The sequence below is a fragment of the Spiroplasma endosymbiont of Phyllotreta cruciferae genome (assembly GCF_918697755.1).
In genome coordinates this window covers 1-44,350 of sequence record NZ_OU953854.1, presented here as the reverse complement: position 1 = coordinate 44,350, position 44,350 = coordinate 1, and the positions used below count along the sequence as shown (strand labels likewise).

51 protein-coding genes and 4 pseudogenes are annotated in these 44,350 nt (G+C 27.1%); 20 read left to right on the top strand and 35 right to left on the bottom strand.

Going from position 1 to position 44,350, the window contains the following annotated elements:
* From NL276_RS00260 to rsmD, 3 genes are all read right to left on the bottom strand, one after another.
* Positions 1-710 (bottom strand): transcription antitermination factor NusB (locus NL276_RS00260; protein WP_305879827.1); only part of this gene is annotated, 710 nt, incomplete at its 3' end.
* A 22-nt stretch (positions 711-732) separates the two neighbouring features.
* Positions 733-1,308 carry a guanylate kinase gene (gene gmk / locus NL276_RS00255; protein WP_253301483.1) on the bottom strand — a complete coding sequence of 192 codons (576 nt, stop codon included), beginning with the start codon at positions 1,306-1,308 and terminating at the stop codon, positions 733-735.
* A 1-nt stretch (position 1,309) separates the two neighbouring features.
* Positions 1,310-1,882 (bottom strand): 16S rRNA (guanine(966)-N(2))-methyltransferase RsmD, encoded by a 573-nt coding sequence (rsmD, locus tag NL276_RS00250; protein ID WP_256468789.1) that lies wholly within the window; start codon positions 1,880-1,882, stop codon positions 1,310-1,312.
* Positions 1,883-1,962: 80 nt separating this feature from the next.
* On the opposite strand from rsmD, the gene def reads away from it, so the two are divergent.
* From def to NL276_RS00225, 6 genes are all read left to right on the top strand, one after another.
* Positions 1,963-2,544 (top strand): peptide deformylase, encoded by a 582-nt coding sequence (gene def, locus NL276_RS00245; RefSeq protein WP_253301482.1) that lies wholly within the window; start codon positions 1,963-1,965, stop codon positions 2,542-2,544.
* Positions 2,545-2,718: 174 nt separating this feature from the next.
* Positions 2,719-4,479: a ribonuclease J gene (locus tag NL276_RS00240; protein ID WP_253301481.1), complete on the top strand. Its 1,761-nt coding sequence runs from the start codon at positions 2,719-2,721 to the stop codon at positions 4,477-4,479.
* A 57-nt stretch (positions 4,480-4,536) separates the two neighbouring features.
* Complete coding sequence (locus NL276_RS00235; protein WP_253301480.1) at positions 4,537-5,502, top strand: CPBP family intramembrane glutamic endopeptidase; 966 nt, start codon at positions 4,537-4,539, stop codon at positions 5,500-5,502.
* Between the two features lie 97 nt (positions 5,503-5,599).
* Positions 5,600-5,731, top strand: a complete 132-nt coding sequence (locus NL276_RS04950; protein WP_256468771.1) for a hypothetical protein — start codon at positions 5,600-5,602, stop codon at positions 5,729-5,731.
* Complete coding sequence (locus NL276_RS00230) at positions 5,713-6,366, top strand: DDE-type integrase/transposase/recombinase (protein WP_253301479.1); 654 nt, start codon at positions 5,713-5,715, stop codon at positions 6,364-6,366. The genes NL276_RS04950 and NL276_RS00230 overlap by 19 nt, the downstream gene beginning before the upstream one ends.
* Positions 6,367-6,411: 45 nt before the next feature.
* Positions 6,412-6,672, top strand: a complete 261-nt coding sequence (locus NL276_RS00225) for an integrase core domain-containing protein (protein ID WP_253301478.1) — start codon at positions 6,412-6,414, stop codon at positions 6,670-6,672.
* Positions 6,673-6,723: 51 nt separating this feature from the next.
* On the opposite strand, the gene NL276_RS00220 is transcribed toward NL276_RS00225, so the two are convergent.
* The 15 genes and pseudogenes from NL276_RS00220 to NL276_RS00150 all read right to left on the bottom strand — a co-directional run bounded on the left by NL276_RS00220 (position 6,724) and on the right by NL276_RS00150 (position 19,008).
* Positions 6,724-7,296, bottom strand: coding sequence for a hypothetical protein (locus tag NL276_RS00220; RefSeq protein ID WP_253301477.1), 573 nt, complete (start codon positions 7,294-7,296; stop codon positions 6,724-6,726).
* Between the two features lie 330 nt (positions 7,297-7,626).
* Positions 7,627-7,854, bottom strand: a complete 228-nt coding sequence (locus NL276_RS00215) for a hypothetical protein (protein ID WP_370281058.1) — start codon at positions 7,852-7,854, stop codon at positions 7,627-7,629.
* Positions 7,842-8,081: a hypothetical protein gene (locus NL276_RS00210; RefSeq protein WP_253301475.1), complete on the bottom strand. Its 240-nt coding sequence runs from the start codon at positions 8,079-8,081 to the stop codon at positions 7,842-7,844. Before NL276_RS00210 ends, NL276_RS00215 begins: the two co-directional genes overlap by 13 nt.
* Before the next feature lie 37 nt (positions 8,082-8,118).
* On the bottom strand, positions 8,119-8,940 hold the full coding sequence (locus NL276_RS00205) for a DNA cytosine methyltransferase (protein WP_256468788.1): 822 nt from the start codon (positions 8,938-8,940) through the stop codon (positions 8,119-8,121).
* A 239-nt stretch (positions 8,941-9,179) separates the two neighbouring features.
* Positions 9,180-10,173, bottom strand: a pseudogene (locus tag NL276_RS00200) (IS30 family transposase).
* 205 nt (positions 10,174-10,378) lie between these two features.
* The gene (locus NL276_RS00190) at positions 10,379-10,930 is read right to left on the bottom strand and encodes a DDE-type integrase/transposase/recombinase (RefSeq protein ID WP_253301472.1); all 552 of its coding nucleotides are present in this window, start codon (positions 10,928-10,930) and stop codon (positions 10,379-10,381) included.
* A 12-nt stretch (positions 10,931-10,942) separates the two neighbouring features.
* A pseudogene (locus tag NL276_RS05025) lies at positions 10,943-11,089 on the bottom strand (helix-turn-helix domain-containing protein); the annotation flags it as partial.
* A gap of 140 nt (positions 11,090-11,229) precedes the next feature.
* Complete coding sequence (locus NL276_RS00185; RefSeq protein ID WP_253301471.1) at positions 11,230-11,493, bottom strand: transposase family protein; 264 nt, start codon at positions 11,491-11,493, stop codon at positions 11,230-11,232.
* Positions 11,494-11,578: 85 nt separating this feature from the next.
* Positions 11,579-13,156 (bottom strand): 2,3-bisphosphoglycerate-independent phosphoglycerate mutase, encoded by a 1,578-nt coding sequence (gene gpmI / locus NL276_RS00180; RefSeq protein WP_253301470.1) that lies wholly within the window; start codon positions 13,154-13,156, stop codon positions 11,579-11,581.
* Between the two features lie 44 nt (positions 13,157-13,200).
* Positions 13,201-13,983 (bottom strand): annotated as a pseudogene (locus NL276_RS00175) (HAD-IIB family hydrolase).
* Positions 13,984-14,083: 100 nt separating this feature from the next.
* Entirely contained in the window at positions 14,084-15,211 is a 1,128-nt protein-coding gene (locus NL276_RS05005; protein WP_305879826.1) for a hypothetical protein, read from the bottom strand.
* A 71-nt stretch (positions 15,212-15,282) separates the two neighbouring features.
* Positions 15,283-16,290, bottom strand: coding sequence for an NAD(P)H-dependent glycerol-3-phosphate dehydrogenase (locus NL276_RS00165; RefSeq protein WP_253301469.1), 1,008 nt, complete (start codon positions 16,288-16,290; stop codon positions 15,283-15,285).
* A gap of 14 nt (positions 16,291-16,304) precedes the next feature.
* Entirely contained in the window at positions 16,305-17,621 is a 1,317-nt protein-coding gene (gene der, locus NL276_RS00160) for a ribosome biogenesis GTPase Der (RefSeq protein ID WP_253301468.1), read from the bottom strand.
* Positions 17,622-18,290 (bottom strand): (d)CMP kinase, encoded by a 669-nt coding sequence (gene cmk / locus NL276_RS00155; RefSeq protein WP_253301467.1) that lies wholly within the window; start codon positions 18,288-18,290, stop codon positions 17,622-17,624.
* Between the two features lie 16 nt (positions 18,291-18,306).
* Positions 18,307-19,008 (bottom strand): hypothetical protein, encoded by a 702-nt coding sequence (locus NL276_RS00150; protein WP_253301466.1) that lies wholly within the window; start codon positions 19,006-19,008, stop codon positions 18,307-18,309.
* Positions 19,009-19,107: 99 nt separating this feature from the next.
* Between NL276_RS00150 and NL276_RS00145 the strand changes: the two genes are divergently transcribed.
* The gene (locus tag NL276_RS00145) at positions 19,108-19,353 is read left to right on the top strand and encodes a ferredoxin (protein ID WP_253301465.1); all 246 of its coding nucleotides are present in this window, start codon (positions 19,108-19,110) and stop codon (positions 19,351-19,353) included.
* 32 nt (positions 19,354-19,385) lie between these two features.
* Here NL276_RS00145 and NL276_RS00140 read toward each other — a convergent pair whose 3' ends face one another.
* From NL276_RS00140 to NL276_RS04945, 5 genes are all read right to left on the bottom strand, one after another.
* Entirely contained in the window at positions 19,386-19,895 is a 510-nt protein-coding gene (locus NL276_RS00140) for a dUTP diphosphatase (RefSeq protein ID WP_256468770.1), read from the bottom strand.
* 10 nt (positions 19,896-19,905) lie between these two features.
* Positions 19,906-21,444 carry a VWA domain-containing protein gene (locus tag NL276_RS00135; RefSeq protein WP_253301463.1) on the bottom strand — a complete coding sequence of 513 codons (1,539 nt, stop codon included), beginning with the start codon at positions 21,442-21,444 and terminating at the stop codon, positions 19,906-19,908.
* A gap of 26 nt (positions 21,445-21,470) precedes the next feature.
* Positions 21,471-23,015: an AAA family ATPase gene (locus tag NL276_RS00130; RefSeq protein ID WP_253301462.1), complete on the bottom strand. Its 1,545-nt coding sequence runs from the start codon at positions 23,013-23,015 to the stop codon at positions 21,471-21,473.
* Between the two features lie 13 nt (positions 23,016-23,028).
* Positions 23,029-23,697 (bottom strand): hypothetical protein, encoded by a 669-nt coding sequence (locus NL276_RS00125; protein ID WP_253301461.1) that lies wholly within the window; start codon positions 23,695-23,697, stop codon positions 23,029-23,031.
* A gap of 187 nt (positions 23,698-23,884) precedes the next feature.
* A complete protein-coding gene (locus NL276_RS04945) occupies positions 23,885-24,007 on the bottom strand; it encodes a hypothetical protein (protein WP_256468769.1) in 123 nt (40 codons plus the stop codon).
* A gap of 922 nt (positions 24,008-24,929) precedes the next feature.
* On the opposite strand from NL276_RS04945, the gene NL276_RS00120 reads away from it, so the two are divergent.
* The 9 genes from NL276_RS00120 (at position 24,930) to NL276_RS00080 (ending at position 28,055) form a co-directional block, all read left to right on the top strand.
* Positions 24,930-25,214: a hypothetical protein gene (locus tag NL276_RS00120; protein WP_253301460.1), complete on the top strand. Its 285-nt coding sequence runs from the start codon at positions 24,930-24,932 to the stop codon at positions 25,212-25,214.
* 9 nt (positions 25,215-25,223) lie between these two features.
* Positions 25,224-25,382 carry a hypothetical protein gene (locus NL276_RS00115; protein ID WP_253301459.1) on the top strand — a complete coding sequence of 53 codons (159 nt, stop codon included), beginning with the start codon at positions 25,224-25,226 and terminating at the stop codon, positions 25,380-25,382.
* Positions 25,383-25,571: 189 nt separating this feature from the next.
* Positions 25,572-25,718 carry a hypothetical protein gene (locus NL276_RS00110; RefSeq protein WP_253301176.1) on the top strand — a complete coding sequence of 49 codons (147 nt, stop codon included), beginning with the start codon at positions 25,572-25,574 and terminating at the stop codon, positions 25,716-25,718.
* Entirely contained in the window at positions 25,711-26,064 is a 354-nt protein-coding gene (locus NL276_RS00105; protein WP_253301458.1) for a single-stranded DNA-binding protein, read from the top strand. Before NL276_RS00110 ends, NL276_RS00105 begins: the two co-directional genes overlap by 8 nt.
* 42 nt (positions 26,065-26,106) lie before the next feature.
* Positions 26,107-26,592 (top strand): hypothetical protein, encoded by a 486-nt coding sequence (locus NL276_RS00100; protein ID WP_253301457.1) that lies wholly within the window; start codon positions 26,107-26,109, stop codon positions 26,590-26,592.
* A 33-nt stretch (positions 26,593-26,625) separates the two neighbouring features.
* Positions 26,626-26,763, top strand: a complete 138-nt coding sequence (locus tag NL276_RS00095) for a hypothetical protein (protein WP_253301456.1) — start codon at positions 26,626-26,628, stop codon at positions 26,761-26,763.
* Complete coding sequence (locus tag NL276_RS00090; RefSeq protein WP_253301455.1) at positions 26,747-27,415, top strand: ERF family protein; 669 nt, start codon at positions 26,747-26,749, stop codon at positions 27,413-27,415. Before NL276_RS00095 ends, NL276_RS00090 begins: the two co-directional genes overlap by 17 nt.
* 304 nt (positions 27,416-27,719) lie before the next feature.
* Positions 27,720-27,875 carry a hypothetical protein gene (locus NL276_RS00085; protein ID WP_253301454.1) on the top strand — a complete coding sequence of 52 codons (156 nt, stop codon included), beginning with the start codon at positions 27,720-27,722 and terminating at the stop codon, positions 27,873-27,875.
* 3 nt (positions 27,876-27,878) lie between these two features.
* Complete coding sequence (locus NL276_RS00080; RefSeq protein WP_253301453.1) at positions 27,879-28,055, top strand: hypothetical protein; 177 nt, start codon at positions 27,879-27,881, stop codon at positions 28,053-28,055.
* 81 nt (positions 28,056-28,136) lie between these two features.
* On the opposite strand, the gene NL276_RS00075 is transcribed toward NL276_RS00080, so the two are convergent.
* The gene (locus NL276_RS00075) at positions 28,137-28,373 is read right to left on the bottom strand and encodes a hypothetical protein (protein WP_253301452.1); all 237 of its coding nucleotides are present in this window, start codon (positions 28,371-28,373) and stop codon (positions 28,137-28,139) included.
* 119 nt (positions 28,374-28,492) lie between these two features.
* On the bottom strand, positions 28,493-28,990 hold the full coding sequence (locus NL276_RS00070; RefSeq protein WP_253301451.1) for a hypothetical protein: 498 nt from the start codon (positions 28,988-28,990) through the stop codon (positions 28,493-28,495).
* A gap of 1,289 nt (positions 28,991-30,279) precedes the next feature.
* Here NL276_RS00070 and NL276_RS00065 point away from each other — a divergent pair.
* Both NL276_RS00065 and NL276_RS00060 read left to right on the top strand, forming a co-directional pair.
* Positions 30,280-30,543, top strand: coding sequence for a transposase family protein (locus tag NL276_RS00065; protein WP_253301450.1), 264 nt, complete (start codon positions 30,280-30,282; stop codon positions 30,541-30,543).
* A 397-nt stretch (positions 30,544-30,940) separates the two neighbouring features.
* On the top strand, positions 30,941-31,453 hold the full coding sequence (locus tag NL276_RS00060) for a DDE-type integrase/transposase/recombinase (RefSeq protein WP_253301449.1): 513 nt from the start codon (positions 30,941-30,943) through the stop codon (positions 31,451-31,453).
* Here NL276_RS00060 and NL276_RS00055 read toward each other — a convergent pair.
* Positions 31,413-31,823: a hypothetical protein gene (locus tag NL276_RS00055; RefSeq protein ID WP_253301448.1), complete on the bottom strand. Its 411-nt coding sequence runs from the start codon at positions 31,821-31,823 to the stop codon at positions 31,413-31,415. The genes NL276_RS00060 and NL276_RS00055 overlap by 41 nt on opposite strands.
* A gap of 242 nt (positions 31,824-32,065) precedes the next feature.
* Between NL276_RS00055 and NL276_RS00050 the strand changes: the two genes are divergently transcribed.
* Both NL276_RS00050 and NL276_RS00045 read left to right on the top strand, forming a co-directional pair.
* Positions 32,066-32,485 carry a UPF0236 family transposase-like protein gene (locus tag NL276_RS00050; RefSeq protein WP_253301447.1) on the top strand — a complete coding sequence of 140 codons (420 nt, stop codon included), beginning with the start codon at positions 32,066-32,068 and terminating at the stop codon, positions 32,483-32,485.
* A gap of 245 nt (positions 32,486-32,730) precedes the next feature.
* Complete coding sequence (locus NL276_RS00045; RefSeq protein ID WP_253301446.1) at positions 32,731-33,408, top strand: UPF0236 family transposase-like protein; 678 nt, start codon at positions 32,731-32,733, stop codon at positions 33,406-33,408.
* Between the two features lie 139 nt (positions 33,409-33,547).
* Here NL276_RS00045 and NL276_RS00040 read toward each other — a convergent pair whose 3' ends face one another.
* The 9 genes and pseudogenes from NL276_RS00040 to NL276_RS05020 all read right to left on the bottom strand — a co-directional run.
* Positions 33,548-33,757 (bottom strand): hypothetical protein, encoded by a 210-nt coding sequence (locus tag NL276_RS00040; RefSeq protein ID WP_253301445.1) that lies wholly within the window; start codon positions 33,755-33,757, stop codon positions 33,548-33,550.
* On the bottom strand, positions 33,732-36,044 hold the full coding sequence (locus NL276_RS00035; protein ID WP_253301444.1) for a hypothetical protein: 2,313 nt from the start codon (positions 36,042-36,044) through the stop codon (positions 33,732-33,734). The genes NL276_RS00040 and NL276_RS00035 overlap by 26 nt, the downstream gene beginning before the upstream one ends.
* Positions 36,045-36,128: 84 nt before the next feature.
* Positions 36,129-36,821, bottom strand: a complete 693-nt coding sequence (locus NL276_RS00030) for a hypothetical protein (protein ID WP_253301443.1) — start codon at positions 36,819-36,821, stop codon at positions 36,129-36,131.
* 12 nt (positions 36,822-36,833) lie between these two features.
* Positions 36,834-37,589 (bottom strand): hypothetical protein, encoded by a 756-nt coding sequence (locus tag NL276_RS00025; RefSeq protein ID WP_253301442.1) that lies wholly within the window; start codon positions 37,587-37,589, stop codon positions 36,834-36,836.
* A gap of 11 nt (positions 37,590-37,600) precedes the next feature.
* Positions 37,601-38,185 carry a hypothetical protein gene (locus NL276_RS00020; protein WP_253301870.1) on the bottom strand — a complete coding sequence of 195 codons (585 nt, stop codon included), beginning with the start codon at positions 38,183-38,185 and terminating at the stop codon, positions 37,601-37,603.
* A 110-nt stretch (positions 38,186-38,295) separates the two neighbouring features.
* Positions 38,296-40,500: a hypothetical protein gene (locus NL276_RS00015; protein ID WP_253301441.1), complete on the bottom strand. Its 2,205-nt coding sequence runs from the start codon at positions 40,498-40,500 to the stop codon at positions 38,296-38,298.
* A 60-nt stretch (positions 40,501-40,560) separates the two neighbouring features.
* On the bottom strand, positions 40,561-42,609 hold the full coding sequence (locus NL276_RS00010) for a hypothetical protein (protein WP_253301440.1): 2,049 nt from the start codon (positions 42,607-42,609) through the stop codon (positions 40,561-40,563).
* Between the two features lie 716 nt (positions 42,610-43,325).
* Complete coding sequence (locus NL276_RS00005) at positions 43,326-43,877, bottom strand: DDE-type integrase/transposase/recombinase (protein ID WP_253301039.1); 552 nt, start codon at positions 43,875-43,877, stop codon at positions 43,326-43,328.
* Positions 43,878-43,889: 12 nt separating this feature from the next.
* Positions 43,890-44,036 (bottom strand): annotated as a pseudogene (locus tag NL276_RS05020) (helix-turn-helix domain-containing protein); the annotation flags it as partial.
* Positions 44,037-44,350 lie beyond the last annotated feature (314 nt).

Below are 44,350 nucleotides of genomic sequence, written 5' to 3'. Positions count from 1 at the left end.
ATTCGCATACTCATTTCATCTTGAATAAAAATTAAACCATCTTGAAACATTACGGAATTAATAACCGGTTTTTCAGCAATAACTCCAACTGGTGAAACCACACTTTTTGTTAAATTATAATCAGCATATTTTGTTAATAATTCATCTTGTGTAATTTTTAAAGTATTAACACGAAAAGCAAGTTTTGGAATTGTTAAATTATCTTCCATAACTTTTCGCGCAATCTCTTCATTATATTCATTTCGAAGAATTAAGTATAATGACGACGGAAAACTATATTTAATACTTAACTTTTTTGTTTCATCAGCAAGGTTGATTTCAAAAATATCATCACTGCTTTCAAAAATCCTTTTTAAAGTAGCATTAACAAACCCCGCATATTTTGAATTAAGTTTTTTTCCAATGTTAACTGCTTCATTAACAATAGCATAGTTTGGAATGCGATCCAAGAAACGAAATTGATAAATGCTCATTCATAAGATGACTTGTAGTTTTTGATTAGTTTTTCTATTATCAATAAATTGATTAGCAATATATTCTAAATATAATTTGTTTTTAAGAGTGCCATAAACAATTCGATAAATTAAGGTTTTATCCTGATCAGTAAAACTGGCGTTTAGTTCCATTGTTTTTGCTAATAAATGATTACTAAATTTATTTTTTGCAAAAACCTTCCACAGAATATCTCAGGCTAATTCTCTTGCTCGCATACCTTAACCACCTTTAGTTAACTTATAAACGATTAGCAATTTCTTGCTCTAAAATTGTTTTAATTTTTGCCGCTGCTTGTTCAACGGTATTATTCACAACAACATAATTATAATTACTTTGTAGCGGAAGTTCATCAGCTGCTTTTGCTAATCGGGCTTGAAGAACAGATTCGGGCTCACTTTTTCGTCCACGAATCCGCTTCTCTAATTCATCTAAACTTGGCGGAATTAAAAAAATTGAAACTGCATCAGTAATTTTTTCTAATACTTGTGTTGCTCCTTGAACTTCAATTTCTAATAAAACATTTTTCCCTTTTTCAATTTGTTCAATACAATATGATTTTGGTGTTCCATAATAATTACCAACAAATTCTGCATATTCTAATAGTTCATCATTTTTAATTGCATTTTCAAAGGTTGGTCGATCAACAAAAAAATAATTTACGCCACCAATTTCATCTGGCCTCTTTTCTCTTGTTGTCATTGAAACTGAATAAGCTAAATTTAATTCTTCATATTTAAACATTTCCTGGCAAATTGTTCCTTTCCCAACTCCCGATGGACCAGATAAGATAATTAAAAAACCTTTTTTTTGCACACTAATTTTCTCCTTTTTCTAAACGTAGTATATATAAATACTTTTTTTTATATCTTTTGTAACGTAACATCACTAAGTCAAATTGAGCAAATGATAGTTCTTGATTTGATTCACAAACTATTATTCCATAGTTATTTATAATATTGTTTTTCAATATTGTAGTAATAATATCATAATAATATTGAATTTGCTTAAAAGGTGGGTCCAAAAATAAAATATCAATCGCTATTTGATTTTGAAACATTCAATTTAATAACACATTATAATCATAATTTAATACTTTTCCATTCACAATTTTTAGATTTTGAAGATTAGTTGTAATTATTTGATAAGCACCTTGATGGAAATCATTAAAAAAACATTGTTGTAATCCGCGTGATAATCCTTCAATTCCTAATTGACCACTACCAGCAAAAATATCTAAACCAGTTTTATTTTCATAGATAAAATAGTTATCTAAAATATTAAACATATCTTCTTTCACTCGGGCAGTCATTGGGCGGGTGTTCATTCCTTCTAAAGTTTTAATTTGATAACCCTTATACTTTCCACTAATTACACGCATACTTCTAATCTCTTTTCTATCTTTTTTATTATACTAAATTTCATCAATAATTATGGTATATGTTATAATTTTCTAAGAGGTGATTTTTAGTGTTGCAAAATGAAATTCCAAATAAGGATTGATTAGTATTTGATGATACACCATCAATTCAACAATCATCAAATAATGTTTCGTTTCCATTATCGCCCGAAAATGAACTTGTTATGCAAAAATTAATTGATTTTGTGCGATATTCACAAGATTTACAAAAAAATGATAAACAAACAATTAGACCTGCGGTTGGTCTTGCCGCCCCACAAATTGGTCATAATATTAAGATGTATTATATTAGAATTGAAGATACGGATGATGAAACTGGAACCAAAAAAGTAATTGAGCACGCAATGATTAATCCAACAATTATTGGTAAAAGCGCACAATTAGCTTGTATTGAAGAAGGCGAAGGTTGTTTAAGTGTTGATGGTGATAAAGAAGGCTTTGTTCCCCGTAGTTTTCGAATTATCATTGATGGATATGACTATCTAAAACAACAACAAGTAACAATTACCGTTCGAAGTTATGAAGCAATTGTTTTTCAACATGAACAAGAACATTTAGAGGGTAAATTATATTATGATTTAATTAATAAAAAAAATCCTTGATTAAAAAATTCGGATTGAATTATTCTATAAACTTAATAATTTTTAACTTTTTTAAGAAAAAGTATTTTTTTTGTAAACTTATTAATCTTTGTGTTATAATTTTTTGGATACTAAGGAATTAATTTTTTTCTTTTTAATAATATTAAATAATAAATTTAATAAGAAAAAACTATGAATTTTTAGAATTATGAGGTGATAGTTTCAATGAATGAAGAAAACAAAGAGATAAATAAAAATAAAACAACAACTACAAAACCAGCTAGTATAGTACCAAAAACAACAACACAAAATATTATTAAAAATAAATTTCCAACAAAAGTCTTTGCATTAGGAGGTTTAGAAGAAGTTGGTAAAAATACATACTGTATTGAGCATGATGAAGAATTAATTATGCTTGATGCTGGAGTTAAATTCCCTAGTTCAACAATGCTTGGAGTAGACGCTGTTATTCCAAATTACAATTATTTAAAAGAAAATCAACGAAAAATAAAAGCTCTATTTATTACTCATGGGCATGAAGACCATATTGGAGGAATTCCATACTTGTTAAGAGAAGTAACAATTCCAATCATTTATGCCCCTCGATTAGCTGCTGCTTTGATTCGTGATCGATTAAAAGAAGCAAAATTAGAACAAACCACTATTGTTAAAGAAGTTGACAATATGAGTGTTATTAAAACTAAAAACTTTAAAATTAACTTTTTTGCTGTTAACCATAGTATTCCTGATGCCTTCGGAATTTCAGTTATGACACCAAATGGTAAAGTAGTATCAACAGGAGACTATAAATTTGACTGAACACCATTAGGACATAGCTCTGACATTGAACGAATGGCAAATATGGGACAAGAAGGTGTTATGTTATTGATGGCAGACAGTACAAATGCGGAAGTTGAGGGATATACTCAAACTGAAACAAAAATTATTAAAAATATTGCAGAATTATTCGTAAAAGCAAAAGGACGAATCTTGATTTCAACATTTGCTTCAAATGTTCACCGAATTCAACATATTGTTGAAATTGCTAATAAATATGGTCGTAAAATTTTAGTTTTTGGAAGAAGTTTAGACCGAATTATTAAAATTATCCGTCAAATGGGACATTTAAAAATTTCTGATAAAGCCTTTATTAAAGCTAACGATGCTAAAAACTATAAGGATAACGAGATTTTAATTATTTGTACCGGAAGTCAGGGAGAACCAATGGCTGCTTTATCACGAATTGCTAATAATCAGCATCAACATATTTCAATTATTCCTGGTGATACTGTTATTTTCTCATCATCACCAATTCCTGGTAACCAAGCCGATGTTGAACGCGTTATTAATAAATTGGTTCGTGCTGGGGCAATTGTCCAAGAAAATAGTCCTCTGAGCCATATTCATACTTCAGGGCATGCTTCGCAAGAAGAACAAAAATTATTATTTACATTATTAAAACCAAAATACTTTATGCCAATGCATGGAGATTATCGTATGTTACGTCAACACGGTGAAACAGCAACTAGTGTTAATGTTCCAAAAGAAAACATCTTTATTTGTGCTAATGGTGATCAAATTGAATTGTTAAACGGTACCGGAGAGATTGGAAAACGAATTGAAGCCGAAGCAGTTTATGTTGATGGAAAAGATTTATCTGGTCAAACAACTGCTGTTGTTCGTGACCGTGAAATTTTATCAAAAGATGGTTTAATTGCTGTTGTTATTTCAATTGATTCACAAAATAACCAGTTATTAACACCACCTCGTATTATTTCACGAGGAAGTTTCTATGTTAAAGAATCAGGAAATATTATCAATGAATCAATTCGATTAGCGGCTGAATCAGTTAATGAAGTTTTAAAAACTCAAAAGCCAACTTTTGGTGCTCTTAAAAATGCAATTAAACAATCACTATCGCCATTTATTTACCGTTATAAACGTCGTAATCCGCTAATTATCCCTGTCATTTTAAATAAAAAATAAAAGAATACTTTAATTATTCTATATAATAAACTAGTAAGGTTTAGAGGAGTATTAAAAATGAATGACAATGAAAATGTTTATAATAATTTTAAAAGACAATGATATGAATTAAAACCAACCTTAGTTGATCGTGCTTCACCATTTGATTTTAAATTAGTTAATATTCGTAATACTGGTTATATTTTTATCGGAACAGCAATCTTTGCACCATTTTTTATTAGCATTTTAATTTCATATTTATTTGATCATAATGAATATGCTTTAGTTGGAATGAACTTTGTTAGTTGAATTATCGTTGCTGTTGGTTCTTATTTTGTAATTGGTGGCGCTCAGAACGAAATTATGCGTTCTGGTGCAATTGCATTTTATTATTTTTATTTTATTCCTAATATGGTTGGTTTAATAATTGGTATCATTGCTAAGTCATTTCAGCCATCTGCTTCTGCTTTAACAACAATTAATTTATTAACAAATTTACCTGCTGCTGGGATAACGATTTTTATTACTTACAAAACTTCACCCTTTATTTTTAAAAAAATTAAATTAACTTTTAAACAAGATTATAAACGCTTACTGGTGGTTGGTTTAATTGCAATTATTGTCGTTTTTCTTTTTAATTTTATTTTTGGTTATTTACAATCATTAATAACATCAACTCCATCAAAGAACCAAGAGAATTTAGTTAAAGGTCTTGGTAAGTGATGGAACATTGTGATTTTATCGATTTATACCGTTTTTTTTGCCCCAATAATTGAAGAATTAGCTTGTCGACATGGAATTTTTAGTTTAACAGGAAACAAATGAATTGCGTTTGTTGCTTCGACAATTTTCTTTGCTGGAATGCATGTTACTTCAACTGGTGATTGAGAACACATTATTGGTTATTTAGGAGCATCATTAGTATTAGAAATGTTGTTTATGGTTGTTAATGGAAATGTAACTTACAATATTATTGCACATGGGGGGTTAAATTGTATTACTACCATTTTAATTATTGCAGCTCCGAGTTTTTTAACTAGATAAAATAAAAAGACCTTGTTGAACATATAAAATAAAATTGACAGAAAAAAGAGAGTTAAAATTTCTGTTATATAATTTTATTGAAAGGATGTTCTTTTTTGTGGCAAAACAATGAAATAAAGATGAAAAAATTGAAATATTAGAATTTTCTAAACAAAATGGAGTGAGAAGTTCTGCAGAAAAATATAATGTAGCAAAGTCAACTATTCAAAGATGGCGCGCTTTGAATTAGAAGAAATTGCAAAGCTCCATCTTGCACTAAAAAAGTATGAAGCGAAGACTATTGAAGATAAGTTCTTCGCCATTAATAATTTATCAACAGATTATTCTGTTGATTTTTTATGCCGAAAATTAAAAGTTACTAGACAAGGATATTATTTATGAACAAAAAATGGAATGCCTAAGTATAAAAATTATAATATTAAATTTGCCAATACAATATTAGAATTATTTAATAAATTTAAAGGTATCTACGGATATCCAATGCTGAGTATTTTATTAGAAAAATATAAAAACATAAAACTTAACAAATGAGTTGTTTATAGATACATGAAAATTTTAAAAATTAAATCTATTAAACGTAAAATTAAGCCAAGTTATTTAAAATCTGGACCATTAAGGTTTCCAAATATTTTAAACAGAAATTTTGTTGCAACCAAACCTAATCAAAAATGAGCAACTGATGTTACATATTTACCAATAAAAAATAAAATGTTATATTTATCAATTGTAAGAGATTTATTTAATGGTGAAATTTTAGATTGAAAATTATCTAATAATCTAAATAGCAATTTGTGCTACAAAAATTTAGTTTCAGCTTGAAATTATTCAGGAAAACCAAAAAATGTAATAATTCATAGTGATTAGGGTAGCTCATATACTTCACCAATGTGGAAGGATTTATGTGAAAGTATGCACATGGTTATTTCTATGTCTCGAAGAGGAAATTCGCCAGATAATGGGGCATGTGAAACTTGATTTAGTTCATTTAAAAAAGAATGCATATATTTATATCAACGAAATGAATTAAATTTAAATAATATTTATGAAATTGTTTCGAACTATATTGAGTTTTATAACTTTGTAAGGCCAAGAATATCGCAAAGAAAAACTCCTTTCGAACAACGAATGGAGTTTTTTAATAAAAAAATCTTTTTTTTCTGTCAATTTTAATTGACATCTTCATGTTGGTCTTTTTATTTTTTAGAGTTGTTAACAATTGTTCTAAAAATGAATTAATTTCATTTTGATATGTAAAACTAATAAAGAATGGGGTTCCACCACCAGTAATTTTAAAGTGTTCCTTATTTGTTTGCAAGAAATTATTAAGATTAAAGTTAGTTTGATTTTTTTAGTAAAACTAATAAAACCATATTTTAAGGTTGCATTAACAAAAATAATTAAGGTATTTTGATACTCTTGCAAATATTTATTTAATTTATTACGAACTAATTCAAGAGTTATTTTTTTATCATTAATAATAATTTCTTCCGCTGTTGGGTTATTATTAATAGCAGTTGTTTTAACCGGAAAAGTAGTTTCTTCAATGGTTTGTAATAATTGCTTATATTTTACCTTTGCTATTTCATTTAATTCTTTTTCTAATTTTTCAATTTCAAGGTTTAAATTATTTTTTTCAATTAAGGTTGTTGGTACAGGAAAATCAGGAATCATAAAAGTAAAGGTTGAATCATAACCACTAATTTTTTTTACACTTTGTTCTAAACCGCTTCTTTTTTGGTTAATTCAATTGGTAAAGTATGCTTGCGTTGTTTCCTTATTCGTTGAAAATTGCATTCGAATTTTCTTTTTATCCGCTCAACAATCTCAAATTTCAAAAAAATCAATTTCTTGTAGATTATTAACATGCGTTCCACCACATAAATCAATTGTGGCAGCAGGGAATTCAACTACCCGAACAATTGGATCATATTCAAAATTTGGATGTGCAATTGTTAATTTTACTGCTTAAGCAATTGGCATTTGATGTTCAATTTTAGCAATATCATGGTTAATTAAATCATTAATAATTTTCTGACGCGCTGCTAAAATAATATTTAATCAATTATCGACTTTATTCATTGCTAATAAAGCATAATCAATTATAATTTGAACTGAATCTGTTATTTAACCATCATTTAAAATTTGTTCAATAAGATATGATAAGAGATGTTGGGCATTATTGTTTTTTGTAAGTTTAATGCGACGTTCTGTGTCAATTTTTTGTTCTAAAGTATCGTTAAGATTGATTGTTGCTCATTGTGTATCAACAAGATGAAGATATACTTTTTTATAGATTTGCTTATTAAGATCAAAAACCATAATTTTATGCTTATATTTAATTAAAACACCAATATCTGAAATTTGGCCCCCACCAAGAGCATAAAAAACAGTATGGTCAAAGGCAATAAACCAACTCCGTTTAATTGTTCAACGGGGTGCCCCGCTTCATTAAAGAGAGCTACAACGGTTCCGTTGTCGGTCATTTGTTGATACCCATGAAATTTTGTTAGGGGAATCATAACTTTGTTATCTTGTTTTTTTAAGTTAGTTCATAATAATTCAATTTGTTCATTATTCATAGTAATATCCTTTCTTAATATTAATTAAAATTATATGTTATTTTATAATTTCATTTTTAAATAACTCCTTAAAAATAGCTTCTAAAACTGGAACTACTATTGAATTCCCAGCTTGTTTATATAATTGTCTTCTTGACACAACTTTACTTGCTTTTTCAAAGTCAGAATCTTCAAAACCCATAAGTCGTCAACATTCTTTTTCAGTTAATACTCTAAATTGTGTATGATCAATTTCAATAGGAAATAAACTATAACCATTATTTTTAATTTGCAATAAGAGTAATTGTTCATTTCTATCTTTTTCATAAATAATTAGAGTAGTTGAGATCCTAAGACTCTTAGGATCTTTTGTTAATAAACAATTAGATATTTTTTTATTAACATATTCTCATTCACTAATTTGAAATTTTTCTACATATCCAAAGGCTACTTTTCAATTTTTAGGATTTAAATAATAGTAATTATCAATTTCATTAATTGATTGTAAAAGATCTTGCAATGTAGTTTTTAATTCTAAATGTTCAGGTAATTTATATTTATATAATTGGTCTAAATTTTTAGAGCTAATCATAAATACTCTTTCGCGATTTTGAGGTATTCCATAATTTTTGGAATTCATTACTAATACTAAATTGTAATATCCTAACTTTTCTAATTCAAATTTTAATGATTGAAAATCATCACTAAAATCTGTTATAAGATTTTTTACATTTTCCATTAATAGGTATTTAGGTTTTTTATCCATTTTTGAAATTAAATCAATAGTAGGTCAACACAGATTAGATCTATTTCCTTGGGTGATTCCTTTTCATTTACCTGCCCTTGATATATCTTGACAAGGGAAGCTCCATGTTATTAAATCAGCATAAGGTAAAATTTATAATTTTGTAATATCTCCTAAATTAGGAGTTTTATAATCATTAAAAATTGCTCGATAACTTTTTTCCGTGTAAAGTAAAGATGCAAATAGGATGATTCGCCCTTATTAATTTGATGATATATCTTTTATTAAAAAAAAATAATTTTTTAAATTATATAGTTATTTCAACACCACGAAAAATTATTTTTGTTAAAAATCTAAAATTAATAATTTAATTATTAAATATTTTGTAAAAATACCTCTTTGGAGGATAATAAACCTAAACTCGGTCGTGGTTTCTCATTAATAATTTTCATAACTTTATTAATTTCTTTTTGAGTAATATTGTTAAAATCTGTTCCCTTAATAAGATATTCTCTAATATCTCTATTCATTCTTTCAACTTTGGGTTTTTGTTTGGGTGAACCGGGGTCACAAAAATAAACATTAGTTCCAGTAATTTTTTCAATTCCTTTTCAGTTTGAAAATTCTTTTCCTCTATCAGTTATAATTCCTTTTATATTTTCTTTATAAAGTTTATTTTTAAAAATACTTTTAATTGCTTTATTAACCTCTTCTGAATTATGGTGGTCTAATTTAAAACAAATCGTATATAAACTTTTTTCTTCTGTAAAAGTCAAGCAAGCAGATTGATGTTCTTTTTCAACAATACAATCCATTTGAAATCAACCAAAAGTCCCTTTTTCATGTTCTTCTTCATCAATAAATCTAATATTAGTAAATTGACCACGATCATCTTTTCTATTTTTTGTTTTAAACTTTTTACCTTTAAATGGTAATTTTTTCTTAATTTCATTATCTTCTTCATCAAAAACCCCATGATCAATATATTTATAAAGTGTCACATGTGAAAATGGAAACTTTTCATTATACTTTTTTTCATATTCATAGATAATTAACATCGGTGAATAGCGTCTTTTATTTAAAATTTTCCTTACAAAATTAAGTACTTTTTTTTGAAATTGTAGTGTATTTTATAGATTTTTTTCGTTTTTTCTTATAATCATTATTCGCTTTTTTAGGATTGTATTCTTCTTTAAGTCTTTTAACCTCTAATCTAATTGTACTACGACTTTTATTCATTACTTTTCCTATTTTATAATAATTAGGTGTACCATTTTTCTTTTTAAATTTTTCGGATTCTAAATATTCTTTTAAATCATGTCTTTCTACTAAATTAAAATGTTTAAATTTTTTATTTTCTTTTTTCATAAGACAACCTAGCCCTTTCTATTAAAATATTTATACACTAAAAATTAAAATTTTGTTGACAATCCGTTAAATGATGCTAGGATGGTGATGTAATTTAATACAAGTAGGATTTACTAGCCCTTAATCGATTGTTTAAAAATTACTAAAATTAGAGACTTGGAAATAGACTGCACCCATTTTAGTAAGTACTAATAAAAAGTATTTACTATTTTTTTATTATATCTTTTTCTTTACGATTTGAATATCATGTATTTCATTTTATAACATCTTGTATATATTCTTCATGTGAATTATATATTTTATTATGGATTGTAACTTTCTTAAGTAATGAATGAAAACTTTCTATAACAATATTATCTGCACAGTGGTAATTTTTCCCCATTGAAATTATAATACCGTTAGATACACATTTATCGATATAAATAGCGGATGTGTATTGATATCCGTGGTCTGAATGAATTATTATTCCATTCAGATCTTTTTTTATTAATTTTATTTTATTAATTGCATCATTTAAATTATCTATTACTAATTTATTGTCATTATATTTAGATCACTTTACATCAACTATTTCTTTAGTATATCCATCAATAATTGTTGATTGATAATATTTTTCTCTTTTTCAAATTAAATATGTTACATCAGTATATAGCACTGAAAACCTTGTTTTTATATCATTGAATTTACAATTAATTAAATCAGGATATTGCAATAAACTTTTTTCTTTATTCTGTTTATATTTCATTTTTATTCTCATTTTTCTTACATATTCAGGTTGTATTTGATTATAACGCATAATCCTTAAAACTTTTTTTGAATTATATTTTATATCATAATCTTCTTTTAAATATTTAGTAATTCTTCGATATCCAAATTGTTTTAAATTTTCTTCATAGACTTTTACAATATCATTTATTGCTTCTTTATCTTTTTTGCTACTGTCATAATTTTTATATTTATCTCAATAACTACGTTTTAACCCCGTTACTTCTAATAATAATTTTATTGAATATTCATGACAATTTTGTTTAATAAAAGAGACGATTCTTAGTTTGCTTAATTGTAAAAGTTATGGAGCTTTTTTAATAATTCATACCTTGTTTTATAATATTCTAAATCTCTTTTACCAAAAGAGATTTTAGGTCCTTTATGATTGTTTAATTTTCCTTTTTTATGATTTGCTCATCAAGATTCTACTGTATTTGCATTTAGATTATATTGTTTTGCTACTACTCAACAACTTTTTTGTTTAATTTCCTCAATGATTTTTGTTCTAAATTCTGATGTATATTTGTTATATTTTTGACCTTTTCTTGCCATATAAAAATGCACCTCCTTTAAAAGTTTAGCAAAGTCTTTTTTTAATTTACTTACTTTTTGGGGTGCACTCTAATAATATCTTTTTTTATTTAAGAATTAATGATGGTTGTGTCATTTCGGCAGGAATTTCTTCTTCCAATAATTCTAAAATAGTTGGAGCAATATCGGCAATTGCCGGATTTTTATCACGCAATTTTAATCCTGCTTTGGTAATAATAATTGGAACTAATTGGGAAGTATGTTTTTTATTTGGTCCCCCAGTTTCATCAATCATAATTTCAGCATTACCATGATCAGCAGTAATAATCATAATTCCATTAACTTTTTGCATTGCCAAATAAATTTTACCAAGACAATCATCAATTGTTTTTACTGCTTCAATCGCTGCTGGTAAAATCCCAGTATGACCAACCATATCACAATTGGCAAAGTTTAAAATAATAACATCAAATTCATTACGATTAAGTTCAGCGATTAATTTATCAGTAATTTCATATGCTGACATTTCTGGTTTTAAATCATATGTTGCAATATTTGGTGATGGAATTAAAGCGGCTGATGCACCTGGCAATGTAATTTCAGTTTGGGTTGCTAAACCATTTTTAAAGTAGTCTTTTCCCCCATCAAAGAAAAACGTAACATGTGCAATTTTTTCCGTTTCTGCAATTCGTAACTGATGATAACCCTTTTTACTTAACCATTCTCCTAATCCATTAACAACTTCAATTGGATGAAAAGCAACATGTTTTGATCCAACTGTTGCAGCATATTCCATCATTGACACAAAATAAATATCATTTAATTTTGGCATAAAATAACTTTCTGCTTCATTAACAGGAAAATCAGCATTTGTTAATGCTGAAGCAATAGCAATTGCACGATCGGGACGGAAGTTAGCAAAAAAGACTCCATCACCTGGTTTAATGTATCCTTGTTGAGTATTAATATTATAAGCTGGCATTAAAAACTCATCATTACGACCCACCTGATATTCTTGATCAATATAGGTTAACGGATCACTAAACTCAGCTCCTTTTCGCGAAACTAAAACATCATATACAACTTGAACCCGTTCATATTTTTTATCACGATCCATTGCATAATAACGGCCTCCAATTGTAGCAATTGCCCCTACTTTCAAGTTTGCTTGTAAAGCATTGAATTGTTCAATATATGTTTTAATACATTCTGGTTTGGTATCGCGGCCATCACCAAATAAATGTAAATAAATTTCCTTAACTCCTTCTTTTGCTGCTAACTGATACGCTGCAAAAATATGATTAAGATGTGAATGGACTCCACCATCTGAAAATAAGCCCATAATATGAAAAGCACCATTATTTTGTTTTGCAAAATTAATTGCCGCTAAAATTTCCGGATTTTGATTAAAAGTTCCATCTTTAATAGCTTTATTAATTAATGTTAATGACTCATATTTAATTCGACCAGCTCCCAAATGAATATGACCAACTTCTGAATTTCCCATTTGACCATCTGGTAACCCAACTCATTCTCCCAATGCATGAGCAGCTACTCAATGGTATTTTGCCTTTAACATTTCAACATTTGTCATATGTGCCTGTGTAACAGCATTTCCTTTTGAATCAGGGGCAATCCCTCACCCATCAAGAATTGCTAATAAAATTGGTTGTTTAGCTTTCATTTCAATATTTCTCCTCTTTTTCTTTTTCCTCAACAATTATATAATTATTTTTTATGATTGAAAATATATTTTTCAATCATTTTGGCAACACCGCCCCCTTCAACATTACTAGTAATATCTTTCGCAATTGCTTTAATTTGATCTTGACCATTGTTCATCGCAATTCCTAACCCAACATTTTTTATCATTCAATAATCGTTCATACTATCACCAATTACCATAATTTATGATAGCGTAATTCCCCATTGCTTTGAAATTCATTTTAAACCCGCTAATTTACTAATTCCGGAAGCATTCATTTCAGCAGTATGACTAGCATCAATTGCAATTTCAATGTTTTCAGCGCGTGCTAAAATAATAAATGGATCTGTTTCTTGTACATCCATTACAATACATTTATAAGCAGTATTCTTAATTTCAGATAAATTATCATATTGAATAAATTCACCATTAAAAAAAGTTAATTCTGGATTATTTTCTCCAATCGAGTCAAAATTAACAATTATTTTCGTTAAATAATCAATATAACATCATATTTTTTTGTGATATTTTTTTGCTAATTGAAATAAAAAATTAACTTGTAAAACAGATAACGTTTGTTGATGAACAATCTTGTTTGCTTTAATATCATAAATACAAGCACCATTAAAACCAATAAAATATTGCTGAAAATAATCCATTTTTACTTTTAATGCTTCTGGTAATGATGTTAAAATTGGTCGCCCAGTTGCAAAAATAACCCGCACCCCCATTTCTTGTGCCTTAATAATTGGCATAATATTAGCAGTTTCAATCCCTTGATGAAAACGACAAGCAGTCACATCCATATCTAATGCAATTAATTTAATGTTTTTCATAATTTCCTACTTTCTATTAAAAATTTCATAATTATATTGTAAAAGAAAAAACCATATTTTTAAATATGGTTTATGAATTTAAATAATAACTAGTTAGTGAAATTGATTTATCATTAGGTAATAATGCTCCTGCGCTTTTACTTACAATTGGTGATAAATTTGCAACAGTTAGTTCTGTTCCCAATAATCAATCTTTAATTTGAACCCGAAAAACATAAATAGCTCCAACAGCCCCGCCTAAAATTGCTAGCATTATTAAAACACTAACCAAGACCGTTAATCAAGGGCGTGATTTTTTTACACAATTTTTGCATTGACATTGTAATTCATCAATTTCAACTTCAGCATTTAATTTTCGATTTTTCTTACGATTTCCTTTTTCAGTTTCACTTTCAAATAAATCTGATGGTAAGGCTGCTGCAATGTTAATATTTTTACCGAGACCTACCTTAATATTAGGATCAATTGGAACATTTAATAAATCTGATGGTTTAATATTTCTTTGACCAGAATAATTTTCATTTTGATTTAAACTACCACTTTGTAAATTAGCAATTCGTTCTGCTAAGGTTTGGTTTTGCGTTGGAACAGCAGATGGTTGCTGCACATTATTAGCCATTGGATTCACCCAATGCAGATTTTGCTGCGCTGTTGGACTAAAATTAGTACGTTGCTGCTGAATAATTGGTTGTTGATATTGTTGTTGCGGCTGATACTGCTGTGCCCCGGTATTCAGAGCAGATTGCTGCTGCTGCTGATACTGCTGCGGAGCAACTCCTGCCTGTTGCTGCTGTGAATATTGTTGCGGAGCAACACTTTGTGGTGGTTGTTGCATTAAATTTTGTTGCTGTGAATATTGTTGCGCTATCGGAGCAGACTGCGGCTGATAATGTTGTGGAGCAACATTCTGCTGATACTGCTGCGGAGCAACTCCTGCCTGTTGCTGCTGTGAATATTGTTGCGCTATCGGAGCAGACTGCGGCTGATAATGTTGTGGAGCAACATTCTGCTGATACTGCTGCGGAGCAACTCCTGCCTGTTGCTGCTGTGAATATTGTTGCGCTATCGGAGCAGACTGCGGCTGATACTGCTGCGGAGCAACATTAAAATTACTCCCTTGATTTGGGGAAAGTTGCTGTTGATTATTGTCATATTTATTTTTTAAACCATTATTGGTCCAAGTATGATGTAAACTCATTTTATGCCCTTTCATTTAAATTTTGCCATACACTATTGTATAATAATTATATCATAAAATGAGAATTTTTGCTATGCCAATATTGCTTTTGTAAAAACACTATTAATAATCACACTTGGGCGTTTATTATTATATAAAATATCATATAAAGCTTCAAATAAAGGTAATACTATTTTATTAGCGCGAGCATCTAAAACAATTGTTTTGCAAGTTAAAACTCCTTCAACTGTTTTAGCATGACTTTCTAATACTTTTTTAGCATCATCTACTTGCGCAATTTCAAAACCAAGCGAATAATTTCGTGATTTGTTCGAAGTTGCAGTTAAAATTAAATCTGCCAATCCAGCAAAATTTAAAAAAGTTTCAATTTGAGCACCTTTTGTTTTTGCAAAAAGTTGAATTTCATTTAACCCCATTGTGATTAATGATGCTTTAGCATTATCTGATGCATAAAGACCATTAAAAATTCCTGATGCAATTGCAACAGCATTTTTTAACGCAACAGCATATTCAGCACCAATAACATCTGTATTCGCAAAGGTAACAAAATATTCATTATTAAATAAATTACGAACTTCATGTGCAATTGCAATTTCATTTGAGACTGCCATAATGCAAGTTGGTTTACGTTGTAAAACTTCTTTAGCAATACTTGGACCATAAATCCCAGCATATGCTTTTAAAATTTTATTATCAATTAATTTAACAATTGAATGTGATAATACTTCATGTGTTTCATGATCTAATCCTTTTGCGACATTAATAATAATGACTGGTTTTGTTACTGTTTGATTAAGTTTTTCAATAACTGGTTTAATAGCAATAACTGGAATTCCCAAAATAATATATTCAGCATCTTCAACGGCTTCGGCAAAATTAGTTGTTGCTTTAATCTCCCGATTAATTTTTAAATCACCAAAAAAATGACTATTCAAATGTTCATTGTTAATATCATCAACTTCTTTACTATCAATACCATACATTATAACATTATAATCATTATCAGTTAAAACATTAGCCAAAACAGTACCATACGCTCCCGTTCCGATAATAGTGATATTCTTTTGTTTTTTTCTCATTATTACTTACCTCATTACTTTCTTTCTCTAAATAATATTTTAATTGGTACACCGTCAAACCCAAAATGTTCACGAATTTGATTTTCAAGAAATCGTTTATAGGAAAAATGAATATACTTAGGAGTGTTACAAAACATAATAAAGGTTGGAATCATACTTTCGGGTTGCGTTGCATAATAAATTTTTATTCGCCCGCCATTAAAATCTGATGGTAGATTTAGTAATTGTGCTTTAACTAAAATTTCATTTAAAACACTTGTTTTTACGCGCTGAGTTAAACCAGCATAAACCTCATCAATCGTTTGAAATAATATATGCAAACGCTTTTTTTCTAACGCGGAAACAAAAACCATTTTTGCATAATTTAAATATTTAAAATATCCACGAATTTGTTTTTCAATTATCTGCATTGATCGATCATTTTTTTCTGCTACAGCATCTCATTTGTTAACAACTAAAATAATTGGTTTATTTTGTTCAAAAGCAATTCCTGCAATATTAGTATCTTGATCAGTAATTGGTACTGTTCCATCAATAATTAATAAAACAATGTCACTTCGTTCAATTGCACTAACAGCACGAAGAACACTATATTTTTCTAGTTTTTCATAAACTTTTCCTTTCCGTCTAATTCCTGCTGTATCAATAACAGTATAAAGGTGATCATTTCGTTTAAAGGATGTATCAATTGAATCAGTTGTTGTTCCTGCAATTGGTGAGACAATTACTCGTTCTTCTCCTAAAATAGCATTTGTTAATGATGATTTCCCAACATTTGGCTTTCCAATTAAGGAAAAATGAGTTCCATCGGTTTTTGGTTGAATTGGAATTTGATCTAAATAAGAAATTACTTTGTCTAATAAATCACCAACCCCAATTCCATGGGTTGCTGAAACAGCAATTGGTTCACCAAACCCTAATGTCATATATTCGTATAATTCACTTTCTTTTTCTTGTTTATCATACTTGTTAATAACTAATAAAACTGGTTTTTTCGCACGATATAATATTTTTGCAATCATTTCATCATCTGGCGTAATGCCTTCTTTATACGATAAAACAAAAATAATAACATCAGCTTCTGCAATAGCAATTTCGGCTTGCATTTTAATCTCTTGTGCAAACATTACTTCATTATCTAACGTAATTCCCCCTGTATCAATCATTAAAAATTCGCGAGTCAATCATTCCGAAAAAGCATAAATTCGATCCCGTGTAACACCGGGAGTGTCTTCAACAATCGCAAGCCGGTTTTTAATAATACGATTAAATAATGTTGATTTCCCAACATTTGGTCGTCCTACAATTGCTACGGTTCCTTTTTGTGCCATTTATTTTCCTACTTTCTTATAATCCATTACTACTTGATAAATTGCTGCTACTGTTTGTTCAAAGGTTAAAGTACTACTATCAATTACAATTGCACCAGCAGCAATTTTTAATGGTCCCACTGCACGAGTTGTATCAACATAATCTCGTTCCTTTAACTTTGCAGTAATTTCTGTTAAATTATTTGGCATAATATTATTTTCATTATTCTGACTTCATCTTCGTTCAACCCGAGCAGCAATACTAGCTGTTAAATAAATTTTTACTTCTGCATCAGGTAAAACAACCGTCATAATATCGCGACCAACAACAACGTTACCTTTCTTAATAACTAATTGGCGCTGTAATGAGACCATTGCTGTTCGAATAAACTCAAGGCCAGTAATTTTGTTAATATTATCAAGCACCAAACTTGTTTGAAGCATCATTGTTACATCTTCATTATTAACATAAATTTTATTATTTAGCACTTGATAATTAAACTTTGCCAATTGATTTTTTAACTGCTGATGATTACTAAAATCAAGTTGTTCTTTTGCACAAAAATAAGTAAAAGCACGATAAGTTAATCCCGTATCAATAAACTGATAATTTAATTTTTTGGCCAATTCATAACCAGCAGAAGATTTACCACTACCAGCTGGACCATCAATAGCTACATTTAATTTCATCATCTTCTCCCATTTTCTATAACACAAAGATTAGTGCTAAACAAACACCTAATAAAACAACAAGCAAAAGCATTGTTAATAATAGCATCTTGTAGTGTAGTTTTACTTTACGATAAGTAACTAGTACATTATTATGTTTTTCTTCTAATAAAATACTTGATTCTTTTAACATCTCTGCTGTACTACAATTGTCATTTTTACGCATATGAGCAATTGTACTAAATTCAATATTTGTTGAATTAATTTTAAAATTACTATTTTCTTCTTGAATTTTATCACTTAGACGATGATATGTAATTTTTTCATCTAAAATGCTTTCTAAAATTGTCTGATATTTTTGATAAGTTGGTTTATTTAACAAGGTTTCAGAAATTAAAATATTATGCATAACATCACCAGCATCTTGTTCATTTTTAGGATTAACCTGTGCTGTTAAATTAGTTGTGCTAACAACTTGATCTAACAATTGTTGTAAATCATATTTAAAATCAGATGGATATGGTTGCTCATCTGGATTTTTATCCAAATATACTTTTTCTCAACTAAATTCTTGTTCAAAATCTGATTTAACATTATTAAACAAAGTAGCATCAATTACATTTAATTTTGCCATATAACTATTAATTACTTGATTTGCCTGATTAATTTCTTGATCTAATTCAATTTCTTTCTTAATCATTTCACGTAGTTGGGCAAATTTTTCCATTCTAGTTTCCATTGTACCCCTCCAACTTTTTCAAACTACATTAAAATTATATATTATTATTAAAATTTTTGTTATCATTATAGTAATAAATAAGATAATGGAGGGATCTTGATGGCAGACCGCGATATTTCAAAAAAAAGAACATATGTTAACACTGACTTGTGTATTTCTTGTGGAAGCTGCATTATGATTGATGAAACCGAAACATTCTTTATGGATGATGATGGTTTTGCAAATACAACAGAAAATGATCAAGAACTAGTTGAAGCTCAAATGGTTTGCCCAACTGCTGCCATTTTTATTAAAACATTAGAAGAATTTAAAGAAAATCTTAAGAGTAGTCTTGATACTGATTAAAAAATGTTTTATAAATAATTATAAAACATTTTTTAATAATTATTTTCTTGCCGAGCAAAATTTATTTTATTTTTCTTATTATATGCTGTAATCAAATCAGCTTCGGTAAATTTTAATTGTTCAGCAATAATTAAATATTGATTTAAAACTTGAAAATAAGTTTTAATTGTTTGTTTTTTAATTAATTTGGCACAAGCAGTAAAACATTCTAAATACAGTTTTGTTAAACTAATTGTCTTACCAAAATATTTATTTTGATAATGAAATTTATTAAAATCAACTTGTAAACTACTACTAATACTAATTAAAAAATGGATTCCATCAATATATTCTTCTAATAAAATATCTTGCTCTGAAGCTGGTTTAATACTTCAATATTTAAAATCACGTTGTTCATTAATAAATTCTGCTAATTCAACTAAAAAAGCTAAAATTCGTTTATCTAAAGTTTGTTCATCATTTAACTTAAATTTTGTCAAAATATGATGATCTAGTTTTTTTTGATTTTCAAGTAAATATGTAAAAGTTGTGTTACTTAACATTTTTATTGGCCTACTGTTCTGTTCTAATTTTATTTAAAATTGTTTTTGCTCTCGGAATTTTATCATATTTTTTAACAACTTCCCCCGTTAAGGAAGCAATAATACGTTCTGAAGCAAATGGATCGCGAGGATCATAAATTCATGCATTATCAAAAACTGTTGTCACCTTTTCTTCGCCCATTGTTCCGATAACAATAGCATGAAAACGATTACGTCTTTTTCTTAATACTTTAATTTTTTCAATAATATCAGATGATAAATCCGAAGTCATAAAATCACTAATTACTAATAAATCAGCATTAAAATATTCATTACTATCCATTACCGTTAAAGTATGTTGCAGCGCTGGTTCAACATCCGTATCACCACCAAAACTTTTTGATAAAAAATCAATTAACTTTGGAACAGAATCTTTTAGTTGCGATAAATTATAAACATCTAAACTTTTTGAAAAATTAATCATATAACATGGGCGGTGTTCTGATAAAGCAATTTTAGCAATTGCCAACGCCAAGGCCTTAGCAATTTGTTCGGGACTACCTCGCATTGAAGAGGATGTATCAATTGATAACACAATTGGTCCTTTTTCTTCAGGAACATATGATTCAACTGTGGTTAATTTAATTTGCTCTTTTGGAACTTTATCTTGTGATAAGAATTCAAATGTTGTTAGTTTTCCTTCAATATATTTCTTATAAAAAATATATTTTAAAACATGATCGCGTAGTAAAAATAATTCGGCAGGAAACATATGTTCTAAATCTTTTGATTCAGTAGCACCAATAATTTCTTCTGGTGATAAACCGACTGGTTTTCATTCATAGTCCATCACAATTTCTTCTAAAATTCGCTGTTCAATTAAATTACTTTCGCCTTGATAACGCCCTAATAAAGTTGCAATCTCCATAATTGCCGGGTTACTTTCTAAAAATTTAGCAAACTTATCAATTGCTGTCATATCAACACCCGGTTTCAATAATTGGATTGGATCTCACATTTTTCCAAAAAAATTTCATACTGTTTTTAACAAACTACTAGCTTTATTATAAATTGCAAGTTTATTATATAAATCTTGCATAAATTTATTACGTAAATCTTCAATTTTAGCAAAACGATAATCATTAATTCTTTTAATCAAAATAGATTCTCATATACCAACAAAATCTCGAAATAACATATTCGGATTATTATTTTTTTTATTAAATTCATAACGATAATAATTTAGTCGATCATAAAACGGTGAATTAACTTTAAATAAAAAATCATGTGTTGAAGCATAATTCTTTTTTAAACCCTCATACCCGTTAACATTAATTCAATGAAATAAATAAATTTCCTTTTCAATATTCGGGGTTAATTTAATTTTCATAATTTCATCTTCAATTTTTTGATAATAAAAATTATTAATTTCTTGGTCAAAAATATCACTTAATCATCGATTTGATTTTTTTAGCAGAGCAAAATTTGGACTAGCTAAATCCGTCTTTTTTAATTCTGTTAATTTTTCCGCTAATTTAACTCCCGTTTTTTGCTCTAAATATGGATTCATAGTGAATACTCCTTTGTTTCACAAAATTAATTTTTAACTAAATTTGATAAACTTCCATAATTAGGTTCTGTATTATCTCTTGAACGATAATCAACATCAACAATATCCTCATTAAAGTTTAATTCATCATCATTAAAAGCATTATTAACTGCTAAAACAAAACGGTATTTAAAAAAGATACAATTTAATTCTAATAAACGGTCTTTTTCATCAGGAAAAGCAGTTGCTAAACTATCAATTTCACGTTCAACTGCTAAAATTTTTTTCTCAAGTTTTGAATTATTGTCTTCTACTTTTGAATTTTTAATTTCAACTCTAATTTCTTCATCTGTTTTAATAACTTTAAAAGTACTATCATTCACATAACTAATTTCAGTTTGTAACACATCAACCATATTATCTAAATCTTCTCCATAATATAATTCAACTAATGTCGGTTGCGTTTTGTTATGACGAGCATCAATCAAATCTTCAACGCGAATAAAGCAAATTGGGTATTGTTGATTTTTTCAAAGAATCCGATGGAAAGTTCCTTGTAATTTTCCATCAAAAACATCTAAATACTCACTTTTACGACTATTAACTCCTTGAATATCTTCATATTGCGCTGATAATTCTTCTAATTCTTTACTTAAACGATTCTTTTTTTCACGAACATCGTAAGTTAAAGCATCTAAATAAAACTCATTAAAAATAGCATTATATTCTTCTTCTTGTTCTTCATCATCTCAAATACAATATGGAATAACTAATCAATCTGCCTTGTCAACTGTATAACGACCATTATAAAAAGCTGATGCCTTAATTAAATGAGCAATCTTTTTTCATCGACGATCAGAAATATAATATTCACCGTCAGTCGCAATATACATTGCTTTTCGAAACCGTGAAATAAAATCAAATGTTGACTGAGTTATTTTAACTTTATTAATTTCTTTTCGTCACACATCATATTCTTCATGCGTAATTTGTAAAGCTTCATTAACTTTAACATCTAATTCTGTTACTCCGGCAATCATATCATTAAAATTTGCTTCATCCTTTAAACCATGAGCAATATAACGAATAATAAAACGGTCATATAACGCCTCTAATCCTTGCCCTTCTGCTGGTAACTCATTTGACGCAGAAATCAATAATTTCATTGGAACTTTAATATCAACTCCAGCATTACGAAAAATCTTTTCATTAATAATTGTTAATAAAGTATTTTGAATTGAAGGTCCCGCCTTTCAAATTTCATCTAAAAAAACAATTTCTGCTGTTGGCAAATATTTATCAATTAATCGTTTATAGACTCCTTTTTGTAAATCCTCAATTGAAATTGGTCCAAAAATTTCCTCTGGAGTTGAAAAACGATTCATTAAATATTCAAAAATAGTTCCATTTTTAAAAGCATGTTTTAAACGTCGTGAAACTAATGATTTTGCAATTCCTGGTTTTCCTAAAAGAAAAATAGATTCCCCACTTAGCATTGCTAACATTGCTAAATTAAAAATTTCTTCTTTTTCATAAACATTTTGTTGTAACTGTTTTGTTAATTCTTCTAATCTTTCTGTAAGTGTCATCATTCTTCTTTCCTCCTTAAACTTCTAAATTAATTCTTCGTTTGACATCATCTGATTTAACAACTAACAGACATGCGCCAACAATTCAGATTGAGGTAATTACTAAAACTAAAACAATAAATATTAATAATCACTGGCTAACTGGTTCTGATGTGTTTGCTTTAATACTACCTAAGATTAATAAAGTCGCACATAGAATTTCAACAAATAGAAAGTACAAAATCGCTAACATAATATAGGCAACTGCCCAACCGTAAACTGCTCCGGCAGTTCGCGCCATCCCCATTGGAATAAAATACAATAAACTAAATAATAATGTAATAAATAAAAATCCATAACTTAAAATATCCTTAACATAAATATTAGCAAAAACCTTAATATTAGGATCAACATAGTTACTTAAAGCAATTAAGATTGCTTTTTGGCCAATAAAGTACGCCAAAGTAATTGCGAATACTTGACCAAGAATAATAAAACTACGCCCAACCCGTTCTAACGGACTATCTCAAAACATGCGACGTTGAGAAAAATCATTATTTTGTGTTGGTGAAACATAACTAAAACGATTTTGTTCTTGTTTTGATAATTCTTTAACATCTTCCTCGTACTTTCGTCGTTCTTCCTCTGTATCAAGTAACTCTAAATCCGGAAATTTGCTCCCATATGTTGGCTTATTTTTATTCATTTTGAACCCCCCTTTTGCTACATATTGAACCATATTGTTATTATTTTAGCATTTTTTCATAAATTTAAGCAATTAAATTACATTTTTCCTACTTTTCAACAACGAAAATATGTTGTATTATCCCATTAAAATATTTTGAACCGCCCATTGCTGTTACTTCAATATCATATCAATAGGTTCCTGACGTTTAAAAAATATCACTATCATTTAGGCGCCTTCCATTTGTATCAGTGATAACAATTGTAAAATAATTAATAATATCATTAATATTATAACCATCCTTATTAATTGCTTCTTTTAATTGATTCATAATGATACTTATAACATTTTGAACAGAACTTCCAACTTTTTGAGCGCCAGGATTAGTCTTATCATAATATTTGGTCGTATAAAAAAGATTGGGGTTTTGGAAAAAAACTCGGAAATTGAATAAGAATAATAAATTAAACCATTTACTAAAATGGTTTTTTTATTTGTAAAACCAAAATTATTAATTAATTTAATTGATTCAGAGAAAGGGCAACATCTTAAGTTCTTAAAATAGAAACTTTTTACACAACTTTCTGATAACCTCTTTAAGTTGTTTACACATTTATAAATATTTTAGAAATCTTTACAAAGTGTACCTGTTTTTCTCCTAATTTAAGGTGTTGCCCCTTCTCTGTTTCAGTTAATTAATTTATTAAAATTACAACTTAATGCAGAGTGGGATAGTTATTTTAAATAACTAAGTGCTTCCATAAGAACATGAGTTTAAACTCATTCCCACAAGCCATCCGAGGCAAGTACTGAAATAGTGTATGAGGAAAAAAGTAAATCGGCGCTGGTTTTATAACTAAGCGATAGTCGTGATAAGTCCATGGTTAATATCAAACGACAATAAAAAAGAGATAGTGACTTTACAAATAAATTTGCGATAGATATTACTTCTTAGAAGTGACAGCGGTTTAATAAAAACAACAAAGTCAGCATTAGGCTCTTCAAGATGCGAGTGAATTTATTTTAAAAACTGAACGCTTTGACCTGAAATGGTGCGGATGAAGAGAGAAAAAACTCTCTGGCATTACCTTATAAAAACAACTGTCGATTATTAAACAATATAACCGCCACCGCTCACCCCCAGTGAAGCGGATGGCGTAGTAAATAAATAGATAAATACTTATATAACTAATTATCGCTGGCACTTTCACTTGGGAGTGGGTGCCAGCGAGTTAAAAATAGGAGGAATTATAATGACAGAATATAAAAGTAAATATATTAATAAAACTTGAAATGAAATAACAACATCATTTGATTGAGTTAATTGTCAACCTGTTGATTGTAGTATTAAACATCATAAAAAGCATTATGATTTGCAATGTTTAGAATGAACAAAAATGTACTTAAATTTATTTAAAAATAATTGAGATGTTATTGTTTCTTATATGCAACATTACAAAATTAACGATATTTTAGATTTAGCATCAGATGGATGAAAAATATTACAAATTGATAAAAAAATTAAAGGAATAATTTAGGAGGTTTATATGAAAAAGTTAAATAAAATTTGTCTTAAACAAAAATACTGAGGTTATTGCTTTAAGTGCAATATAGAAAATAAATTACAAAAATTAATGCTTAAAAGTTATCCAGTTTCATTTGAAGATATGACAGATGAACATTGAGCATTAGGAAAACAAAATTAGGAGAAATTAAATTATGAATAAAAAATATTTATTAAAAATAAAAAGTAAATACGGTGATTTAAAAACAGAATTCTTTTATACATTATAAGAAGCAAAAATTACCGCTAATGTTGAAAATCAACAAGAGTGATTAACAACTATTATTGATTTAGAAGATAACAATATTACATGACAAGGAAATAAATAATTATGTGAAAAGATGAAAATGGTTATGTTTATACTGAAGAAGATTTATTTAATTTAGCATTAGAAGAATGTCATTCAGAAGAAAGTGCTTATGAATATATTGATAATTTAATTGAAGAAATGGAATTAGAGGAATATAATAATGAATAAATTTATTGGAATTGGTAGAACAACTAAAGATATTGAAATTAAAAAAACACAAAATGGTAAAGAATATAGCATCTTTCAATTAGCAGTAATAAGACCTTATTCAACTAAGAAAGAAACTGATTTTATACCTTGTCAAGTTTGAAATAAACAAGCAATTACTTTACAAAAATATTGTCAAAAAGGTAGTCAAATTGCAATTACTGGTATTTTACAATATTTTAAAGATAAGGATAATAAAATACAGTGAGTAGTTCAAGTATCTAATTATGAATTTTTACATACAAATAGTGACTTAAAAGAGATATATCTGAAAAATCAAATGAAATTATTGCATAAAAACAAATAAATTATAATTCAGAAAGTATTAAAGAATTATTTGGTGATAATGATGCAATTAAATGAGATTAAACCTTTATATATTTTTAATGATAAATTACATAAATATAGTATTTTAATCCCTAGTGTAAGTCAAATTGTTAATATTTTAGTGCCAAAAGATTTATCATATATTGATAGTAATATTTTAAAATTAGCACAAACTCGCGGAATATGTTTACATAATATGATTGATGTTTGATTAAAAAATAATTTTGATGATGAATTAATTGACTTTATTGATTGTGAAATAAAATCACATCGTGAATTATTTAAAAATTTTACAAAACTATATCAAGAAACTTTTAAAGATATTAAATTTAAACATTATGAAACTGAAAAAACACTTTATAACCCTTTAATGTGTGGTACAACTGATTTTATTGGAATAACTATTGATAATGAATATATAATATGTGATTGAAAAATTACTAGTTCTAATGAAGAAACTGATATTAAACGCTATATTTGACAATTAAAACTTTATTATTTATTATAAAAAGATTTTTGTATAGATAATAAAAAAATATTAATGATAATTATTAATCCAAAATTAAAAATAGTAATTAAAGAGAAAGTTAATATTACTAAACAAAATTTAAAACAAATTAAAGAAGCCATTTTAATATGACAAGAAAGAGAGGAATGAGAAAATGCCACAAAAAACTAAAAAAACATTAATAGAAAGTATTGGTGAAATACAACACGATTTATCATTATATTTAGAAAAAAATCAAACAATGCAAATGAATGGTAGAGTAATGTATAACTATTTTGGTGAAGCACAAGTATTAGAATTAGTTAAAAAAGAATTTAAAAAACATCATATTACATATATTTGAAGTTATGTAAAAGATACTTTAAAAATAATTAATGATACCCCATATTTTGAAATGGAATTAACTTTATGTAAAGAAACAGAAGAAATTAAAACTTATTGACCTTTTACGGGTAAAAATACTGATCCTGCTAAAAGTATTGGTTCAGCATTAACATATGGCGTTAAATATGTTTTAAGTAAATTATTAGGTTTACCAACCGAAGAATTAGACCCTGATAATAGTGAAGTAAGTAAAATTAATTCTAAGCAAGAAAAAGAAGAAATAGAAATTATTAATAATTCAAATCCAAATTCAATGAGCGAACAACATTTTAATAAAATTAAAGATTTTATTACAAATACAAAAATAGAACAAAATATTATTTCAAAAGGTAAAAATTGAATAAAAGAAGAATTAAATGTTGAAAAATTATCACCAGTTATAATTAGAAAACAAAGTGAAGATTTTTATCATAAATTTAAAGAAAGATTTTTAAAATAATGATAAAATAGGTATTGACCCATCAGGAACTGGTACTACAGGTATTGTTGTTTACGAAGATAATAAATTAACTGAAAAACAAGAATTTACAAATAAAGATTGAATTTATTAAGCTAATTTTATTTTATGTATATTAAATGAAAATGAAATTATTAATATTGAAGATTGTTTATATACGAATGCTAATGGTTCAAAAGACCGTGATGATTTATTAAAAATAATTGGAGTAATTAAATATGATACACACGAATTAAATAATGTTAATTGAGTATCACCAAAACATACTAAATCAATTGTTAAAAATATGGAAAATTTAAGTAAATATAATGATAGTTGCTTATGTAAATTTGATAAAGATATTAATTTAACTTATCAATATGGTAAAGGTTGAAAATATAATAACAAAAAAATAAGTAATCATTTACGATATGCGATTATTATTGCTAATTATGAGAGTTAATTTATGAAAGAAGCATATAATCAAAAAACAGGAAAATATTATTCTTGCAAAATTCAAAATGTTAATATTTACTTAAATAAAAGTGAAGAACAAGCTTGAAATGAATTAAAATTTAATACTTATTCACAACGAATAGAACATCTTATCAACTTTTATATAACACACAATAAAGAAAAATAAAAAATAACCAATTAAGGTTATTTTTTTAAATACTATTTGTTAGTTTTTGAATAGCATCTTTTTGTGCTTGTTTTTTGTCATTTACTTTAACTTGTTTTTTAAAACATTTTTAATTTGACCTGTTTTTAATGCTAATTCTGTTGCGTAATAAGGTCCTCGTAAATGTTTTTCATGAGCAATAACGGCAGTTCTCAATTCTCTAATTTCTGCTTTATATTTTTTAATTTTTTTAGCAGATAATCCAAAAATACCAAGACTACCCATTCCACCAGCACCCGCTAACACAAGTAAAGTAATCATTAATGTATCATTAAACATTTTTTTAATTCCTTTCTTATCTTTACTCAAACAGTGGCCATCAATTTTTTCAGAACAAAATAATTTATTAAATTAAACTATATAACCACCCAAAAATATCAGCCGCCCCTATATATAGTCTATTTTAAATTTAATTCTTGTTTATTTTCATTTTGTATATTTTTTAATTTTTCTTCTTGTTTTTTAGTATATTCATCTTGCATATTTTTAAATATCTCTTCTGTTATATCATCTAAATTATTTCATTGTTTTGCTATTCTTGGCTGAATAACTCGCGGATTAATCCGACAATCTAAACAATGTCTTAAATGGTCTTTTTTTCATTTTGATTTATCAATTCAAATGATAATTAAAGAAATTATTAAAGTAATTAAAGGTAATATTGTAAATACTAATCCCATTTTAGATATTTTTAATCGTGGTATATCAATTTTCATATCTACTTTCGGTTTACTACTAGCAACAAATATGCCTTGAATTCCATGTGTAAATAAAGGTGTTAATAAAATAGCGATGCCATTACCTCAATATTGACCATAATTATATCAATTAATATTATCTTTTATTGCATTAATCATGCCATATTCTAATCAACAATTTAATGCTAAAAATATCAATGTATAAAAACTAACTACTCAACTACGAATTTTATATTTTCTTTCTCATTCTCTAATATCTTTATGAGTTCAATTATAAGTTGGAATAGGATCTTTTTAAAATCAATTTCAAGGTAAGGCACCTTTTAATCAAGTTGTTTTATCTTGTTTCATTATTAACTCACCAATTTTCTTTTAATTTTTAAATTCCTAATTTTTTATAAAGTATTATATTTTGAATTAGACCCTTAGGAAAATTTACAAAAAATATTTTTCCACTTTCAGGATGTATACTTACAATTAAATTATCATCTTGTGTCGAAATATATCTTGTTCATTCAACACTACCGTTATAATTTAAAGGTGTTTCAATAGAAGTAGTCAAAGTATCATTCTGTTGATACTTATAAATTAATCATAATTTATATTGATATTTTGTTTTATCAAAACCTTTAATAAAATAGTGTGGTATACTTGGTATAAAATCACTTGTATCAACTACTTCTCATTTACTTTCACTACTAATAGAAATATCACCATTACCTAATAATGAATTACCATTAATAGTTTTAATATTTTCCCCACTTACTAATTTATCTTGTTTTGTATTAATATCTTGTGATGTTTTTACAATATATTTATCATTTTCTTTATCAATATAATCTTTATTTAAATCACTGTCTTTAATAACATCTGATGGTATATCGCCACCTTGTTTTGTTTTTCAAACATTATTTTCATAATAAATAGTATCATTATCAAACGGAACAATAAGTTTAATATATTCATTATAATCAATTTTAGAAAAGTCATTAATAGTTGGATAAGTAATATTTATTGAATTATCTGTTTGTAATCGCTCTTTTAATCAAAATAATAATGTTGGATAAAAAGTTTTTTTACTGATATGTTTATATTCTTCTTCTCATGGATGAGCATAATTATCTAAACTATAATTATAAGGTCTAGATACTGTTTTACTAGATATAATATCAATTATTTCACCTGCTAATTTTAAATCATTTTTAACATCACGAGTAATATTTTCATTTGCTTCTGGGTCATTAGTTTATGAATATGCTACACCACCTTGTGAAAATGAAGCACTACCAGTTAAATCATTAACTCCTTTTGGTAAATATCAATTTATAATTGCTAATAAACAAGCAGATTGAATATAACTTAATCATTTATCATATTCAATTAAACCAGTATTATCTTTTTTTACTCAGGGAAATTAGAGTGCACCCCAAAAAGTAAGTAAAGTAAAAAAAGACTTTGCTAAACTTTTAAAGGAGGTGCATTTTTATATGGCAAGAAAAGGTCAAAAATATAACAAATATACATCAGAATTTAGAACAAAAATCATTGAGGAAATTAAACAAAAAAGTTGTTGAGTAGTAGCAAAACAATATAATCTAAATGCAAATACAGTAGAATCTTGATGAGCAAATCATAAAAAAGGAAAATTAAACAATCATAAAGGACCTAAAATCTCTTTTGGTAAAAGAGATTTAGAATATTATAAAACAAGGTATGAATTATTAAAAAGGCTCCATGACTTTTACAATTAAAACTAAGAATCGTCTCTTTTATTAAACAAAATTGTCATGAATATTCAATAAAATTATTATTAGAAGTAACGGGGTTAAAACGTAGTTATTGAGATAAATATAAAAATTATGACAGTAGCAAAAAAGATAAAGAAGCAATAAATGATATTGTAAAAGTCTATGAAGAAATTTAAAACAATTTGGATATCGAAGAATTACTAAATATTTAAAAGAAGATTATGATATATAAAATATAATTCAAAAAAAGTTTTAAGGATTATGCGTTATAATCAAATACAACCTGAATATGTAAGAAAAATGAGAAGAAAAATGAAATATAAACAGAATAAGAAAAAAGTTTATTGCAATATCTGATTTAATTAATCGTAAATTCAATGATATAAAAACAAGGTTTTCAGTGCTATATACTGATGTAACATATTTAATTTGAAAAAGAGAAAAATATTATCAATCAACAATTATTGATGGATATACTAAAGAAATAGTTGATGTAAAGTGATCTAAATATAATGACAATAAATTAGTAATAGATAATTTAAATGATGCAATTAATAAAATAAAATTAATAAAAAAAGATCTGAATGGAATAATAATTCATTCAGATCACGGATATCAATACACATCCGCTATTTATCTCGATAAATGTGTATCTAACGGTATTATAATTTCAATGGGGAAAAATTACCACTGTGCATATAATATTGTTATAGAAAGTTTTCATTCATTATTTAAGAAAGCTACAATCCATAATAAAATATATAATTCACATGAAGAATATATACAAGATGTTATAAAATGAAATACATGATATTCAAATCGTAAAGAAAAAGATATAATAAAAAATAGTAAATACTTTTTATTAGTACTTACTAAAATGGGTGCAGTCTATTATTATAACTTTCTTTTTTAATATCTCTAAGATCAGTTTGTAAATTAACAATTATTGGCTGTTGATTATTTAAGTTTAATTCTTGTTCTAACTGTTTTTCTTGCAATGAATATTTATAATTAAATGCCCGTTGTCAATATAATTTAGCACCATCTGGTGATTTCATCATATAACTAATTATTTCACTTTCGATTCTATCAACTTGTTTTTCAAGTAAAGGAACTATTTTCTCGCTCGCATAAGTATCATATCTTCACTTGCAAGAAAGGTTGAATTCATTGGTTAAATCATTCAAAGTATATGGTTTATTAGGTGATTTATTTTCTCAAAATTGCTCTATTTTACGATAAAAAGTTGCCAAACTTGCTTTATTTGGATTAAATTCTTTCATTTTTACTCCTTTTATATGGTTAAATATAAGTAGAGAAAAACATGTACAGGAGAACTTGACACGGTTCTTTTTTTATTATCTATATTTTACATCAAAATAAAAAAAAAGTAAATTGCTTTACTTTCAGTTAATTAATTTATTAAATACATTCAAATTGTAACATACTAAATAAAAATTACTATCTTTTTTTGCATTTTTATTATTTTTGTGATAAAGTCGTAAACTAAGAAGAGGGTAAGAAAATGATAAATGTTGATAATAATTTTTTTAAGAATTTTATTAATTTATTATATATACAGAGTATTGAAATTATTCAACAAAGTTTAGAAGATTATGATGAATGAATTTTTAAAAATTATAAAATTGATGAAACTTTAAAAGAATTTAAAAATTATAAAGTAAAAGATAAAATTGAAAGAACATTAGTAATTTTAAATGGAAAAATAACTTTTAAGAGAATAAGATATTATAAAATTAATTCAGAAACAGGTAAAGAAGAATATATTTTTCCTTTGGATAAAATTTTAGGAATTGAAAAATGACAAAGAATAGATAATACTGTTAAAGAAAAAATATTATCATTTATTATCGAGAAAAAAAGATATAAAGATATTTTAGATACTATGGAAAATATAAAAATTAGGTTTAATGACAATATCTAATATTATGAAAAATGCAAAAATTGATAAAGAATATTATCTTAATAAAACTGATAAAAAAATAGATATTCCACATACTTTATATATTCAAATGGATAAAACTTATTTGAAAATGTTAGATGCAACAAAACAAGGAAGAAAAAAGATAAAAAAACACACGATAGTATCTACTGTACACAACTGGATATGATGAAAAAAAATATACTGTAAAAAGGCCTGTAATCGCAAATAAATTAGGTGTTTTTGAAATGGATAATATTCCAGATTATCTTAAAAAAGAAGCAAATTTAAAACCAGTTCTTATAAAATTATTTTCTTTAATTGAAACTCATTTCAATATGATACCTAATATTGAAATTATGATTTTAGGTGATGGTGCTCCTTGAATTAAAAATACTAAAATTTTTATGCATCAATATTTTCCTAAAAATAAAATTCACTATACAATAGATAAATTTCATCTTACAAGTAGATTTAAAAAATTATATCCATATCAAAATAAAAATAAGGAAAATATAGAAACATATCATAAAGCAGTGGATTATTTTTTTAATGCTAAATATGAAGAATTATTACATTGTTTAGAAGATAGTAAATCTTTTATAAGCGATGCTAAATTAGATTTTTTAAATAAAACTATTAGATTAATTAAAAATAATAAAGAAGGAATTGAAAATCAAACATTATGAAATAATATTGGTTGTCATATGGAGGGTGACATTTCTCATTATTGAAAAGGCACTATGATTAAAAAAGCCATTTATAGTGAAAAAACTATTAGAAATAAATTAAATGCTAGTATGATGGGATTAAAAAATAAAATTGATTTATTTAATAGTAATAAATCATTAGAAGAAAATAAATTTAATTATTCAGTTAATAATTTTGTAAATTATTATTTACAAAAAAATTTATATTTTTATTAGTTTTATCTAAGAAATTAAATAATTTTAATAAAAATGTATTTTTGTTGTGGAAAAATTTAAAAAAATAGAAAAATATATTGACAATAAAATTAAAAGTAATACAATCTAAATAAGTAAGTGGTATATTATTCCACAATTTCTAAGATATTAATTTAAGACCCCAAAATAATTTATACGACCTAATACTAATTGAAACAGGATTAACAATTAAATTAAAAATTGCCATTCCCGTTACAACATTATCATTACCAAGTGCGGTAATTGTAATTGTTTTATTTCCTGTTCTCAATTTTATTAAACTATTTTCCGAAATCCCACTAATTCTAAAATCAGATTCATTTAAATTCAACCCTCTGCTTCGTGCTTGTGCTAAAATTCGCCTTTGAATTTCACGATATACATCCTGCTGAGTTCAAGAACGAACCATCTACCACCAACCGTGATAAGGAAATAGCACTAATTGGAGCTGCTGTAACATGAATAACCCCTGTTTTAAAACTGCCTTGGTAATTTAAAGAATCTTTGGTTGCAACAATTGTTGCATTATATGTTCCCGCTCGTAAATTAGTGTTATTATATCGCCCAACCCCGACTTCATTTACAGCAATATTAAAACCATTACTTATTGAAATCTCAACCGGATAATTATCACCTGGTTGGCCACTCCCTGTTGGATGATTATGCTCTCATTCATTAGCAAATTGAGTAATTGTTTGTTGATAATCGTTATATAATTCTTTTGTACTATCCAAAGTTGTATACCTTTTTGACAAGGCAAAATTTGATTGTAAAACACTAAGACTGTTTTTATCAACTCCACGCGGGTCCTTCACAACTTTAGTTGGAATTTCATATTCATAAGATAAATCATAAAGATTACCAATAGTTCCATCATATGAAAATTGTACCTTAATAATAATTTTGGGAAGACTTAAAAGTTTATCTTGATACACTTTATTATTATTTCCGCGTAACATCCCATTAATCGGTGGTTGTTTATTAAAACTTGTTCCCATAATTGTTGTGGCATTTGCCCCGACCCCAACTGTAATGTCTTTAACAATATTATTTATGTTAATATATTGGTTATTTAATTTTTCTAACAAATAACTTTTTAAACTTGTTTTAATTGCTGTAATTTTATTTGTTAAACGAAGATCAATTTCTCGTTCTGAATCATCATATTGAACATTTTCAATTACATCTTTAACATTATCAACTAAATTAAATTCCTGATAATTAATTGAACGATCAGTATAACTTTGTTGATCATAATACATTTTAGTTGGATCACGGTTAACTTTATCGGGAAGACCATTATTATTAATATTTAAAAACTGAATTAATACTTCATTATAAAAAATTTGGTGTTCAGAACCTCAGACATACTGACTAAAATCATTATTTTCATAATCAAAATTATCAGAAACATTATCCGATTCTAGTCCCATTTCTTTAATATAACCTTGGTAAGAATTAACCCGTTCATTCCGCATTGCACCATTTAAAAATGTTTGGTCAGTATTTCAATCATATAAATCATAACTATTTTTAACATTAGTAAAAGTTGGCATTTTAATTCCAATCTTAGTAAAAATATTTGCAATCGCCCCATAATTATTGCGATGATAATCAAAAAGACTAGCACCAAATTGTTGTAAAGAATTAAATTTTTTAGAATTATATTTAACATTTAAGGCTAAATTACTCGCAGAAGGGTTATCGGTAATTGCGACAAATGGGGCTCCATCTTTATTAACAACTTGTTCATTAATAATAATACTATTATCATCTTTTGCTATTGGATAATATTCTGTTAAAAGAGCATTTAAAATTGTTTCATTGCTAGTATCTAATGCAATCCCATATTTCTGAACTAACATAGCAATCTTACTATTACTCATTAAATTTAACATTTGACTTAAATTTAATCATGTTGGCGTTGCGGCTTGCGTCGTATCATATGTATAATCAAATGTTTTGTTTAAATCAACATAATAACCAACATTATCAGTTCCAATTAATTGCAAAGAAAATCTAATTTTATAAGTAAACAATCCACGATCTTTATCAACCGGTGTAACTGTTACTAAACCATATTTATCATCATCATTATAGGGATAAGTTAAAATTTTTGGTCGTAAAATTAAATTTAACCGATTTCCTTGATAAATTATTTGTGTTCCCGATAAAATTGCCCCTGTTCCTTGTAACATTGCTTCAACAATACTTAGATTATTTTTAATTCAATCCTTTTTTGCAAAAATTTCTTGAATAATTTTAATATTATCTAGATTATCATAAATATCAATCCCATCTTTTTCACCAACATTAAAAGAAACATAGGTTGGTAAATGTTTTGGATCTGGATCACCATTAATATCAATTAATGGTTTTGATAATTGTAAATTTATCATTCTTGTAATTTTATTATCTAATAAAGTAGCGTTAGCTCACGGATTTTTATTATGATAAGAAGAGGGCGCAACAACTGAATAAATAACACCACCCAAACCAGCCGCAATCGCAACTGTTCCAATAATGGCAAAAATCTTTAAATTGGTTTTTCGTGATAATTTACGTCGAATTGGTGGTGATGATTTTAAAATATTGTTAGTCTTATCTTCTTTTATCATTAATAATCTTTGCTCCTATCTATATTAATCGTTTTTTTACTTTTATTTAAGCTATTTTGACTTTGTTTCTGGCTTTTTTTCTTGTTATTCTAAAACTGGTTTTTGAACATAAATCCGTTGTTTTTTTTCCTTTAAATTATTTAAATTATATTTTTCTTTATTATACTTAATTGTTTCTAATTCAATAAGATGTTGTCGTTCTTGTTCTAATGTGACTAGTTTTGTTTCAACTTTCTTCATTTGTTCCTCATCTGCTAAGTATTCAAATTGTTTTCGTAAAACTCATTGTTTTTTAACTTCTCGTCACAATAAAACATATGAAGGAAAAATCACCAAAATACAAACACTAATCAAGGTAAAAGTAACAATAAAATAATTGTTAATTGTATTAAACATTCAAATATAAGTAACTCCTAAAACAAAACAAACAACATAATATACAATAGCAAAAACAGTGGAAATAATAATTCAACTTTTAAAACTAGCAGCTCTTTTTAACTTAAGATATGGCAAACCAATAAAACAAAAGAAAAAGAATGCGCAAACAAGACCAGCAACACCAGCAATAATGTAATGAATTTCATAGGTTCGATGTGAAATAACACCTGTTAAATTTTTAATATTATTGTATGCCATTGCACAAACAGCACTAATAAAGTAACCCATAAAAGTACCTAAAATAGAAAAACCAATAATTAATAACCGAGCTGCAACTTCAACTCTAGTGTTTCATTGTAATGCTAATTCATCACGTTTTGAACTAATTTTTGTTAACACCCTAATCTCTCCTTATCCTCTTGTTGCACGAATTTTATTTGCTAATTCATTTTCTACCTTGCGTTGATATTTCTTACGGTTATTTTGTAAAGCCATACATCCAATTGTAAAACAAACAAAACAAGCAAGAATGATTCCTAGCAAAATAAAAAGGTTAATATTTAATCCAACAGCTGAACCTTTGACATAAAGGATCTGCAATACTGCAATTAAGAAGACGATTAAACAATTAATATTACCAACAATACTTACCACAATTGTTCAAATATGAACAGTTCGTAATGTTTGAGCAGTTAAAATTGGAATTGTTAAGAAAAAGAATGTTGCTACTCAGAAAATTGATAATAAAATAATTAAAGCAAGAACAATTGGCTGTCCAATCGCAACAATTGGTCCTGTAAAAGAGGTGTTTAATTTTAAAACCAAAGACATCAGGAATTGAGCAAGAACTTGGCTTAACGTTGGAATATAAATTAACGAAACAACAATTAATAGTAATTGGGCAAAAACAATCATTACTCGTGCTAAAGTTTCACCCCTTGTTGCAAAATAATATTTAGTTGCATCAACATTATACTGATACGGAAATGGTTTATTTTGCTTATTTCGTTTTAATTCATATTCACCTAATGACTTAACTGTTTTATCAATGACAGTTTTATCTAAACTTTTCAATGACGCTGGTCGATTGTCTTCCACAAATTGAATTGTCTGAACCAGTTCTGGTGAAGTTTCACTTTTTGGCGATATTGTTTTTTCTTTTTCCATTTGACACCTTCCTATTCAACCACTTTTAATTGTGCTCTAAAATCTAAACTTTCCGCCATCGCAATATTAATTCATTTTTGTTGCTGTCGTGCTGAAAATCATAGTAAAAAACTACCCCAAAACAAAACTAATGTACAAACCCCAGCCATAATAACCCCAGGAAAATTTAAGCGAACTGGAATATAAAGATAAGCAACAACACTTATTGCTAACATTAATAAAGTAAAAAAAGAACCTAATGTAATAAAAATAATTCCTGTTAATTTTACTGTTTTAATATTACGAACAATTAACGTTGGAATAACAAAAACCAACGAAAAAATAATACCTAAAAGAGCAAGAATAATTGTCATCCCGCGAAAAACACCATCAGCAACACCGAAATTATTAAAAACAGCAGTAATTGGAAGATTACTAGTTGCAATCATCGCTAATGAAGCTGACACAATTATAATAACCCCCAACATAATTCCTTGCCCAAGTAAAATCATAATACGACCAATAATTTCCATTGTATTATTAAAATACATTCGTGTTAAACGAATATCCTGGTCTTGTGAACTTGCTTTTGTTGTTCATTTGTCTGTTTTACTCATCAATACCACCCAAAATTATTACTCCCCTTTTATTTACAATGATTATAACATCTTCTCTAAAAAATACTATCCTCAAAAAATAAAAAAATTCTTCTAAATTAGAAGAATTTTTATGATTGATAAATAAGTTTTACTTTAAATTTAATTGTTCCTTCAAACACTGGAATCGATGCTTGAATTGTAATAGTTGATTCCTTAATATTATCTGTTGTTGAAGGTAACACCAATTGGTTTAAAACTTCCTCTGTAAAAGCATTATAAACATTTAAATCTAACGGTACATTTGGGTATTTATTATGTAAAGCAGTATTTTTTGTAATGCCTTCATCTAATAATATTTGCATAATGTTTCCTAGCAAAGCAGTTTTTTCATCCTCAGTCGTTGGCAACTTATGAATAAAAATTGGCACTACTTTATTAGTTAAATCAATATCGTCAAAAGCAGTTGATGCTCCTGCTGTTAATTTAAAATTAACAGTTATCTTACCATCATAATTTGTTGGATTTCGTAACATCAAATCAAATTGTAAAACGAGTTCATTTCCTTGATTTGGGTCATAATTTTTAATTTCAGTGCCAATCATTGTTCCTAATTCTTTCACATTTCAATCAGCTTCATTTTTTGAAATTCCAAAAGTAGCCTCTTGCTGATAAACAAATGGTGGTTGTTTAATCACATCTTTTCAAATTTGTTGATTAAGGTAATACCCCTGGCCTCTTCATGTTTCTAATTTTGTTGCATTAAAACTATAATTTTTATTTGTCAAATAAATTGCTGAATCCGTTGTGATTGGATTATCAATCATTTTAATTTTTCCTTGAACAAGAATATCGACATCACAACCAGATCCATCTTCTTGATTGCTAAGAATTGAAATAACATAAGGCGTTCAATCACCACTGCGTTCTGTTGCTTCCAATGCCCGTTTTAAATCATCTTTTCGTTCAATTCTAAAATTACTTAATTGTTTTGATAAATTAGGTCCCCATTCTGACGTATTAATAACATTATTTCAAACTAAATTTAACACTGAATCAACGGTATGATTATCTTGACGAACTAATAAAATTGAATCAACTGGTAATAAACTAATAGCGGTTCCTTGATTAATTAACTCAACTTCAATTGCAATATCACCCCTAAACATTAAATTCGTATTAAGGTTAATCGCATTCAATGTCACAATTCTTGACCCACCGATGCTAGGTCAATTTTTAGTTAAGGTTGTTTCTCAACTTGTTACATCAAAGCCCTTTAATTCTGGACCATTTACTAAGTTTGCTTCTTGCATTGCCATTGTTCAAATATAGTCTTTATTAACATTTGGACGTTCTCTTTGCGTTACAACAACTGGCACGGTTAATTTAATTGTTGATGGTAATCAAATTAGATCTTTTGTCACACCCCCAACAACACGAATATAATGATGTTCCTTTTCATCTTTTGGCGTTGCTAAGAAGTTTAGATAAATACCTTCTCCAACTGGTGGTTCTATCACACCACTTCAATCAATTAAATAATCATTTCGATTATTTGAAACTCTTGCATCATTTACAAAATATTTTTTAACTTCTATTCAAAATAAATCATATAATGCATCTGGTGGTAAATTATTTTGTTGTAATTTTAGGTTAACTCGCGCACGATAACTAATAACTTCTAATTTAACGGTAATTGTTCCACTATAAAATGTTGTTGGTGTATTAGCATTACCATTATAAGTTGCAAGCATTTCAACATCTAAGTTTTGGTTAAAAATTAATGGTAATTTAAACCCCGACATATCATAAGTATCATAACCCGTTGGTACATCTGGTTGAAGATTATTAACTGCTACTTTTCAAATATCTTGGTATAAGTCATCAATTGAATCATATTTTGTAATATCTCAAAGCTCATTTAACTTAATTGTTTGGCTAAGATCAATTGATGCCTTTTTAACCACAGTAAAATAAATGCTGATTGAACCAATAAACGGAATATCTTTATCATCACGAACTGTTAAAACAACAAAACCATCTTGTGGTGTATTGGGGTTAACAGGCTTTGTTAAATTAGCGGAATCAGTAACCGTAAAAATATCCAATGTTACTCCTGACTGAATTCGTTGTTCTGTTTTTGCTTGTTCAAAAATTGAGTCAATAACAGGAACATTGTCATCAGTAACAATCACATTATTTGTTAAAGTAAATTCTGTTGCTAGATTCTCTTTCCCATTAATTTTTGAAGGTGAAGGTGTTCCACATGCTATCATATTAGCTGCTGAACTGCTTACCAAAACAGTTGCTGTTAAAAGTGCTAAAATTTTTCGCATTGAGAACATCTCTCCTTCCTTAAAAATATTTACTAATATAATTATACACTGTTTACTATCTTATTGGTAATTAATATTAAAACGGAAAGTAACCGCCTTTAAATCCTCTGGAACATTGCCACCTGCTTGTAATGCTAATTTAATATCACAGACAGTGAAAAGACTATAACGGTTTTCATCATTAGCAAGGATGTCATTGAATAATTCAAACAATGAACCAGCACTACTATGATAATTATTCAGAGGAGTAAATGTTATTTGATAATTATTTTCAAAAGCTGTCTCATATTGTCTTTTTGAAATACCATTAACAATATTTAAGTTATTACCTGCTACTTGAGCAATATTTTGAATAAATTCTCATGTTTGATCAATAACTTGATTCATCAACATTGCTTCAAATGCCTTTTGATCAAGACCAACATTTCGCACATCAATATTAATTTGATTTAACAGTCTTGTTGCACCATATAAATTAGCACTTCAATATTTTGTAAATAAAGCATTCCGTTTCTGTGGATCATCAATAGTATAGGCATCAGGATTTCCCGGATGAACTAAATTAGTAACTAAATGTAATGATGGTTGATCAATTGTTACAAACTCTGTTTCTAGCACCGTATTACCAAGAAAATCAATTACTAAATTTTTATTTTCTTGAATTGTTCGTTTAACGACAGTATAGTCACTCTTTTCAATAAAACCATATGATTGAAATGGTAAAATATTTCAATCATAAACCCATTTATATTTTGAATCATTAAGATTACTCAAAACATCTTCTTGTAAATCTTTAATAGCTGTTGCTAATGTCTCTTTACCATCTAAAACATCTCTTACTTGTTCACGAAGACGATTACCAATGATATTTTGAATTGTTTCATCTTTTGGCAAGAACATAAAATAAAATTGCTCTGGTTTAGTTACATCTAATCGTTTGGGTTGAATTAATCCATATCAATCTTTTCAATCATTTGGCACTAAATCTTCTGGTAAAACCAACCCACGGTTTTCTGATGTTTCTAAAACATTAATTAGAAAAATTAATAACTGTGGAATATATTTACCACCAATATTAATGTCTTTTTTTGCTAATGGTCCGTTAAATTCATTATTTTTTTGATATGCTGATTGAATCACCCGATTCATATCAAACATATATCCAACAGTGTTAACAGAAACACCCGGTAAAATTTGATCTTGTGGATTAACACTTGAAATAGCAAAATTACTATATGGATTATAATCACCAATAAATTCTTTATCAGCACCTTTATTTTCACCATAAAAAGCAGTAAATTTTGTTTTGTTAGCCGCATAAACTTCATCATCTAATTCTAAACTATTATTGCTTCCATTTAACATAAGATTATTTGCTTGACTACCCAGAATTTTTGTCTGATTTTCTCAAATTGTTGGGTTCGGCTTATCTTTGTTCATTGTTTCTGCTGTTTTAAAATTTAAAAAATTTGACAAAAATCCTTCAATTCCAACAAAAAGAGTTGGCATTCAAATTAATGTTGATTGTTCTACACCTTTATACTTAATTTTTAAATACAACATATTTTTCATTAAATTTAACTTATTTGTTTGAACATCAGCAAGTCCTAATGCTTTTGTTCCTTGCGGATTAGTATAAATATTTAAAATTTGAATTTGGTTATCATCCCCATATTTTCCTTTAAAAAAGATATTATTAGCAATATACATCTTTGGAGCATTTTGAAAAATAAAATTATAAGCATATTCTAATCTTAATGATGTTGCTTGAACTCGTGTTTGAGCAACACGACCAGTGTTTGGATCAGCGGGCAACTCATATGTCGCGAAAACAGGTGTTTTTTTCGTATTATCTCGGAGTTCTGTTTTAGCAAAATTAACTTGAAAATAATCCCCCGCCTCAAAATCTGGTAAAGGACCATCCGTTTGAATACCACCATAACTTAAAATTTTTGCTAAAAATGACACAGCAAAATAAGACGACGGAATCAAAACCGCAATATATAACAATGTACAAATTGCTGCAATTAATCCTTTTTTTCGCGAAGCAACAGTAACATTTTTAGTTAATTTATTAAGTTTATCTCAACTTCCTGGTTTTTTTGCCATTAGTCTCTTCCTTAATTCCCTTTTATATAACCCATTTGCTATAATGGATTTATTATAGCAAAATTAAGAATAAATGCAATTAAAGATTAAATCAGTTTTTTTAATCTTAATTAATTTTTTTAAATGTAAGCTGTTATAAAGAGCAACAAATCAACTCAGAACGGAGCTATTTTTTTAATGTCTAGATTATTCAATAAGTAAAAAACATATGCTATACTTTTTACAATTAAATAGAAATTACAAAAACATATCAAGTAAGAGACTCCGCCCCCTGTCGCTGCGCGACATTACCCCACAAACAACACACATGGTACGGCATAAATTCCTCCGTGCCAGTATGCATTTGCCCGTTTATCTATATTTATTTATGTAAATATTTGTATTTTTTTTATATGACCACTTACTTTATAATGCCTAATTTAGACCTTAAAACGCTTTAAACAAAAAAAACATAGACTACCGTTTATAATCTATGTTTTAAATACTTTTGAAATTTTTTATAAACTCCAAAAACTGAAATTGTACCTTAGTAGTACATTAAAATTATAACATTTAAAAACCAAAAAACCATAACAAACTAATTATGGGAAAAATTTTATTAAATTACAAAAAATATTTAATTAATTTGTGGTGATTGTTGTCGAATGCAATTACCACTTTTTTAATGAGTTTTTTAGACTGCACCCATTTTAGTAAGTACTAATAAAAAGTATTTACTATTTTTTTATTATATCTTTTTCTTTACGATTTGAATATCATGTATTTCATTTTATAACATCTTGTATATATTCTTCATGTGAATTATATATTTTATTATGGATTGTAGCTTTCTTAAGTAATGAATGAAAACTTTCTATAACAATATTATCTGCACAGTGGTAATTTTTCCCCATTGAAATTATAATACCGTTAGATACACATTTATCGAGATAAATAGCGGATGTGTATTGATATCCGTGGTCTGAATGAATTATTATTCCATTCAGATCTTTTTTTATTAATTTTATTTTATTAATTGCATCATTTAAATTATCTATTACTAATTTATTGTCATTATATTTAGATCACTTTACATCAACTATTTCTTTAGTATATCCATCAATAATTGTTGATTGATAATATTTTTCTCTTTTTCAAATTAAATATGTTACATCAGTATATAGCACTGAAAACCTTGTTTTTATATCATTGAATTTACGATTAATTAAATCAGGATATTGCAATAAACTTTTTTCTTTATTCTGTTTATATTTCATTTTTCTTCTCATTTTTCTTACATATTCAGGTTGTATTTGATTATAACGCATAATCCTTAAAACTTTTTTTGAATTATATTTTATATCATAATCTTCTTTTAAATATTTAGTAATTCTTCGATATCCAAATTGTTTTAAATTTTCTTCATAGACTTTTACAATATCATTTATTGCTTCTTTATCTTTTTTGCTACTGTCATAATTTTTATATTTATCTCAATAACTACGTTTTAACCCCGTTACTTCTAATAATAATTTTATTGAATATTCATGACAATTTTGTTTAATAAAAGAGACGATTCTTGGTTTGCTTAATTGTAAAAGTCATGGAGCTTTTTTAATAATTCATACCTTGTTTTATAATATTCTAAATCTCTTTTACCAAAAGAGATTTTAGGTCCTTTATGATTGTTTAATTTTCCTTTTTTATGATTTGCTCATCAAGATTCTACTGTATTTGCATTTAGATTATATTGTTTTGCTAC